Origin of the sequence: Chryseobacterium sp. JAH (genome assembly GCF_001507335.1) — a bacterium.
GTDB lineage: Bacteria > Bacteroidota > Bacteroidia > Flavobacteriales > Weeksellaceae > Chryseobacterium.
Window position 1 is genome coordinate 114,959 of record NZ_LMAH01000003.1, and the last position, 57,671, is coordinate 172,629.

A 57,671-nucleotide genomic window follows, 5' to 3' on the forward strand; every position below is an offset into this window, starting at 1 on the left:
TTTGGTGGTCAACCCAAAAGCAGTAATTGGTAAAAACTGCAATATTGCTCAAGGCGTTACCATCGGACAGCAAAACAGAGGTAAAAATGAAGGATTTCCCATCATCGGAAACGATGTCTGGATCGGACCGAACGCTGTCATCGTAGGAAGCATAACGATAGGAAACAATGTTTTGATTGCGCCCAATTCTTACGTTAACAGTGATGTACCAGACAATTCTATTGTTGCAGGCAATAAGGCAAAAATATATCCTAAAAGTGATGCTACTGAAGGATATATCAATAATAGGGTAGAATAATTCATTTTACTGTAATTTAATCTATATTAAATTGTGTTAAAAATGATTGTAAATTCGTTAAAAATTATATTTTTGTACAATTATTGATTCAGTCTATTGAATTTGAAAATAATTTAAACGAAATAAATAACCATCATTTAAATCTGATTTATGTCACAATCGTATAAAGTTATTTTTGAAAACAACAGAAAATGGGTAGAGTCTAAAATCTCAAAAAATCCAACCTTCTTTGAAGATTTAGCTAAAACTCAGAATCCTGACTATTTATATATCGGATGTTCAGACAGCAGGGTAACTGCAGAAGAATTGATGGGAACAGAACCGGGTGAAGTTTTTGTAACCAGAAATATCGCCAATGTGGTCAATACTTTAGATATGAGTTCCACAGCCGTTATTCAATATGCGGTCGAACATTTAAAGGTAAAACACATTATCGTATGCGGGCATTACAATTGCGGTGGCGTAAAAGCTGCAATGACGCCTCAGGATTTAGGATTATTAAATCCTTGGTTGAGAAATATCCGTGATGTGTACAGACTGCACCAAGCTGAACTAGATTCCATTGATGACGAGGCAAAACGTTATGACAGACTTGTAGAGCTGAATGTTCAGGAGCAATGCATTAATGTTATCAAAATGGCGTGTGTACAGGAAAGATATATCATCGATGAGTTTCCCGTAGTGCATGGCTGGGTATTTGACCTTAGAACGGGAAAAATTATTGATCTGGAGATTGACTTTGAGAAAATCTTAAAAGACATTCAAAAAATATACAATCTGACCAGTTCTGACTGGGTGATGAGCCGAAAGAAATAATCTTTCAAAAAAAATAAAAGAGTAAATGAAATTCTGGAGTATTATTACATTAATGATCGTCCTCAACTTCACAGCATTGCCAAGCATTGCTGCGGTTGCTGATTGGGACATCATGACAACCAATGTAATAGTGAACGAAGAAGAAACCCATTCTCATTACTCATCTCCATTTTCTGTTTACGAAAAAACACTTCCAAAAACTTTAGATGTTTACGATTATCTTAAGTTCTTTGAACCTGATATTGAGGGCAGATCTTTCACATTAATAGATGACGATTTTCATCTATCCCCTTTACTGAGTATATTTTCTCCTCCTCCGGAAGCTTAGTTATTCTCCATTTTACTATTCAAATCATTCTTGATCTTGAATATTTCTACATTAATCTCAATCGTTATTGATTGACTTTAATCGATTAATTATTTTACATCAACGTATTTTTCAATTGTCATGAAAAAATCAAAATCTTTCTTTGGAGAAATCAAAGAGAACTTCCCTTCGGGTCTAGTAGTATTCTTAGTAGCTCTTCCCCTGTGTTTAGGAATTGCTTTAGCATCCGGAGCACCACCCTTATCAGGAATCATTTCCGGTATTGTAGGCGGTCTGGTCATCGGAGCCATCAGTAATTCAAATATATCTGTTTCCGGTCCTGCCGCAGGGCTTACCGCAATTGTTTTGACTGCAATTACCGACCTTGGCGCATTTGAACTTTTCCTTTGTGCAGGTATTATTGCAGGGCTTATTCAGTTGGTTTTAGGATTTATAAGAGCCGGTAGTATTTCCAATTATTTCCCTAATAATGTTATTGAAGGAATGCTTGCCGGAATTGGTATTATTATTATTTTAAAACAAATTCCACACGCACTTGGATTCGATAAAGATTATGAGGGTCATGAATCAATCTTTGATAAAGGATTGAATTTCGGATATTTCACAGAATTATTGGGAGCCATACAACCGGGCGCACTGATAATAACCTTGGTTTCCATAGGCATTTTACTTGCATGGGATCACATTCCGTTTTTAAAAAGAATGAAGATGCTTCCTGGTGCTTTGGTTGCTGTTGTTGCAGGGATTTTAATGAATGAAGCATTTAAATTATCAGGAAGCTCTTTAGCAATTGGCTCTGAACATTTAGTGCCTCTACCAGTGCCAAAAACTTTGGAAGATTTTAAGAATTTGATTACAATGCCGGATTTTAACGGCTTTACCAACTACAAAGTCTGGCTTGCCGGAGCAACCATCGCAGTTGTAGCATCAGTTGAAACATTACTTTGTATAGAAGCATCAGATAGATTAGATGTCCAGAGAAGAACAACAGATACTAATCTCGAACTGAAAGCTCAGGGAATAGGAAACTTAGTAAGTTCATTAATTGGAGGACTTCCAATGACATCAGTAGTTGTAAGAAGTTCTGCAAATGCTAATGCGGGTGCAACTTCTAAAGCTTCAGCAATGATTCATGGCTTTCTACTATTAGTCTGCGTACTTACAATTCCGTTTCTATTAAATTTAATTCCGTTGGCGACACTGGCTGCGGTATTACTTTTAGTAGGATATAAATTGGCAAAACCTGCGACATTTAAGCATTTTTGGGATCTTGGAAAATTCCAGTTTATTCCTTTTGTGGCAACTGTCGTTGCGATTGTTGCGACTGATCTTTTAAAAGGTGTAGGAATTGGTTTGGCAATATCAGTTTTCTATATCCTTCAGGGAAATATGAAGCGTGCCTATTATCTGAGCAGAGAAAAACTAAATGACGCAGACGGAATCACGATCAAATTGGCTGAAGAAGTTTCTTTCTTAAATAAAGCTGCAATTAAAAAGACCTTGAAAAATATTAAGCCAAATTCTACCATCATCATTGATGCAACAACGACATCGTACATTGCAACCGATGTTTTGGAAATGATACAGGATTTTGCCAATATCAGAGCGAAAGAAGAAGATATTAATGTAGAACTTATGGGCTTCAAAACCTCATACCGAGATTATGAAACCGATGAAGACTCCCACATTGTCATTACTCACAAGAGAGCAATGTAAAGATAAACGATCAATTTTAAATTTAAATATAATTCAAAAAATATACAGTATGAAAGCACATACATCTGAAACACAATCTACTATTACCCCTGAAAAAGCATTAGAATTTTTAAAAGAAGGAAATCAGAGATTTGTGGGTAACCTTAAAGCAAACAGAGATCTTCTAGAACAAGTAAACGCTACACGTGAAGGCCAATGGCCGTTTGCCGTAGTCTTAAGCTGTATCGACAGCCGTACTTCAGCGGAATTGATATTTGACCAGGGATTAGGAGATGTTTTCAGCATCAGAATTGCTGGAAACTTTGTCAATCAGGATATTTTAGGGTCAATGGAATTTGGATGCAACGTAGCAGGCTCTAAGCTTGTTGTTGTATTAGGACACACAAAATGTGGCGCATTAAAAGGCGGATTAGATGCTGCTAAAATAGAAGGGATGGGCATGGATAACCTTAACCATCTAATTGATCATTTTGACCCAATTATTAAAACAATCATTGAAGACGGCGAAGAACGCTCTTCTGCAAATGCTTCACTTCTTGAGAGATTGAATCAGCATAACGTAAAAAATGCTATTGATGACATCCGTAAACAAAGCTCAACTCTGAAAAGACTTGAGGAAGAAGGCAAAATTAAAATAGTTGGAGCCAATTACGATGTAGAAACCGGTGTTGTCACTTGGTTATAAGATATTGATTATTTTTATTGATTCAGGCTGGAGCAAAGCTCCAGCCTGAATTTTTTATCTCAGATACCAATACGTTTCAGAAATTATTTCCCGTTGAAGGCCGACATTGTATTTCCGATTCCGGCGAAAACAAATGACAGACAGGCTTTGGAAAATTTTTCAATTCTTTCTCCAAGTTTCTCTGTTTCTTCTTCGTTCCATGTTCCTAAAACATAATCTACCTGTCTTCCTTCCGAGAACTCTGCTGAAATTCCGAATCTAAGTCTCGCGTAATTCTGGGTCTGCAAACTCTCATGAACGCTTTTCAGACCGTTATGACCTGCATCAGAGCCTTTCATCTTCATTCTTAATGTTCCAAATGGCAACGCCAGATCATCTGTTACAATCATCACATTCTCTAAAGGAATATTTTCTTTCTGCATCCAGAATTTTACGGCATTTCCTGATAAATTCATATACGTGTCCGGCTTCAATATAAAAACTTTTCTGCCTTTGTATTTACCCTCCGCCATCCATCCGAAATTGGTAGTGTTAAAGGACACATCAAGGCTTTCTGCTATTTTCTCAGCAACTTTAAAACCTATATTGTGACGGGTATTTTCATATTCCGGACCTTTGTTGCCCAGCCCGACAATTAAATATTTCATGAGAAATTTTTTGCAAAATTAAGAGTTATAAAATAAAAAACTCAATCCTGTGCAGAATTGAGTTTAAAATATTTTTAGATTGAAGAATTACATCGGTTTATAGATATAATTTACTCCGAAACCTTTAATCATATAAGTCTGTAAATCATATCTGTAATCGGTAGAGAAAATTACCGCAGTCGGAATTACTTGCATAAGATCTGTTATAGATACTCTCTTCGGACTGTTAGGAGATAAAATAAAAGATCTGTTATCCTCGTAGTCGGTTGCCAGAAGTGTAGAAACTTTATATGCAAACGGAAGAAGCGTATATGGATTGATTTGAGAATCGTAATTCAAAAATTCGTATCCAAATTTCTCAATAGGAGTGCCATTGACACCAGCATTAATTTTACCATAATGTCTTTCTACTTTTGAAACATTATCTCCCAGATAAGTATACCATGATTTAGAATAATCTTTATATTCGAAAGGTACTCCTACCGCATCAGGACCGTTTTTCATGTTGATGACATCCAGTTTGCCTGTTGTAGCGCTGTAAGTTAAATCATACAATGCTTTTATTTTTGAATCCAGCGTATATGGTCCTGCAGGTGTTGTAGGAGGAACAGCTGGTGTTCTTTTATATGTAGATCTGTTTTCTGAAATGATCGTTAATCTTCCTAAGTTTCCGTAGGTAAATAATTGAGTGTAAACAATACTGTCATCATCAAGTATTCCGTCACCATCATTATCTAAGTGACCTTTGAAATCAATCTGACTGATTTTATCACCACTCCACATCACATTAGCTGCAGAATATTTATCTGTGATAACTCTTGACAAAAGCAAGCCGTTATAACGATATTCTGCTATGGTATCAGAATCCGTGATTTCTCTGAACAAAGCTCTTGGACCATTAAAGCCACTAGATTGGTTTAAATCAATAAGGGGGTCACCTTCTTCATTAACCATGTCTTTACATGAGTGAACAGAAGAGATACCTGCTATAAGTAAAATAAAATAGAAAAGTCGTTTCATTTCCGGTAGGGATTATTTATTTTTCCACAAATATAATTTTTTTTTGAATAAAAATCATGTTTTACTTTACATTATCGCAAAATAATAGTGAAAAAATAAAAAAATTGCTATTCAAATATTGATTCTGCTACAATGCTGAAAAACTATTGCATTAAATTTCAGATTTAAAAGAAAAAGAGGTAATGTCAGCATTACCTCTTTTGGATATTTATTTAATATGCCGGATTTTGCGGAAACGCTTTGTTTTGATTCAAATCAATCACCGTCTGTGGGATAGGTCTTAAAATCTTCTGAACTCCATTATTTCCATTAAAATTGCTCGCATTTGGGATTTTATAATTATACTGAACGGCTCTTGAAACCAATGTTCCTGTACGTTTCAGATCAAACCATCGGTTGTATTCACCCAGCATTTCTCTACCTCTTTCATCAAGTATATAATTGATGTTAAATTCAGCAAGTGATGCATTAGCAACTCCGGCTCTTGCTCTTACTGCATTTAATCTCGCTAAACCGGTTGCTGAATTTCCTGCTTTCAGATAAGCTTCAGCAGCGATAAGATAGGTATCGGCAAGTCTCGAAATAATAATATCTCTAGTACTTACAGGACCTGTGCTTGCCGGGGTCGTTAATGCAGGATCATCAAACTTCTTCACTGGAATGGTCTGGTAATCTATATTTTTCACCAAAGTATAAGCCGCATCATACGTTCCTTTATCATGATAAACAAATCCGGTTGCCAATTTTGATGTATTGGCAGTCATCCAGGTCGTTTTATCTGCTGCAGTATACCATGAAGGCTCATAAAAATGTTTAATTTTTAGTGTCGACTTATCTGCTACTCTGAAGAAATCGTAATATCTTTCATATACAATGTTCATAAAAGTAGATTCCCATCTTAGATCTCCTTGTTTAAATAAATCGATTGCGTACTTGGTTGGGCAAAGGTTATAACTTCTTAAAGGTGCATTCCCCTGTGTTTCTGCTCCACCAAGGTAAGAGCTAAAGTAGTAAAACTGCTTATTTCCTAATGTTGTTGGAGATGTAGTTGTTGACTGTAAATCGTACTGCACCGAAAAAATTGTTTCCGGACCAAGTTCACTTGAAGGTCCCGGAGAGGAAAGCTGTGCCGGAGTCATCGTAAGAGCCTGGCCTGCAATTGCTGCTTCAGCGTATTCAGCTGCTTTTGTAAAATCTGTAGGCAAGCCGAAGGTTTCGTAACCTCTTGTAAGATAAACTTTAGCCAAAAGATCGTTAACTGCTTTTTTATTGACTCTTCCACTGGTTGCATAATTAGCAATTCCCACAGCAGCTAATGAAGCTTCTAATTCTTTTATAATATAGGTATATACCTCGGGAGCCGTATTTCTGTCAAACTTCAAAACCGGCGTGATAAAATTCTCTTCTACAATCGGCACACCACCATAGGTTTGCACAAGTAGAAAATATGCATTAGCTCTTAAAAATCTTGCTTCACCAACCATCATTGGAACTGATGGTGTTTGCTCCGTAAGAGTGGAATAATAAACCGTCTTATTAACAGATTGAATTAACTGATAACAAGATACATACAACTGATCCACCCCTTCAGAAGCCGGAATCAGCTGTGTATACTGGCTCAGACCTGCTGGTTCCGGAGTTCTACCTTCTGCATACATGTCTGTACCCGCCACGAAGAGCCATGGATCTCCACCATAAATACCTTTTAACCAGGCATAGTTGGAATTGACAAGTAACTGATAGCCCGCTGCTGTTTTGAAAGCTTCGTCAGCAGGAGCAAAAGCCAAACTTTCTTCTTCAATAAAATCATTGCAAGAATTGAAAAGTGAAGTGGCAAAAACTAGGGTTAATATTATTTTTTTCATGATTTTTTTTTAAAATTTAGCACTCAGTCCCAATTGAGTTGTAATTGCAGCAGGTCTGTTGATTCCCATATTAGCAGCAGCCCATTCAGGATCGTAACCATCAAATTTTGTAAACACAAATGGATCTAAAACATTAACATACAATCTCAAACTACTCATCTTAATCTTCTGAAGGAAATCAGAATCAAAAGTGTATCCTAAAGAAATATTTTTCACTTTAGTAAAAGAAACATCTCTGTAATATGCGAAACCTGTTCCCCAGAAAGCACCTGCACCGCTTCCTACCGGCCCCGGTCTTGGGTTAGAATTATTGGCATTCGATGCAAGGCCTGCGCTGTTGGTAGGTACAAAATAATCCATTGCCATTTTTTGGCGGCCTCGGTCTGAAACGTCAGCAAAATTTTGATGGAATGTACTCAACACCGTTTGTCCCTGACTTGTAATGATTGAGAAATTAAAGTCAAATTTCCCTACGGTAAGCCGTGAGTAAAAACTTCCCTGCCATTTCGGAACTGAGCTGCCGATAACCGTTCTGTCGTTGGCATTAAACTTCCCGTCACCGTTGAGGTCTTTTGGTCTTGCCTGCCCTGGCGCCATACCGTAAGACGCTGCTTGTGCAGCTTCACTCTCCTGCCAAACCCCATCAAAAACGTAGTTGAAATTAGGATTTAAACTTGACCCTAAAATCAAATTATTTCCGATATCACTTACGACGTCCTGATTGTAAATTGATTCCAATCTGTTTACGTTCTTCGTGAAAGTAAATGTTGTTTCCCAATTTACAAGGCTGCTTTTAATGTTTTTTGTCACCAATAAAACCTCGACTCCCTTGTTACTCACAGATCCCACATTCGCATAAGTCTGCTTGTATCCCATTTCTGCTGGTGGTTGCTGTCTGTAGATCAGGTTTTCTGAAAGCCTGTCGTAGACATCAACTGTACCTGTAATTCTATTTTTCAGAAATCCGAAATCGATCCCAAAATTCAATTCCCTTGTCTTTTCCCATGTCAAATTGGGATTAGAAAGACTTGAGGTTTGCAATCCCGGAACCAAGACATTGTTATTTGCATAAAATGTCTGCTGATCAAGAAGGGCTAATGACTGATAAGGGGCAACATTATCATTACCGGTATAACCAATACTTGCTCTCAGTTTTAAATCTGAGACAGCATTAACATTCTCTAGAAAGGATTCTTTGTTGATCTTCCAACCTAGAGCTACGGAAGGAAAAACCGTCCATTTATTATTGGTCGATAACACAGAAGAACCATCCCATCTTGAGGATGCCGTAAGTAGGTATTTATCTTTAAAACCATAATTAACCCTTACTGCATAAGAGTTCAGAGTTCTTTTCATGTAAGGTGACGTGAGTGCCGGATCTCTCAATTGAAAACTTGTTGGTGTTCCAAATATACCGCCATAGATACCCATGTCGAAAGGCATTCCATTTGAAGAAGAATAGAAAAATTCATCGGTATTGGAATACAAACTTTGCAGCAATAACACACTCACATCATGAGCGTCATTAAATGTGTGTTTTAAATCGACTTGATTATCCCAAGTATAATTAAAATTCTCGCTTTTTGCGACAGATGAAGAATTCTTGTTGTTAAGCGCAATTCCCGCATTGGTTTGTGCTGAGTTGGATATTCCGAAAGTACTGTTTGCAAAACCGCCGGAGAATGTTGTCTTAAATGACAACCATTTTTTTGGCTGATACTGGAAAAATACGTTCCCTAAGGCCTGCCAGATTCTTTCGGTTTGTCTGGAGTTGGCAATTTCCAGCAACGGATTTATTGTACTGGTTTTATTGATTGCCCAGCTTCCATCGGGATAAGTGAGTTTACCCGGAAGTAAAAACAACTGACTTTCGATATCATTACCTTGCGCATCGACAGCATAAGGAGATATGAGGGGGCTAAAACTGAACGCCGATCTCATCGCCAAATCACTTCCGTACTCGGTTATGGTTCTGGCAACAGTTAAGTTCGCTCCGGTAGAAAATTTACTGTTGATTTTATGGTTTAAGCCTAATTTAAAAGTGTATTTATCATTAGAATCATTATCAATAATTCCATCATTTCCCTGAACACCAAAGGATAAATTATAGCCTAATCCGCCTTCAGATCTACCCGATATGTTAATGTAATGATTTTGCATTGTACCTGGCTGCAGTACCGCATCATACCAATCAAAGTTATATCCATTATTCGCTCTTTGAACCAATAGAGGACTTTGGTTTCCTGCTAAAGCAGCCAATGCTGCGGGTGTCTGATTATTCGGGTTTGCACTCAGATACGCTGCCTGATGAAAATTCCACCACTCTGTTCCCGACATCATTTTGGGCAATCTTGCGGCAGTTCTCACACCATAAGACGTTTCAAGAGAGACATTGATTCCTGATTTTGCAGTTGCTCCGTTCTTAGTAGTGACAAGAACAACACCACTGGCGCCTCTCGAACCGTAAATGGCAGCTGAAGACGCATCTTTCAGCACGTCCATTCTCGCAATATCCTGAGGATTCAGAAAGTCGATATTATCTGTCGGAACGCCATCCACAACGTACAAAGGGTTTCCGGAAGAGATTAATGAGTTGCTTCCTCTGATGGTCATTTTAAAACCATCTCCCACTCTTCCGGAGTTTGAACTGATCTGTACTCCCGGCATACTTCCCTGTATTGCCTCAAGTGGGCTTGTCGTATTTCTTTCTACAATTTTTTCTGCGCTTAATGTATTTACAGAACCCGTAAGATCGGTTTTCTTTACGCTTCCGTATCCCACCAGAACAACCTGCTCAATACTTTTGATTTTCTCGTCTTTCAGAGGAATGTTGATAAAGGTACGGTTATCAATAGGGATTGTCAGAAATTCATACCCTTCGTTTTCAACGGCAAGCGAAGACTGATCTTTCTGTAGAGTAATGCTAAAGTTTCCGTCTGCATCGGTGGTAACAGAGTTTTCTGTTTCTGCTTCCTTGACCACGATGTTTGACAATGGAGCTTTCTTATCGTTTGTAATTTTTCCAGTCACTTCTTTACCCTGCTGTGCAAAAACAGCTACCGAAGAGAAAAGAAATAACACAGCAAGCTTTTTACGAATAAGAAAACCAGATGTTGCTACTTTTTCAAAAGACATATTATTCAGTTTTTTGGTTAAATTTTAAATAATTCAAACAACAATATGAGATTAGCTACTTCTCAAATTATCTTCTAAAAAACACAAAAATCATATTGTAATCGATTGCGCAAATCATGACGATTTTTGTGTTTTCTATATTAACCTTTTTTTAATATAATTTTAATTTTTTTTAACATCAGGAGCGGAAATACAATTTAAACAACTGTTAATCAGTAATATAAATTTTAACAGGTATTTAAATAAAACATGATATTTGTCAGTTTTTAAAGAGTTTCGCCCATAACATTTTACCTAAAAATAATCCCCAGATATAAATTTCATGAAGAAGTGATAAGAAAACATAAAAATCTAAAACCGTAAATACGACTAATTTATCATCAAAAAAAAACATCTTTTTGCAAAGATGATTGGGAGTAAGATTTAAAAGAAATAACATTCAACTAAACAACTGAACTCAGAAATTTTAATCGAAAATATCATGATGATGGTCTCCAATTTCTTCTGACTCAACCGGAGGATTAATCATATCGTTCATCTTCTGCGGAGAAATTTTCACACTGTTTACAGGCAGGTCAATCAATACTTTACTGTTGGACCGAATTTCATCTAAATGTATTTTATGATCAGTTTTTACAAGAACTTTATTCATTTTATCGACAGCTTTATCCAAAGTATTCTTTTCACCCGTAGATTTTGGAGAGAAGTATTCTACTTGGAGCGCTAATGTTTTAATAGAAACCGGCTGATTACGTTCAATAATCTCCATAATTTCCGGACGAATTTTGATAGCATCGCTGTACCAAACATTACATGATTTACTTTCAGGTACCAAAAAAGTCTGACACGTTACTGATGAATAATTTTTGAGAGGCGAAATTTTGACACTGGTAATAGCATCAGAAGTATTAAAATACTCAAAAATAACGCCAAATGGCGGTTGCGCAGACAGGGTCGTACTGCCTGGATTTTCAGAATCAACAGTTGGTTTTTCCAATTTCTGAACCCATTGCTGGAAGTCATTTTTCAAAATTGAGGTGTACCAGGATTTCTGATCTTTTGTGTAAAAATAGTATACAGAATCTTTTCCTCTTTTGTAAATCATTCCGTATGAAATGTTTTTGAACAGCTTCTCTGTCACTTCTCGTCTCACATCATCTCCGTTGAAGGTTAAAACAATGTCAGAATACGTTCCTAACATATCTTTCTCCTGCAGTTTAATCACACCCTTAAAATATCCTTCAGAATCAGTAGTGAATTCTGATACAATTCCGGCTGGTTTTTGCTCTGCTTTTTGACACGAAATTATCATTATTGATACGAGTACCAACAATGATAATTTAAAAAAACTAAATTCACTATTATTGTAAATCACAACCATATTTTATTTAATTATTATCAAGCACTATTTCAACTAATTTACAATGCGTTGTAGATATATTTTTGAATCTGAGTTTGATCCGACACCTGATAATTCATCGTATCATAGAGGCATTGTAATTACCCAATATTGTAGGATCTTCGGTTGAATTATTGCCAGAGAAAATAAGACTAAGAAGCAAGAGTGTTCTGCTTTTCACAAAATTGTTGATAGTCATAGATTTAGTTTTTTAAATGATAAATATAATTATTTTTCAACATGCCCTGATTTACTTTAAATATTTAACAAAAAAAATCTAAAAACTTCCGCTTTTAGATTTCAATTCACTACTACTTAAGAATATAAATTCCTACATTTCTTTAATTGGTCAAAATAGACTTTAATAAAACATTCACCTCATCCACATTCTGCACACCATCTTTTCTCATCATCAGCTGATTCCCTTCCTTCCCAATTTTCTCTTTAAGTTGTGCTTTAGCAGGATTTTGAGTTAGATAAGTAATGATATGCCTGAATTTATCGGTCTGATAAAATTTATCCTGCGGATTATTCGGGAAATAACCGAGGAAAATTCCGTTTTTCATGACGATCTTTTCGAAACCGATATCCGCAGCTAGCCATTTTAGAGCAACACTTTTTAATAAATTGATTGCTTCAGAAGGCAAAGCTCCAAAACGGTCTGTCAATTCAGATTCAAACTTCTGAAGATCAATTTCATTGTCAATTTCTGCTAATTTTTGATACAAAAGCAGCCTTTCTTCCGTACTTGAGATGTAAGAATCCGGTAACATCAGTTCAAGATCTGTATCGATATTGACTTCTTTTACAGATTTAAATAACTTTTGACGGTCTGCTTCATTTTCAAACAAGTTTTCAAAATCTTTATCGTCTTTTAATTCTTCTAAAGCTTCCTGCATCATTTTCTGATACGTTTCAAAACCCATTTCGTTGATGAATCCGCTTTGTTCGCCTCCTAATAAATCTCCTGCTCCCCGGATTTCCAGGTCTTTCATCGCAATCTGAAAACCACTTCCCAAATCTGAGAACTGCTCAATTGCTTCAAGCCTTTTTCTCGCATCTGAAGTCACCATATCCAACGGTGGTGTAATCAGGTAACAAAAAGCTTTTCTGTTACTTCTACCAACTCTTCCCCTCATCTGGTGAAGATCTGCCATCCCGAAACGCTGAGCATCATTGATAAACATGGTATTGGCATTAGGAACGTCTACCCCACTTTCAACAATGGTGGTCGCAACCAAAACGTCATATTTTCCTTCCATAAAGTCAAGGACGTTTCTTTCAAGCTGTTTGCCTTCCATTTGTCCATGACCGGTGATCACTCTTGCATCAGGAACCAGCCTCTGTATCAATCCCGCAATATCTTTCAGATTCTCAACTCTGTTGTTGATAAAATACACCTGTCCGTCACGCTGCAATTCATAAGAAACCGCATCACGAATAATTTCTTCACTGAAACCCACCATCTGTGTTTCCACAGGCTGTCGGTTTGGAGGTGGGGTTTTAATGACCGATAAATCTCGTGCAGCCATTAATGAAAACTGTAAAGTTCGCGGAATCGGCGTTGCTGTTAGCGTCAGTGTATCAATATTTGATTTTAAAGTTTTTAATTTATCTTTTACCGAAACTCCAAACTTATGTTCTTCATCAATAATTAATAAACCTAAATCTTTAAATTTCACTTTTTCGGAAGCCAATTGGTGGGTGCCGATGACGATGTCTACTTTTCCGTCTTTTAAACCTGCTATGGTTTCAGATTTTTGTTTTGCGGTTCTGAATCTGTTTAAATAAGAAATATTCACAGGAAAATCTTTCAGTCTCTCTTTAAAACTTCGGTAATGTTGAAATGCCAAAATCGTAGTCGGTACCAGAATCGCAACCTGTTTCCCATCGGTTGCAGCCTTAAATGCCGCACGAATCGCAACTTCTGTTTTACCAAATCCTACGTCACCGCAGACCAAACGATCCATTACCGTATCTGCTTCCATATCGTTTTTAACATCAATGGTTGCTTTTTCCTGGTCCGGAGTATCTTCGTAGATAAAACTTGCTTCCAACTCATTCTGAAGATAAGAATCCGGTGTGTAGGCGAAACCCTTAGCCGTTTTTCTTTCTGCGTATAGTTTTATTAAATCAAAAGCAATCTGCTTGACTTTAGCTTTTGTTTTCTGCTTTAATGATTTCCAGGCCGGCGAACCAAGTTTGCTTAAAACCACTTCTTTTCCGTCAGGACCATTGTATTTTGAAATTTTATGTAATGAATGAATACTTACATATAATAGGTCTCCGTTTTTGTACGTCAGTTTAAAACATTCCTGAATTTTCCCATCGTTGTTTACTTTTACCAATCCCATGAATTTCCCGATTCCGTGGTCGATGTGAGCGATGTAATCTCCCACTTTCAAAGACATCAAATCTTTTAGAGTCAGCTGTTCCGACTTGGCAAATGTGTTTTTAGCTTTATATCTTTGGTAACGGTCAAAAATCTGGTGGTCAGTATATACCAAAACTTTATGGTCTGCATCTACAAATCCTTCGTGAAGTTCAGATTTAAAACTTTTAAAAGGCAGTTGATTTTCTAATTCCTCAAAAATAGATTCTAGTCTTTCCTTTTGTTTATCGGTAGAAAAAGAAATCCAGGTTTCAAAACCCTGCTGCTGCTTTTCTTCCAAATCTTCTATCAGCAATTCGAAATTTTTATGAAAAGACGGCTGCTGCGTCTGTTTGATTTCGACCTGTATCCTATTTGATATTTCAATGGACTGCGGACTAAAATCTATGGTTTTAAATTTCTTATAATCAAACAGAAACTCTTCATCAGAAATAAACAATTCTTGTGGAGTTCTGTGCGAAATATCTTTGCTTACCGTATCATATTTCTCTAAAGATTTTTCATAAAAACCTCTGACTTTATTTAAACCTACAAAAGCATTTTTAGAAACAACAAAACTGTCTTTCGGCAAAAGCTCCAGCAAAGAAACACGATTGCCCGAAACAGAATAATTCATATTAGAAACCAACTGGAAATCTTTTACTTTATCTACCGAAAGCTGAGTTTCGATATCGAACGTTTTTATATTTTCCACTTCATTTCCAAAGAAAGTAATTCGGTAAGGTTTCTCGTTGGAATAAGAAAAAACATCTACAATCCCTCCACGTACAGAAAATTCTCCTGGTTCGGACACAAAATCAGTTTGCTGAAACTGGTAATGCGAAAGTAATTCGTCCACAAAATCAAAATCAAGCTGATCACCAACTTTTATATGATGAGAAATTGCTTTAAAATCTTCTTTCTTTAAAACCTTTTCAGAAAGAGCTCCCATGTAGGCAACGATGATCTTTGGCGATTTTTCTGAATTTATTTTATTTAAAACATCCGTACGCAAAACGAGATTGGCATTCTGAGTTTTCTCTACTTGATAAGGCTCGAGATGTGTTGCAGGGAAATACAGGACTTTCTCTTTTCCCAAAAGATCTTCCATTTCTGTATTTACATATAAAGCCTCTTCTTTATCATCTACAAGATACAGTATGGTTTTTTTCTGTGTAAGAAAAAGTTCGGCAGTGAATATAGAAACTGAAGAACCGGCGCTTCCTTTCACAGAAAGATGCTGATGGTTCTCGAGCTGAATAAAAATTTCTTTTCCAAACTCTTTTTTAAGTAAATCCGGAAGAAAGCTTTCTTTTATGGTTTTTAAGTGCATAAAAATAATATAGATATCAACGACAAAAGCGATTTCGGGAGAATTCCGAAACCGTTTTAGCATTACAAAGATAATGCTATTTTTTCTTTACGATATACTGAGATAATCAAATGAAGAAACATCAACCATAATTAAAATCACAATTTTTATTAAAAAACCAAAAAAAAGTTAAAAACAATTCACTTTTTAATACGCGGCACAGTGTTTGAAAAGTCTAATCTTAATAAACCGAAATATTAAATATTATGAAAAATGTAATCAAAATTTTAGGAGTTTTTATGCTGGTCATGTTCACGGCAATCTCATTCACATCATGCAGCGACGATGACGATCCGGCAAATAACGATTTCTTCGCAGGCACATATAAGGGAAGCATCTCTTATAATGACGGATCAAATACTGTATCAGCAAATGACGGAAGTGTATTTGTAACAAAAATTGCCAGTGGAACGAAGTATAACTTTGCATTCTCAAACAGCATCCCGGATTTGAACGGTGTAGAATTTGAAAAGCAAGGAGACAATGTATTGGTAAGTGTAGGTTCTACAGCAACTTCTTACATTAGAATCGACAATAATGAATTGAAGATTTTATATGGTAAGGATGGAAAAATCTGGACAGCCAACTGTACAAGATAATAACTATTCATACATATCTGAAACCTGTTTCTCTTTAAGGAAGCAGGTTTTTTTATGTTTAAAATCTGATTTAATCTTTTTTTAATCTGTGATAAACTTTAGTTAAGTCACGAAATATTAATTTTCGTAATAAGATTTTGCATAAATTTACTTACACAAAAAACAATAAATACCTACAAATGAAAAAATTTATCACCGCAATGTCAATCGTTTTAGGATTGGGACTTGTTAATGCTCAACAGGCTGTCCCTGCAACCAAAACAACAGCTCAGAAGACAACCAAAACCGTAAAAACTATAAAACCTGAAGCAGCTAAACCAACTGCTAAGCTAAAAAAAGACGGAACTCCTGATAGAAGATATAAAGAAAATCAAAAGTTGAAAAAAGACGGTACGCCAGACAGAAGATATAAAGAGAACAAATAATCAACATTAAAAAATGTTGTTTTTTCATAATCAAATTTCGAAGAACCGGTGAACTTTGTTCGCCGGTTTTTTTTTGAGTTTAATCTTAATATATTTCATAGAATTCTATACTTATTTATAAATTTGAACCATGTTAAACTTCTTGAAAAAAAATGTGGCACTGGTCTGGGCAAATAAACATGTTCAGAAAGCGAATGATTTTAAGCAAAATGCAGAAAAAAATCAGGATAAACTACTTTTATCATTGGTAAAAACTGCAGAAAAAACACTTTTTGGAAGAGAGCATCAGTTTGAAAATATCAATTCTGTAGAGGATTTTCAAAAAAATGTCTTGGTTGCAGACTATGAAAACCTTAAACCATACATCGAAAAAGTAAAAAAAGGACAGCGCAACATTCTCTGGACAGAAACTCCCGAATATTTTGCCAAAACTTCCGGCACCACTTCCGGTTCAAAATATATTCCTATTTCAAAAGAAGGAATGCCTTATCAGGTTGCTGGAGCGCAGAGTGCTCTATTTCATTATATTTCAAAAAAAGGGAACGCCGATTTTGTGAATGGAAAAATAATTTTCCTGCAGGGAAGTCCTGAGTTGGAAGAAGTTTTCGGTATAAAAACTGGTAGACTTTCAGGAATTGTGGCGCATCATATCCCAAATTATCTTCAGAAAAATCGTTTGCCAAGTTGGGAAACCAACCTAATCGAAGACTGGGAAGCAAAAGTTGACAAAATAGTCGAAGAAACGGAAAAAGAAAACATGACTTTGATTTCCGGAATTCCGCCGTGGCTGATTATGTACTTTGAAAAGCTCATTGAGAAAAATGGCAAGAAAATCACGCAGCTTTTTCCTAATCTTCAATTGATCGTGACCGGCGGCGTCAATTATGAACCTTACCGTGAAAAGATGGAGGAACTTTTAGGCGGAACGGTTGACATCGTTCAGACATTTCCTGCTTCAGAAGGTTTTTTCGCTTTCCAGGATGACTACACGAAAGAAGGACTCTTGCTTTTGACCAACCATGGAATTTTTTATGAATTTATTCCGCTTGAAGAGTATGGGAAGCCAGATGCGGCAAGATTGACATTAAAGGAGATTGAACTTAATAAGGATTACGCTTTAATTTTAACAACCAACTCAGGACTATGGGCATATTCTATCGGTGATGTCGTAAGATTTATCGATAAAAATCCACACCGTATTTTGGTAAGCGGAAGAACAAAACATTTCACTTCAGCTTTTGGTGAACATGTAATAGCCTTTGAAGTTGAAGAAGCCATGAAAGCTACTATAGAGAAATTCCCTGCGCAGATAACAGAATTCCACCTTGCACCACAGGTCAATCCACAAAATGAACTTCCTTACCACGAATGGTTTATTGAATTTGAAAAGGAACCTGATGATTTAGATTTATTTAAAAATGAACTTGATAATCAGCTTAGAAAAAGAAATACTTACTATGATGACTTGATTTCGGGCAACATTCTTCAGAAATTAAAGATTAGTAAACTTTCGAAAAACGCTTTTCAGGAATATGCAAAATCTGAAGGTAAGCTTGGTGGACAAAATAAAACTCCGCGTTTGGCTAATGACCGTAAAGTTGCAGATATTTTAACAAAGAACGTTATTTAACTTGCATTTACATACAAACAGGTATTTTTAAAAAAATTATTACATGAGAATTTTATTTTTAGTCTTAATTACGTCTTGTTTCGCTTCCTGCTTTTCAACCAGCTATATTGCTGAAAAAAATCAGGGTAACTTCGATAAAATCAATGCCGGAAATAAATACACTTTTTTTGATAATAAAAAAAAAGAAAGTAGCATTTACAGTCACATCCGTAGAGAAAGACAGTATTAAAGGAAGTAGAAAAAATCTCCCTTTTGCGATTGCAAAAAATGATATCAATAGCATCCGTAAAAACAATACTCCGGGAACCGTCCTAATTGCAGGCGGTGCTGCAACGGGAGTCACTTTAATTACTGTAGCTCTCATTAATGTACTCAGAGATACTTCTGAAGTTTTCACACCTGATCAATACTAATCTCAACCTTTACTTCAGTTATCTCTGACCATTATACTTCTCAATGATCTTCATCATGCGAAAGGGAATCTAAAAAAAAATGAATCAAAATATCCTTCAAAAAATAATCTGGCAGTAAAAACTATGTATTTATAAAAATTTAGTCACATTTTTTGGATTCTGAAAACATATATTCAAAAAAAATTATAAATTTGGAAAACTAAAATTTAATAATGAAAGCATCTGTACTTTTAAAATCATCTTTACTAACAGGTTTATTTGTCATCTCATCTTGTGCTACCACAAAGTACAGCGAAAACATTTCAACAAACAATTATTCCAATCTTGAAGCAGGAAAAATATATGTTGTAACGCCAAGAGACGGATCTAAGAAACAAACAATACTTTTTAGAAACATCAGTGGTGAAAACATCATCGGAACTGCCGGCAAAAAAGATAGTACAGAAGTTGTGATTCCTAAATCCAATATTGCATCTGTGAAAGACAGATCACAAGCAAGAGTTGTAGGTGGTGCTGCCGTAATCGGAGCTGCAGGAGTTGCTGCGCTTGTTATCAGTTCTCTGAGAGCTGACTAAAATAGACAATATCTTTCAGAAGAGATATGCATTTTCTCTTGAAAAACACAATATAACGATAGCCCTAAATGAATTTTTAGGGCTATTTTTGCGAAATGATTTCTCTCACCCCGCTTAAAACCTTAGAAAATATAGAATTCAGAAATCTTCTTACGGGTAGATTTTTTATTGTTTTAGCATTCAGGATGCTTGCCACTTTATTAGGGTGGTGGGTGTACCAATTAACTAAAGACCCTTTTTCGATAGGACTAATAGGACTTTCGGAGGTGATTCCCGCAGTGAGCTGCGCTTTGTACGCCGGACATGTGATCGACATGAATGAAAAAAAGAAATTGCTCTTGATCTGTACGTATCTTTATATTTTTCTGATCGGATTATTACTGATTCCCGCTTTCTTTAATGTTGAACTGCACTTTTCAGGACACGAAATCACCTATTATATCTACGGAGTAATATTTTTCACTGGAATTGTGAGAGCATTTATTGGACCTATTGTTCCTTCAATGATTCCTAAGATTGTTCAGAAGGTCAATTTACCAAACGCAATAACCTTAAACCAAGCAACATTCTTGATTTCTTCAGTTTGCGGACATGCTGCCGGAGGATTTTTAATTGAATGGTTTGGTATAAAATGGACGATAGTAGCCGTAATATGCAACATCATTATAGCCTCCTTTTTTTTCTGGAAACTTAACAGACAGTATTCTGAACACAAGAAAGATGAAATTAAAATTATAGAAAGTATGCGAGAAGGACTTTCTTATATTATAAAAACTAAAGAGATACTTGGCGCACTTTGTCTTGATATGTTTGCTGTACTTTTTGGTGGCGCTGTGGCAATGATTCCTGTTTTTGCAACAGACATTTTAGCAACAGGGGCAAATGGTTTAGGATTATTGAATGCTGCTTCAGATATTGGCTCAATGATTATTATCACTGCTCTTTCTATTATTCCTTTAAGAAAAAATCAAGGAAAGGTTTTGCTTTTTGTAGTGGCTGGATTTGGGCTTTGCATTATAGGTTTCGGACTTTCTCATTATTATTGGCTTTCTTTCATGTTCTTGGTTTTAAGTGGAATGCTCGACGGAATTTCTGTAGTTATCCGGGGAACTATTGTTCAATTAAAGACGCCAGATCATATTCGTGGCAGGGTTCTTAGTGTCAATTCAATTTTCATTATGTCTAGCAACGAAATGGGACAGTTTGAGAGCGGACTTGCAGCAAAACTAATGGGAGTTGTACGATCTGTTGTGTTTGGCGGTGGCATGACTTTACTCATCGCATTGATTGTCGCATCTACCAATCCTAAACTGAGAAAAATGCAATATTAAAATATATCGCATTGGTTTATTTAAATATAACCTAAAACATTAATCCTCAGGTGAATATTTTTCATATATTTGTTTAAAAAATTTCGAAAATGAAAAAAATTTTATTACTTTTTTTATTAATTCTATCTCAAGTATTCTCTGCACAGTCAGACTGCCCCACGGCAATTACGGTTTGCGGAAACTCGGGAATATCATATACCCCAACAGGACCAGGTAATATATTGGAAGATCTTGGAGGCTGTTTAAGTAGTGATGAAAACTTTTCTGTGTGGTATACATTTACTATCGCTACTGGGGGAACTTTGACTTTCACTATTAATCCGAATGTATTTACTGATGATTATGATTTTGGGGTCTACGGACCTAATAAAGCCTGTGGTAGTCTAGGGCCACCTATCAGATGTAACTATTCGGGAGCAGACGGACCAACTGGTTTAGCTACAGATGCAACTAACCCCAACGGAGGAGGAGGAGGAGCTCAGGCTCAATGGAGTAGCGCTATGAATGTGCTTCCAGGAGAGACTTATTATCTTGTCATTGATAACTTTTTAAGTTCTGCTAATGGTTTTACTTTAACTTGGGGAGGAACCGCTACATTAGCATCCCCATTTAATGATCCGGGATTGATTACCAACCCTTTTGTTGCCCCTGGACTTCCTAATGCAAATCCGAATGATCCAAATGAAGTTGTGGTATGCACCAATCCTGCAGTTTTTGATTTCAGCTCATTAACTCCTGCAATTATTAATGGCAATACAAATTTCACTGTTTCCTATCATTACAACACCAACGATTTATTAACAGGAGACAACCCTATCACCACTCCGGTTTCAGTAAATATTACTGATACATATTATTACAGTATCACTTACACAGATCCTACCAATCCGAACAATCCTATCAACAAGTGTAAACAGACAGGTGATTTTAAATTTAAAGACGGATCTATAGTTGCTACAGATGACACCCTCACAGAGTGTAACAACAATAATGAAGGAACTGCAGTTTTTAATCTGACAACGGCTAACGTTATTAATTCGCCTACTGCTACGAAAAAGTATTACGCTTCAATGTTTGATTTGAATGCCAATACGAATGAGATTACAAATCCTTACCAATATTTATCAGCAGGTGGGTCGGTTTTCGTTTTGGTGACTTCTGAATTTGGATGTACAGATATAGCAGAGATAAAATTAAATTTCTATCCTGTAGTAGTGGTAACAGAAGCTACACTAAGAGCTTGTTTTATTGAAACAAATCCTTCAACAGGTCTATTTAATCTAACAAATGCAAATGTTACGACTTTAATTGGAGCGACTAAAAAATATTATCCGTCTGCTACTGATGCAGTCAACCAAACCAATGAAATTCTAAACTTCAATAATTATATTGCACCAAACGGTGTTGTATACGTAAGAGTAATAAGTGGAGATGGATGTTATACCGTAGCTAAAGTTACCTTAGTTGTTATTCCTCCAGTGTATTCTACTGTATTGATTGATAAAGTTATCTGTATTGAAGACAAAACAACTTTAGATGCAGGGCCAGGATTTACAGGATACGAATGGAGCACAGGAGCAACAACGCAGACTATATCAAACGTTGGAGTAGGAACTTATTGGGTAAAACTTAAAACAGGAGATTGTACAGCACTTCAAAAAGTAAAAGTATATGCAACTGAACAGCCTGTAGTTTCAAGTGTTGACATTACCAACAACTCAATTTCGGTAAACGTTGTAGGCGGTACGCCGGCATACCAGTACTCATTAGACAATGTACATTGGCAAGACTCTAATGTGTTCACAGGGCTTTCAAGAGGAGATTACACTATTTATGTAAAAGATTCTTATGACTGCGTTCCGATGGAAGTGGCAATCGTAGTACCTAACATCGTCAATGTAATTACTCCGAATGGAGATGGTATTAATGATGTCATTAATTATTCTGCACTTTCAGGAAAAGGAAATTTAGTCTTGAACGTTTACGACAGATACGGCACTAAAATTCACCAGGCAGACAAGTCAAATAATTACACATGGGACGGAAAAATAGGAGGTAAGAACGTACCTACCGGAACATATTGGTATTCTGTAACCTGGAACGAAAACAATAAAAATAAAACACCTATCAAATTCTCAGGATGGCTGATGGTCAAAAACAGAGATTAATCCTAAGGTTCAAATAATAAAGAAATCGCTTTCAGGCGATTTCTTTATTTCAGATGGATTTGATATATTTTGCTTAAATTTGCTATAAACCCATTTCACATGAAAAAAATACTACTTTTTTTTGTTTTTATAACATCGCAACTCTTCTATTCTCAATCTGATTGTATTTCTGCCATACCTGTGTGTGGTAATTCTGGTTTTTCATACAATTCGCAAGATGATGGAAATATTGCTGAGGAGCTTGGAGGATGTTTGTCAACTGATGAAAGATATACGGTTTGGTACACATTTACCATTGCAACATCAGGAACTTTAACTTTCACTATAGATCCTGTAACCTTCGCGGATGATTACGATTTTGGTGTATATGGCCCAAATCTGACATGTACTACTTTGGGAAATCCTATTAGATGTAATTATTCAGGAGCTGACGGGCCTACTGGACTTTCATTAACATCTACTGATCCTAATGGCGGAATATTTGGTCAGTGGAGCAGCTATATGGATGTAGTTGCAGGTCAGACTTACTACCTCGTTATTGATAACTTCTCTCAATCATCAACTGGTTTCTCATTAAATTGGGGCGGTACTGCAACTCTGACTTCTGCATTTAACAATCCAGCACTCACTCCAAATCCTTTCATAACTCCTGGAACACCAAGTGTTACTCCAAATGCTCCAAATGAAATATTAAAGTGTGCATTACCCATGCAGTTTGATTTCACAACGCTCTCTGCAGGTATTATCAATGGAAATACTAACTTCACAGTTACTTACCATGATACTGAAAATAATGCTATCACAGGAAATTCACCACTTACTACTACACTTATAAACGGAACGACAACATATTATTACAGACTTAAATACACAGATCCTTCCGACCCGAATAATCCGATTAACGGATGTTTTGAGCTAGGTGTATTTAAATTTAAGCAAGGTAATATCGTTGCCAACAATGCTACTATACTATCGTGTAATAATAATGGAGAAGGTTCGGCAACATTCAACCTGACTACAGCACCGGTTTTTGCCGATGCTACCGCGACTAAAAAATATTATACTTCACTTGCAGATCTTAATGCTAATACCAACGCAATAACAAATCCAACAGCTTATGTATCTTCCGCACCAAAAATTATTTATGTAAAAGTAACTTCTGTTGAAGGTTGTACTGATGATTCTGAAATCACTTTAAACTATTATCCGGTTGTTAATTTAATACCCGCTACTTTAGAATCTTGCTACATTGAAGGTGCAATTACAACAGCGGCGTTTGATCTAACCTCTGCAAATGTTACAACGCAATCTGGTATTACAAAAAAATTCTATCTAACTCAAGCAAATGCTTTAGCTCAAACCAATGCAATAGCTAATCCCAACATTTACATCACCCAAACAAGTGAAGTTTATGTAAGGGTCACTAACAACGATGGTTGCTACGCAATTACCAAAATCACACTTAAAGTTTTACCACCTGTAAAATCTACAGTTTTAAAAGATAAAACAATCTGTATTGAAGACAGAACAACTCTTGATGCAGGTTCAGGGTTTGACGGTTACGAATGGAGTACAGGAGCTACAACACAAACGATACAGGGTGTACCTGTAGGAGCTTATTGGGTGAAATTGAAAACAGGTAAATGTTTTACTTTACAGCAAGTAAATGTTTACCCTTCTCAACAGCCCGTTATTGCAAGTTTGGATATCACAAACAATACGATCACCGTGAATGCCTCAGGAGGAACTGCTCCTTATCAATATTCTCTTGACGGAATCACTTGGCAAGATTCTAATGTATTTAATAATCTTCCAAGAGGCGAAAACAAGATTTACTTAAAAGATTCTTTCGACTGTAATCCTATTTTAGTGCAAGTAACAGTTCCCAACTTAGTCAATGCCATTACTCCAAACGGAGACAATATTAATGATGAAGTAGATTACTCAGCATTAGCCTACAAAAAAGATTTAATATTTACCGTTTACAATAGATACGGAAACAAGATATACGAATCTGGTAAGATGAGAAACTATAAATGGAACGGAACTTCAGGTGGCAAAAAAATCGTTACCGGAACATACTGGTACACCATCTCATGGACCGAAACTGATGCCAACAGTACCCAAACGAAATACAGCGGTTGGATATTGGTAAAAAACAGAGAATAAATTAATTTTTGATTATATTTAAAATCACCTCAGAAACGGGGTGATTTTTTTTATTAACAAAATTTACCTTGTATTAATAATATATAGAGAACCTTTCTACATAAAATGTTAGTTAGTATTTTCAGATTATTTTTTAAATAAACTATATTTGCAGCATGGCGCAGAAAGAAACATTATCATCTCTTACTCAGGGAAACTTTGCTAGAGAGCTATCGATTGCAGATGGAAAAATGCCTCCCAATGCAGTCGATTTTGAACGTTTGGTTGTCGGTACTTTTTTGATTGATAAAAAAGGACTCGACCACTCTATTGACCTTTTAACCCCTGAAGTTTTCTACGACCCAAGACATTCGGTGATTTTTGAAGTAATCTTAAAATTATATGAAGGCAATCAGCCCGTAGATTTAATGACTGTCATTCAGGAATTAAAGAAAACAGATAAGCTGAGTTCCGCAGGTGGCGACCATTACATCATTGAGCTAACGATGGGCGTAAGCTCTTCTGCCCATATAGAATATCACGTCCGTGTAATTCTTGAAAAATACATTTTACGAAGTTTAATTAATGTTTCTGCCAATGTGATTGATACTTCTTATAAAGAATCAACAGACGTATTCGAACTTCTAGATAAAGCCGAGCAGTCATTTTTTGAAATCACCAACGGAACCATTAAAAAAGGTTTCGACACGGCAAATACATTGGTTAAACAAGCAATTGATACCATCAAATCTTTAAAAGATAAAGAAGGAATATCAGGAGTACCTTCCGGATTTACCGGTGTTGACAAAGAAACTGGGGGATGGCAAAATTCAGATTTAATTATCATTGCCGCACGTCCTGCAATGGGAAAAACAGCCTTTCTTCTTTCTATGGCAAGAAATATTGCCGTGGGATCTAAAATTCCGATGGCACTATTCTCGCTCGAGATGGCATCAGTACAGTTAATCACAAGGATGATTGCATCTGAAACCAAAATTTCTTCAGAAAAACTGCGGAAAGGGCAAATGAGTGATGAAGAATGGCAAAGACTATTCTCCAATGTTTCAGAACTAGAAAACGCTCCTCTTTACATTGATGAAACTCCTTCTCTTTCTATTTTCGATTTCCGGGCAAAATGCCGTAGATTGGTGATGCAGCACGGGGTAAGAATCATCATGGTCGATTACCTTCAGCTGATGACCGCAAGCAGCGGCGGTAAAGGTGGTGGAAACCGTGAACAGGAAATCGCAATGATATCACGTTCATTAAAAGCAATTGCAAAAGAGCTCAATGTTCCTGTTATTGCACTTTCACAGTTATCGAGAACCGTAGAAACTCGTCCTGGAAAAAGACCTCAGTTATCTGACCTTAGAGAATCAGGAGCAATTGAGCAGGATGCAGATATTGTATCATTTATTTTCAGACCAGAATACTACAAAATTGCCGTTTGGGACAACGATGAAGAAGGACAGGAATCTTCAACCGAAAACCAAGCCGAATTGATTATCGCTAAACATAGAAACGGTGCCACTGCCGATGTAAGACTTTCTTTCATGAAGCATTTTGCAAAATTTGGCGATTTGGGAGAAACAGATTACGGTTACCCATCAGGAGGTTCTCAATCACCTGAACCAAGCGGTTTTGAGAAAATAAAAACAACGATTCAGCCAGGTGCTGCATTTGATTTGCCAGATAATTCTAAAGTTTCTGGATCTTCAATGAACGATCTAGATGATGAAGATGATTTTCCATTTTAATTTTAAAAAGTCAGGTAGCTTAGGTTTATTTAACCTTGAAATAATTTTTTAATATAGTCTTAGACTAAACCTCAACCTTAAAATTTTGAGAATCGAAATCTATACAGACGGTGCATGCAGTGGAAATCCCGGAAAAGGCGGATATGGAATCCTTATGAAAGTTCCTGAAAAAAATTATCAGAAAACATTCTCGAAAGGTTTTAGAAAAACAACCAACAACAGAATGGAATTACTGGCAGTAATTACCGCTTTAGAAAAACTGAAATCCACAGAAAATGACATTCACGTATTCACAGACAGCAAATACGTTTCCGATGCCATTAATCAAAACTGGCTTGCCGGATGGATTAAGCGAGGCTGGAAAAATGTAAAAAATCCTGATTTGTGGAAACGCTTTGTGATACTTTACAATCAGTATCAACCAAAGATGCATTGGATAAAAGGCCATGCAGGGCATTTTGAAAATGAACTTTGTGATAAATTGGCTGTAACAGCCGCTAATGCTACGGATCTTGAGATTGATTCATTTTTTGAAAATATAGACAGCAATTCTTTATTTTAATGAATAGATTTTGAATCATTCTAATTTCACATTATTTATTTTAATTATTCCTTTACGATTTTTAAAATATTTTACCATATAGATATAATTTTTTACAAAATTAACATTATATCAATATTTATTGATCAGGATTTAATATCTTTACACGTCTAATTATAAAATCCTAATAGATGAATAAAAATTTATTATTTTATTTTACCATACTATTATTTTGCTTTTCAGGGAAATACCACTCTCAAACTTATCAGCTTGCAGGAACCCCCTTCACAACGACAGGTTGGACAATGGTTGCTCCTACCATAGCAAGTACTGACTTTATCCAATTAACTCCAGACACTAACAATCAATCAGGATCAGTAAGGCTGAACGATCCTATTAATTTGAAATTTTGTGATAAGTGGCGAGTAGAATTCGATTTCAGAATGGATTCTAATCAGACCGCCAATGGAGATGGTCTTGCATTTTGGTACTTAGCAAATCCTCCTGTAGCAAGTGTATTGGGTTCAGGCTTAGGAGTTTCACAAAATGCTGTTGGTCTCATCGTAGGTTTCGACACTTACAACAATACGACTACAGCAGTAATGAGTAAAGTACACGTTGCTTACGGACAAGTCGCTAACACAACAGATAACAATAATGTAGAATTTTTCAATGTAGCTGGAAGCTCTTTTCATTCTCCTGATCTTAATACTACTTTACCTTTTCAGGGAGCAACTTACAAGCATGTCGAAGTGTCAGCACAGGTTAACACGCTTTTTCCCACACAATGGATAATAGAAATAAAAATTGATGGCACTGTAATCTGCAATCAATCTTTTGCCCCTTCAGGAGCTTCTGGTACAATGACGAATGGATATTTTGGCTTTTCAGCTTCCACAGGAGGAAATAGATCAAGACATTCAATTAAAAACGTAAAGATATACACAGATAAAGTAAGCATTTTACAACCTTCTGTAACACAAACATACTGTCCAAATCCTACAACGGGAGCTGCAAGTGCCAATTTAACTTTATTCAATTCACAATTTGTAGCCACACCTTCTAATTATACGTTTACATATGCTGTAGGGGGAACTACCATAACCAACCCTACCAATTATCAGTTCAGCGCAAACACAACAGTGAATGTATTTATTAAAGACAATACCGGCATATTGTGTGATAACCCTGACGGGCAAATTCAGCTCTCGCTGTCACCTTTTACAGCGAACAACTCAACGATTTCTGAATGTAACAACAATAATTCAACAACAGCAACCTTTAATCTTACTACCGCAAACGTAAGTGCTGTACCCGGTATTATAAAAAAATATTACCGAACTATGGCTGATCTTAATGCTGGAACCAATGAGATCACAAACCCAACAGCTTTTGTATCAGGACCAACCATCGTTTATGTAAAAGTTACCACCCCTCAAGGATGTAGCGGCACTGCGCAGATTACCCTAAATTTTCTCCCCCTTCCTGTCGTTACTGATGGAAATCTACAAGCTTGTGCCATTCCAACAAATCCAACAATAGGTGTCTTTGATTTGACGTCTGCTAGTGTGACTACAGAAGCAAGTATAACTAAAAAATTCTACACCTCTTTAGCAAATGCGCTAGCAGGAACAAATGAAATTCCAACTCCGATTCTGTATACTTCTGTTAGTACAGACGTATATGTGAAAGTAACTGCGATTAGCGGATGTTTTATTATTAAAAAGATTACTTTGAAAGTAATTCCTCCAGTAAGATCGACCGTTTTAAAAGATAAAATCATCTGTATTGATGACAGAACAAGCCTAGATGCCGGCACCGGTTTTGACGGATACGAATGGAGCACAGGAGCAACTACACAGTCAATACAAGGCGTACCAGTAGGATCGTATTGGGTAATTTTAAAAACAGGAAACTGCTACTTTATGCAAACTGTAACAGTAAAAGCAGCCTCTAATCCTGTAATTGCAAGTCTGGATATTACAAACAACACAATTACAGTAAATGTGCAAGGCGGAACAGCTCCTTACCGATACTCTTTAGATGGCATTACTTGGCAGGATTCTAATGTTTTCACAGGATTACCAAGAGGCGAAAACAAGATATTTGTGAAAGACTTTTACAACTGTGACCCAATAGAAGTTCAAGTTACAGTTCCTAATCTTTTGAATGCGATAACACCTAACGGAGACAATATAAATGATTTTATCGACTACACTGCTTTGGCATATAAGAAAAATTTAATTTTCATTGTTTATGACAGATATGGAAACAAAAAATTTGAAGCCGACAAAATGAGAAACTTTAAATGGGACGGTACTTCCGGTGGGAAGAAAATCCCTACAGGTACCTACTGGTATAGTATCTCATGGAACGAAAACGATAAAAACAACACCCAAACCAAATACAATGGCTGGGTACTTGTCAAAAACAGAGAATAATTCTAAACAAAATCACTCCAATTTTTGGAGTGATTTTGTTTTAGGTTAATTTCAATGAAAAATTTAATGCATTTTGTTATTTACAACGAATTTTATACAAAATAATCATTAAAAATACAAGGTTTATAAAGAATTCAGTTCATTTGCAGATAGTGTTAAATACAAGTAACATTTAATGAATTGTATTGTAACAACAATATTAAAATAATACCATAACCAACTTAAATAAAATGAAGAAAACACTACTTTTTTATTTTTCAGCAGTCCTTTTATTTTTCTATCAAAACAATTCCGCCCAAACGTATCAACTGACAGGAAACCCCGTCAACACCACCGGCTGGGATATCGTTCCTTCAGCAACAGCACCTAATGATTTTGTACAGCTTACCGCAGACCAGACTGGGCAATTTGGTGCAATCAAACTTTCAAATCCGATCAACTTAAAATATTGCGACAAATGGAAAGTGGAATTTGACTTTAGAATCGATGGAAACGGAACTACTGCCTACGGACGAGGCGACGGATTGACCTTCTGGTATCTTTCAAATCCTCCAACAACATTTACAACAGGAGGAGGCTTGGGAATTCCGGCAAATGCCAACGGATTGATGGTGGCATTTGATATCTTCAACAATTCTACGGAAGGGCAGATGAGCAAAGTACACCTCCTTTATGGAACTAATAGTACTCCTGCAGGAAACCCTAACATCGAATACAATATGGCAGCAGGAAGTACATTTCACTCACCTGATCTGCAGGCTACACAACCCTTTGTAGGAAGCACATACAAACACGTTGAGGTAAACGGACAAGTTGACCCCGCGAATATTAACAACTGGATTATTCAAATTAAAATAGATGGAATAATAATTACCAATCAATCGTTTGCGCCTTCAGGAGGAGCCATTGGTATGACAACCGGATATTTTGGATTTTCCGCAGGAACGGGAGCAGCGAGCGCAAGACATTCAATTAAGAATGCTAAAATTTTCATTGACAAGGTTCCAATTTTACAAAATACCATTACCCCATTTGTGTGTACCAATCCTTCTACAGGAAACGGTTTTGTTGACTTGACTTCTTATGCGAACCAGTTTGTTAACATCCCCAGCAACTACATCATTACGTATTATGTATTAGGAAGCTCTACACCAATTGCTACTCCTACTAATTTCCAGTACTCAGGAAACACAACGATAACCGTAGTGATTAAAGATCCATCTTCAACTCTATGCGATAACGGCGATGCAAGGATTATTTTAAACCCAACTCCGTTTGAAGCAGTGGACGCTTCGATGACAAGCTGTAATAATAACAATGCAGGTGTTGGGATATTTAATTTAAATGACGCCGCCGTCACCACGTTACCAGGAGTTACAAAGCAGTACTATCCTACTTTAGCAGATTTAAATGCAGGAACTAATCAGATCACAAACTTTGCAGCCTTTCCTGCAGCACAAGGAACAACTATTCATGTGAAGGTAACTACTGCGCAAGGCTGTGTAGACAATGCAATCATTACCCTAAACATATTTCCGGTTGTCGTTGTGAATGATGCAACATTGAGGGCTTGTGCGGAACCATCCAATCCTTCCGTAGGAATTTTTAATCTAATCAATGCCAACGTAACCACACAAACAGGAACAACAAAGAAGTACTACCCTTCACTAACCGACGCCGTAAACGGAACAAATGAGATTAATAATCCCACAACATACACAGCTCCAAACGGTGTAGTGTACATAAGCGTATTCGATAGCAATGGATGCTTCACAGTTGCTAAAGTGACTTTAATTGTAATCCCACAAGTCTTTTCTACAGTTTTAATTGATAAAGTAATTTGTATTGAAGACAAAACAACTTTAGACGCAGGACCTGGATTTACCGGATATCAATGGAGTACAGGCGCAACAACACAAACTATCACCAACATAGGAGTGGGAACATATTGGGTAAAATTGAAAACGGGCGACTGTACCGCTACGCAGACCGTAAAAGTATATGCCTCAGAGCAACCTGTTGTCTCATCAATAGATATTTCTAACACAACAATTACCGTCAATGTAAACGGTGGAACTCCTGCATACCAATATTCTTTAGACAATGTCCATTGGCAGGATTCTAATGTTTTTACCGGAATTTCAAGAGGAATGCACAAAATTTACGTAAGAGATGTTTATGACTGCGAACCTATTGTAGTGAATGTCACAGTTCCGAATTTAATTAATGTAATAACGCCTAACGCAGATGGGCAGAATGATTTTATCGATTATTCTGCATTATCAGATAAATTAGATTTAACCTTTAGTGTTTTCGACCGATATGGCTCTAAGCTTCATCAGGGAGACAAAACCAACAGATATACCTGGGATGGAACTGCCAACGGCAGAAAAGTTCCTACAGGAAGCTATTGGTATTCCGTAACATGGAACGAGAATAATAAAAACAAAACTCCTGTTAAATTCTCGGGCTGGATTATGGTGAAAAACAGAGACTAATTTTTTTCATATTTAATTATATTGATACCACTCCCATTAAAAGGAGTGGTTTTTTTATTAGAAAATTTAAAAATAGAATTTCGGCACAAAACTCTCTTTATTCATATTCAATTCTTAAATTTGTCTTTATGAATTATTTGGAAGCTTTAAGCAGAAGATATTCTGTGAAAAAATTTAACCCCGAAATGATCATTCCTCAGGAGAAACTTCTCAATATTTTGGAGTCGGGTAAACTGGCGGCAAGCTCTCAGGGACTACAGCCCTATAAAGTATTCGTCGTTGAAAGTACAGAAATGAAGGAGAAACTGATACCTGCTTTTTATAATCCCTCTCAAATTTCTACATGTTCGCACCTTGTTGTTTTAGTATCCAAAAAAGATATGGAAGAAACGTACCTCGACGGATATTTCAATCACATATCTGAAGTACGTGAACATCCTGTGGAGGACTTAAGTTTATTTAAAAAAAGCATAACCAATCATTTCAGCAGACAAGAACATGATGACATTCTGAATTGGGCAGAAAAACAAGCTTACATAGTTTTAGCTAATTTAATGTACGCTGCAGCGATAGAAAATATAGATACATGCCCGATGGAAGGTTTCAGACAAGAACTCATTGAAGAAATTTTAGATATCAATCCTGAAAAAGAGAAAGTAACTGTTACATTGGCACTTGGCTACCGATCGGAAGAAGATCAGTTCCAGCACATGAAAAAAGTAAGGAAACCAAACGAAAAATTGTTTAAATTTATTTAATTATTTAGACGATTGTCTTAAAGCAAGAATATGATAAAAGCGGATGTATTAGTGATTGGCTCGGGGATTTCCGGACTTTCTTATGCCATAAAAGTTTCAGAACAGTTTCCCGATGCCAAAATAATCATTGTAACAAAATCTGACGAAGACGAAAGCAACACAAAATACGCCCAAGGCGGTTTGGCCGTGGTCACAGATTCTAAAAATGATAACTTCGAAAAACATATCGAAGATACCATGCGAGCCGGTGACGGCGAGAACAAACGCGATGTTGTAGAAATGGTCGTAAGAGAAGCGCCCGCAAGATTTAACGAAATAGTTGAATGGGGCGCCAATTTTGACAAGAAAAATGGAGAATTTGCTTTAGGAAGAGAAGGTGGACACACAGAAAACCGAATCGTACACCATAAAGACATCACCGGTTTTGAAATTGAAAGAGCTTTGCTGGAAACTGCAAAAAGCAGTCTCAATATTGAAATCCTTGACCATCACTATGTCATCGACATTATCACCCAGCACCACGTTCCGGGAAAAGAATTGAATGAAGGTGAAATTAATTGCTACGGTGCCTACATTTTAGATGAAAAATCTAAATCGATTAAAAAAATTACATCAAAAATCACTTTAGTTGCCACAGGCGGAGCGGGTCATGTTTACAAAAACACCACAAACCCTGTCATTGCAACCGGAGACGGAATCGCTTTCGTTGCCCGTGCTAAAGGCAAGGTAACCAATATGCAGTATTATCAGTTTCATCCAACCGCATTGTACAGCAAGCTTGACGGAATGTTATTTTTAATTTCGGAAGCAGTACGTGGTGATGGTGCAAAACTTAGAACCAAAAAAGGTGAAAAATTCATGCATAAATATGATGAGCGTGAAGAGCTAGCTTCCCGCGATATCGTCGCAAGAGCCATCGATGCTGAAATGAAAGTTACAGGTGATGAATTCGTAGGTCTCGACTGCAAAGAGATGAACCATGAAAAATTTTTGGAACATTTTCCAAATATCTATAAAAAATGTAAAGACGAAGGAATAGATCCTTTTACTCAACTAATTCCTGTAGTTCCGGCTTGCCACTATTTAATGGGCGGGATTGAAGTAGACAAAGACGGACAGTCATCTCTCAACAATTTGTTTGCTGTAGGAGAATGCACCAATTCTGGACTGCATGGTGCCAACAGACTGGCTTCAAATTCTTTATTAGAAGGTTTGGTTTTTGGCCATAATGCCGCAATGAAAACAGTGGAACTGCTCAAAGAAAATAACTTTAACTTCGATGACTTAAAAGCCGTTCCTGAATGGAATGAAGAAGGAATGAAAATTATTGACGAAATGGTAATCGTTTCTTACCTCAGAAAACAGCTTCAGGAAATGATGAGCGACCTAGTAGGAATTGTAAGGAGCAACAGACGTCTCAAAATGGCTTTGCAAAAACATCAAGAAATCGCAGCTGCCGTTGACGAAATTTACCACTACTCTATTTTATCACCTCAACTTTCAGAATTACGAAATCTGACAACCGTTGCTCATCTAATTATTACCCAGTCCATGGAAATGACACAAAATAAAGGTGCATTTTACAATAAGGATTTAGCGCAAGTATAATTGATTACTAAGAACATAATGAAAAGACCAAACTACGCTACAGATAAAGTTTTAAAACAATTCATCAAAAATGCTTTAGAAGAAGACATTCAGGATGGAGACCACTCTACCCTGTCTACAATTCCTAATGATTTGGAGCAAAGTGCCAAACTTTTAGTGAAAGAAAACTGTATTCTTGCCGGAGTTGAGTTAGCAGAAATTATTTTCAAGCAATTTGATAAAAATTTAAAAATAGAAAGATTCATCAAAGACGGTGAAACGGCAAAGGTCGGAGATGTAGCATTTATTGTCACCGGCAGCGCTAGATCTATATTATCTACAGAAAGACTTGTTTTAAACTGCATGCAGAGGATGAGCGGTATCGCAACACTTACCCAGGATTGGGATTCTAGATTAATCGGTACTAAAACCAAGCTGCTGGATACACGAAAAACCACTCCCAACTTCAGAGTCTGTGAAAAATGGGCTGTTGCCATTGGTGGCGGAACCAATCACAGGTACGGCTTGTATGATATGATTATGCTAAAGGACAACCATATTGATTACAACGGAAGCATCACCAATGCTGTAAAGATGGCGAAGGATTACGTAAAAAAATCTAAGAAAAAACTTAAAATAGAAGTTGAAACGCGCAATCTTGATGAAGTACAGGAAGCGATTAACGCTAAAGTCGACAGGATCATGCTAGACAATATGGATGTTGCCACGATGAAAAAGGCAGTTAAATTAATCAACGGATCATGTGAGAGTGAAGCTTCAGGAGGAATTACACGAGATCAACTGAAAGAAATCGCAACTACAGGAGTTACGTACATTTCTGCGGGAGCATTGACACATTCCGCCAAAAACATAGATTTAAGTTTAAAAGCTGCTATGTAAAACATTGTATTTTTAACAAAAACTACGGCCTTTTTTTAAACATTAAATAATATGATTTTTTTCACGTTAAGACTTATAAATTTACACAAAGCTGATATACAGTCACTTAAACGCTATTAAGACTGATTAAAAATTAACATTGAGTTAATAATAGTTAAAGTTTTTTTACCGAATTTTGCATAAAATTTAATTCTAACTATTACTTACGATTATGAAATTAATCAACAAATCGATGCTAACTGTGATGATCTCACTTTCTACAGCTAGCGTTTATTATGCACAACAGACTCAGGACACGACCACAAAGTCGAAAGAGATTGAGGAAGTTATTTTGCAAGGTGTTACTGACATTGCAAAAGACAGAAAAACACCAGTTGCTGCTTCAACTATTAAGGCTGCACAAATCATCGAGAGATTAGGTAACCAAGAACTTACTGAAATTTTAAACACTACTCCATCAGTTTATGCTACAAAATCAGGTGGTGGATTTGGAGATGGTGGTATTACCATGAGAGGTTTCGAATCAAGAAATATTGCTGTTATGGTAAACGGTATGCCTGTCAATGATATGGAGGGTGGAGCAGTATACTTTTCTAACTGGACTGGTCTTGCTGACGTTACAAGTTTCATGCAGACACAGAGAGGCTTAGGATCATCTAAATTAGGAATTGCTTCTGTAGGTGGAACTATGAACTTTATCACTCGTACTGCTGACATGAAAAAAGGCGGTGTAGTAAGATTAGGTGTAGGTAATGATGATTATTTAAAAACTTCATTTGCATACAATACCGGTAAAAGCGATAACGGATGGGCTTCATCATTCTTAATGAGCAGAACTGCTGGAGGTACCTATATTGAAAATACAGACTTTGAAGCATATGCATACTATTTTGCATTAGGATGGGAAGCAAACAAAAAGCATAATTTCCAGTTTACTTTGACTTCTTCTCCACAGTGGCATGATCAAAGAACATTTGCTCCTACAATTGCAAATTACATAAAATTCAATCCAGATAACGACGGCTCTCCATACAGACAATACAATTCTGACTTTGGGTATAAAACAGGTGCAAATGGTGATAGATATGCTATTGCAAACAGATCAAACTATTACGCTAAACCGGTAATGATGGTAAACTGGGATTGGACGATGAACGAAAAATCAAAGTTAAGTACTGTACTTTACATGTCTAATGGTAGAGGCGGTGGAACTGGCGAATTGGGAAGAGTTGCTAACAAAGGAATTACTGGTTTCTATGATACTACAGGGCATTTTGATTATGATGCGATTTTTACAGCCAACCAAGCTGTTAACCTAAACAACCCTGCGACCCCAGCTAATAGCACATTGATTCGTAGAGCAAGTATTAATTCTCATAACTGGTATGGAATATTAGCTAACTTCCAACATAAAGTAAACGATAATTGGAGTTTCTCAGTGGGAACTGATGACAGATACTACTATGGATATCATTACCAAGTAGTCTCTGATCTTTACGGTGCTTCAGGATACAAAGAAAACAAAAACGCCAATGTAGCTCCTTATGTAGCAAGTAATATTTATGATTATAAAAAATTATCTTGGAATCCATTCGGAGGAAGTACAGCTCCGATAACAGATCAAGTAGGTTACAGTAATGACGGTGAAGTACTTTGGTATAGTGGTTTTGCTCAGGTAGAATATACTAAAGATAATTTATCTGCATTTGTACAAGGATCAGTATCAAATCAATCCTACCAAAGAATCGACAACTTCGTAAAAGACGGTGTTACCAGACAACCTAACGCAACGACAGGGCAAATAGTTAACACTAAAACAGGATTTAAAGATTTATTTGGTTACAACATAAAGGGTGGAGCTAACTATAACATTAGCGACTATCATAATGTATTTGCAAACATCGGATACTACAGCAAGCAGCCGTTTATGAACTCTGTATATCCTAGCAACTATCAAGTATTAAATCCTACTTTGACTAATGAGAAAATTTTCTCAGCAGAAATTGGATACGGTTTCAGATCACCAAAATTAACTGCAAATGTTAACTTGTACAGAACTGAATGGAAAGATAGATGGTTAAGAAGAAGTAATCAAGTATTCAACGTAGCAGATCCATCAGCACCTGGAGGAATTGCTCTGGTAAATGGCTACTCAGAAATCAGTGGTATCACTCAGCTTCACATGGGGGTTGAATTCGACGCAGTTTACAAACCTTTCCAATTCTTAGAATTCCAAGGGATGTTATCATATGGTGATTATCAATACAAAGGTAATGCTGTAGGAGCTAATTTTGATGACAATAACAACCCAGTTATTGTAGCAGGAAACAGCACTAGTAACACTTTATACCTTGATGGAGTAAAAGTAGGAGGAAGCAGCAGCAACAGTATTCCTCAAGTAACCGCATCATTGGGAACTACAGTAAGACCTGTAAAAGACTTAAGTATTTATGGTACTTGGAGATATGTTGGTAAATTGTATTCTTCTATAGATGCAGCAACCTTTACTACTGTTGCAAATCAAGAAAGAGGATCTCTTCAATTACCAGACTTCAACTTGTTTGACATCGGAGCATCATTTAAGATTAGATTAAAAAACACAGCTCAATACTTCACAGTGGGCGCTAACGTTTACAACTTATTTGATACAACTTACATTGCAGACGGAGCAACAAACAATTTCGTTAAAAATGTTGGAGACTTCAAAACTCCTACTAATACGGATGCACAAGCACAAGCATTGTATAACACTTACATCAACAATCCAGCAAATTTCTACAAAGGAATTGATACTTCAAACAGAGTATTCTTTGGATTTGGAAGAACTTGGGCAGCCAATCTTTCTTTCAACTTCTAATAATTTAGAACTTATTAAATACCAAATCCCAGCTTTATCGCTGGGATTTTTTTTATATTTGTACACTTAATAAACAGAAAAAATAGAAATATGGATCTTTACAAAATTTTACTGAGCGCGCACAAAGGTTTCGGCTATCTGGAGCTCGCTTTAACGTCTTTATTTATCATCGCACTCTTGACTGTAATGTTCGGATACAGCGGTAAAGTAAATAAATTCCTGAAAAAAATTACACTCTTTACGATGATCTTCTTTCACGTACAGTTCCTAATAGGTATTGTTATGCTGATCATGAATTTCACAAAAGGTCTAGACATGGGATCGGTAATGAAAAATGCTGACTTAAGATTTCAGTATGTAGAGCACCCTTTTTCTATGTTAATCGCTGCTGTTTTGATGACCATCATCAATAAAAAAGTAAAATCTAATGACACTATTTCTTTAGGAATCGTGATTATGGGATTAATCGCAGTAGGTTTATTTGCATTTGCATTTCCATGGACAAGAGTCTTTGGAGCTTAATTATATATTAACTTAATTTTTTTAAACAACAATGAAAGTAGCTGTAGTAGGTTCAACAGGAATGGTTGGACAAGTGATGCTTAAAGTTCTCGAAGAGAGAAATTTCCCTGTAACTGAATTAATTCCGGTAGCTTCGGAAAGATCTATAGGTAAACAGGTGAAGTATAAACAGGTAGATTATACTATCGTAAGCATCGACGACGCTATAGCTGCCAAACCTGATATCGCAATCTTCTCTGCAGGAGGTTCAACTTCTTTAGAATACGCACCGAAATTTGCCGAAGCTGGAATTACCGTTATCGATAATTCTTCTGCCTGGAGAATGGATCCCACTAAGAAATTAGTTGTTCCTGAAATCAACGCAGACGTTTTGACGAAAGAAGATAAGATTATTGCCAATCCAAACTGTTCTACGATTCAGTTGGTAATGGTTTTAGGTCCTTTGAATAAAAAATATGATTTAAAAAGAGTTATCGTCTCTACATATCAGTCTGTTACTGGAACAGGAAAAGCAGCAGTTGATCAGCTGAATGCTGAAATTGCAGGTGATGATTCTGTTGCTAAAGTATATCCTTATCAAATCTTCAAAAATGCATTGCCTCACTGTGATGTATTTGCTGATGATGATTACACGAAAGAAGAGATTAAATTAATGAAGGAGCCTAAAAAGATTTTGGGCGATGACACATTTAATTTAACCGCAACTGCAGTAAGAGTTCCAGTACAGGGAGGTCATTCTGAAAGCGTCAACATCGAATTTGAAAACGAATTTGAGCTTGACGAAGTGAGAAGAATCTTATCTGAAACTCCGGGAGTAATTGTAATGGATAATGTGAAAAACAACGAATATCCAATGCCATTGTACTCAGAAGGAAAAGACGAAGTTTTCGTGGGAAGAATCCGAAGAGACCTCTCACAGCCAAAAACGCTCAACCTCTGGATTGTAGCAGACAACTTGCGAAAAGGCGCTGCAACCAACGCAGTACAGATTGCAGAATACTTAGTGGCAAACAACTTAGTATAAACTAACAAAAAAGAAAAGAGTCTCCAAAAGAGATTCTTTTTTTTATCGAATAAAAAAAGCTCTTATCCATTAGCTTATTGCTTACGATTGTAGTTTAGTGAAATTTTGTCTACCAATCCTGAAGTGAGCAAAATTTCTTTGAAAACTCCTCAGAATTACACCCTTTAAAATTTTGAAGAGTTTTTAATAATATCCATAAGATCAAAAAAATGTCAACAAAAAATGCCAATCAAGATAAAATAGGTTTCCAAAGGTTAATAGCTGCATTTGGAATTATTTTATTTGTCGGAAAAATCATCGCATGGAAACTTACAAATTCCGATGCCGTATTTTCTGATGCTATGGAAAGTATCGTAAATGTTATCAGTGCTTTTATGGGATTGTACTCTTTACATTTAGCCTCAAAACCGAAAGACGAAGACCATCCTTATGGTCACGGAAAGGTAGAATTTGTAACAGCAGGAATAGAAGGTGCGCTCATCGCCATCGCAGGAATTATGATCATCTATGAAGGCATCAACAGTTTGGTGACGGGAAGAGTCTTAAAAGGTCTCGATTGGGGGATTAGCATTATTGTAGTTACGGCAGTTATCAATTATTTATTAGGATATATATCGATAAAAAAAGGAAAAAGAGAAAACTCATTGGTACTTATTGCCTCTGGAAAACATTTACAGTCAGACACTTTTACGACATTAGGAGTGGTGGTGAGTTTAATCGTCGTATATTTCACAAGAATCGACTGGATCGATTCCGTTGTTGCTCTGCTTTTCGGATTCTACATCATATTTGTCGGGTACAAAATCGTCCGAAAATCATTAAGCGGAATTATGGATGAGCAGAATCCCGAACTTCTCAACAGCATTATTGACCTATTAGAAAAAAACAGACATACAGAATGGATCGACGTGCACAACATGAAAATTCAGCAGTTCGGAGCTTCCCTACACATTGATGCGCACATTACCCTGCCTTGGTATTACAGCCTCCGCGATGCCCATAACGAAATGGAAAAAGTCATCCTCCTTCTAGCCCGAAACACAAAAAGAACAGTCGAATTTAATTTTCACATGGATGACTGCAGACCTATCTCCTGTCCGGTTTGTCAGATTATGGATTGCCCGGTTCGCGAACAACCTTTTACAAAAAAAATAAAATGGACTGCCGAAAATGTGACCAGAGTTGAAAAACATACCATTAATTAGTTATTTTCCATTACACATTATAGCATTTTATAGGAATTAAAACTCAGATATTCAGTTTACAAACCTTGGTTGCTCCTCAGTAAAATCTGCTTTCTGTAATAAAACAGCGGTACAATCAAAAGCAGGATCAAAGGCTGAATTACAAACCTCCGCATGTAAAAAGAAAAAAGATATCCAATTTCAAACCGATCGTGAATACAGTAGAGGTAAATAGGAAAAGTGATTGCAAAAATAATTATGATCAAAATTGCTCCCTGTACCGTCCACTCTTTATTTTTAAACAAAAAATGAATGATTACACATGAGAATAAAAGATTTAGAGTAAATCTGAAAACATGACTGAGAACCAATTGTACCCACTCAAATTCAGGAAAAGCAATATTTTTATTTGCCTCATGAAAATAATTCAAAAATGGATCGTAAAAGATATGATCTTCTAGCATTCTCACGCCAACAAGGCCGCACAGCCCTGTGAATATTAAAAACCAACTAAGAATTTTCATTTTTTAAAGCAAAAAATTTAATCCAGATCAGCCAGAGAATTACCACGCTGCCATAAATAACAGCTGGAAAAAGGTAATCATGAGCAATTTTATTATACTGTGGATAATCGCGGGTTACAATATTGAGTCCTACAATTCTCAAAACATTCATCGCGTAGAGAGCCACAAGTCCGGCCACTGCAAAAACGAAAGTTTTAGTTCCTTTAAAAAAAGCAAAAACAAAAGACAAAAAAAGAATCATGACTGATATTGCATTACATCCTTCTACCATTCTCGTTACGTATTTGTTCTTCACATAATAATACACCTGTTCATTAGCAACATCATCGTACAACAGCGTAGGAAAATTTAATTTATTCTGAAGAAACATCACGTGCTCCACAATCATACGCGAAAAAGGATCAAGCCCTAGTGCGCTAAAACTGTTCAGATAAAACTGATAAGCCAATAGCAACACCACATAAATGATGATGAAGCGCAACAAAATTCCCAAAACAGGCTTAAAGTCCTTTAGCATTTCACAAAGATAAAAATTCGGGCGTAAATTACTATATTTGTTACCATATTATGACTTTTGAATACGCAAAAAGATTTTTTGAAAACCATTTTGGCGAAAAATCAACGGAATTTGTCACTTTAGCTCAAAGCGGTTCTGCGAGAGTTAATTTTCGGGCGAAAAATCAAAACGGAACATACATCATTACTTACAACGAAAATGTTCGTGAAAACGAGAGCTTTTTCTATTTTTCTGAACTTTTCTCATCTTTTCACCTCAATACCCCGAAGATTTATACCGTTTCTGATGACAGAAAATTGTACATTCAGGAATATCTGGGAAATCATACCCTCTCCGAGATTATTTTCAAAGAAGAACAATCAGAAAATGTGAAATCTTTGGTGGAAAAAGCTTTAGAAAAACTTTTTCAGACTCAGACTCAGACTCAGGATCATATTGATTTTACACAGACATTTGAATACGAAAGTTATGATGAACTTCCTATTATACATGATCTGTATTACTTTAAAAATTTCGTTGCTGATGTTTTAGAGCTGGAATATCATAAATCTTCACTTTTAAAAGAATTTAAAGAGCTCGTCAACCTCATCGAAAATCTTGAGCCAAAAGGACTGATGATTCGTGATTTTCAGGCCAGAAATATTATGGTGAACGATGAGAATGAAGTTTCATTCATTGATTATCAATCAGCAATGAAAGGGCCTTTGATGTACGATGTGGTTTCTTTTCTATTTCAGGCCAAAGCCAATTTTTCTGAAAATTTTAAAAACGAAATGCTTGAATTTTATATTCAACAGTTTGAAAATAAAGAAATTCAATATCAACTAAAAAACTCGGTTAAGCCAATTCAACTGATGAGGTTCTTACAGGTTCTAGGTGCGTATGGTTTCCGAGGACTGATCCAAAGAAAGCCACATTTCATCGGCAGCATTCAAAAAGGAATTGAGAATATTACATTATTTTCAAACAATTGGGAAGAAATGAAAAATTATCCTGAGTTGAAAAAAGTAATTGATCAATTGAGTCTTGACATTACAAAATCTAAAATTGATCAGATATTGAACCATAACGATTAGACGCAAAGTTTGTCATTCCTTGGAATGTCAAGAGTCGAATGTTCGTAATAAAGCTTAGATCAATATAGAGATCAAAGATTGAATGAAGTCAATGAAAGAGATGATTTAAATTTTTAATAAAAATCATTGATAACGAAATCATAATTAACCATTATTTATCAACCAACAATTATAAAAAATAAATATGCTACACATAGACATCCACAGTTTTTCATATAAAAAAGGAGGAATACCCAAAGACGAGTCCGGTAACGGAGGTGGTTTTACCTTCGACTGTCGCGGGATTCTAAACCCAGGAAGAGTGGAAGAATATAAAATCCAGACCGGAAATGACATCGGTGTACAGGAATATCTTGAGGCAAAAACAGACATGCCTAAATTTTTAGAATTGGTGAAAAGCATGGTTTCCATCAATATTGACAACTACTTGGGAAGAGGTTTTGAAAATCTTCAGATTAATTTCGGATGCACTGGCGGACAACACAGATCGGTATATTCAGCAATAAAAATCGCCCATTTTATCGAAGAAAAATACGGAAATCAGGTAGAAGTAAGTCTTCATCACGACGAACAGCACCAACTGAATAATAGGTAATCTGTAATGTACAATAAATAATATCAGTAGCTTCGCTGGTATTATTTATAACATTTAAATTACTCATTACCAATTACACATTACCCATATTTATGAAGGCATTAATTTTTGCAGCAGGAAAAGGAACACGTCTGAAACCCTTTACAGATCATCATCCGAAGGCATTGGCTAAGGTAAACGGAATTCCACTTTTGGAAAGAAACATCACCTATCTTAAAAGTTTTGGGATCACAGATTTCGTGATCAACGTACATCACTTTGGTAATCAGATTGTAGATTTTTTGAAAAAAAATGATAATTTCAACTGCAAAATTGAAGTTTCAGATGAATCCGACGAACTCTTGGAAACTGGTGGAGGTTTGATTTTTGCTAAAAAATTCCTAGATCACGGCGAAGATTTTGTGATTATGAATGCCGATATCCTAACTGACATTAATATCAATAATTTGGTAGAATACCACAAGAAGATCAAAGATTTTGCTACATTAGCAGTGTCAGACAGAGAAAGCTCAAGAAAATTATTATTCAATGATGATTTGGTTTTGAGAGGATGGCTGAATGTACAGACCGGAGAACAGCGATTAGCAGAATTTAATAAAGGATTCAAGCCTTATGCTTTCAGTGGTGTTCATTGTATAAATCCGATCATTTTTGACAAAATTAAGCGAACAGGCAAATTTTCTGTAATGGAAGAATATCTGGATCTGATGCAGACCGAAAAAATTCACGGTTTTCTGCATAACAGCATCCTGATTGATGTGGGAAGGCCGGCATCTGTAATAGAAGCCGAAAAATATTTTAAATAGAAAACAATGGGAAGTGAAGGAAACAGGGATGAAAGTTTACAAAATCCTGAATTAGATATTAACGAATCAATTTTACACAATAGTTTCAGACAGAAAACATGGGATGAAATTGTCACCAAAGACAGCTGGATGGTTTTCAAAATCATGGCAGAATTTGTGGATGGCTACGAAAGAATGGCAAAAATTGGTCCCTGCGTTTCTATTTTCGGATCGGCAAGACTAAAGCCTGAAAGTAAATATTACCAAATGGCAGCAGAAATTGCTGAAAAAATCACCAAAATAGGTTTCGGAATCATCACCGGAGGTGGTCCTGGAATTATGGAAGCCGGTAATAAAGGAGCTTTCAATGCTCAGGGAAAATCTATTGGATTAAATATTGATTTGCCTTTTGAGCAGCATTTTAATCCTTATATCAACAAAATGTACTCACTGAATTTCGATTATTTCTTCGTAAGAAAAGTGATGTTTGTAAAATACTCTCAAGGATTTATCGTGATGCCCGGAGGTTTCGGAACGTTGGATGAATTGACAGAGGCGATTACCTTAATTCAAACCAACAAAATCGGAAAGTTCCCAATCGTGTTAGTAGGATCTGAGTTTTGGGAAGGTTTACTGGGCTGGTTTAAAGATACTTTATTAAAAGAAGGAATGATTGCTACTGATGATCTTGAGCTTTATCGTGTGGTAGATACGGCAGACGAAGCTGTGGAACATATTAAAGCTTTTTATGAGAAATATGCAGTAAATGTCAACTTTTAATTGGCATTATATTTGAGCAATCTACATTTACTAAGATGATTAACAATCAATAAACTAAGATGAAAAAATTTTTATACATATCAGGTCTTCTATCACTATTTGCACTCATGAGTTTCATGGCGGTAGATTTCTTCTCATCAATGACGAAAGTTGATTATATTGAGGGAAGCAAAACACTGAAGTTCACAACAAAAATGAATACCAGCCATATTTCGGATGCCATCAAAATCAACCGCAACACGGCAGGTTTCGAAGCCGAAGTAAAGAAATATGTAAACAATAATTTTGATGTTTATGTAAACAATTCTCCCAAAAATTTAACTTTCACAGGAAGTCAGGTAAGTGGAGAAACAGTATGGGTATATTTTGAAACAAGCGGTGTTTCGGACATAAACAGCTTAAAAATTAAAAATACTATTCTTTTAAGCGCCTTTCCGAAACAGATCAATTTAGTCAACATTGCGTATAAAGGAAATCAGAAAACAATGAATTTTCAACGTGGAAAGGAAGTGAATGAGGTTTCGTTTTAATTAGAATTTTTAGTTTAAATAATATAGCCACTGCTTATTGCGGTGGTTTTTTGTTTTCGCAGAATAAAAGTGATTATTTTGAATTCACATAATGACCTCAAAACAAAAAAGGGGAACCTAATAGTTCACCCTTTTAATTTTAGCTGCTTACTGAGCCTTTATTTTAAAGTCATCAATTTCCCAGGTTGCAGATGCAAATGGTGTGGATGTATATTTAAAAGCAATTCTAATATTTTTTCCGAGGAAGGCATTGAGGCTTACATTTCCAGAGCTAGTCCAATCACCAAATGCTAAATTATTACTGTCTAAAACTGCGGGTAACAAAACCCAGTTTGTAGTGCTCGGATCTCCAGTATAATTCTCTGTAATATAGACTTGCAGAGAATTGCCCGCATATCTCACATCACTGGTAAAGCTGAGTGCTGCTTTAGTTTTCCCTGCTAAACTTACTGATTTTGAAATCAACCAGTCTTCATTGGCTGCATTTGTGGTATTAAAACCATTCATTATTGCATAGTAGCTTGTTCCGTTTCCGGTATTTGAAGTCGACCAAACCTGAGCGCCGGCAACATTCACAGTTAACCAATCTGAACTGAAGCCTCCTGAAGAAAATTCATCACTATTAATCGTAGGTAAGGTAACATACACAGAGCCGTCACATCTTACGTTATCCAGATCAGCTCCCAAAAGATCTTTAAGAATCAACTGATAAGTTCCATTGAAAAACCCCACAATTGCATAGACATCGCCCTTACCAGAATCTAAGGTGGCGTCTGCGAAATCTGCAAAGTTGCTTGTTCTTACAATAATTTGATTTCCTAAACAATCTTCGAGTATTCTGTTTGTAGGGATCGCCCCCGCATAAGTTCTTTCCAAATCTTGAAAACTAAACTGAACATCTTTAATTTTAACCCACCGCCCAACATCACTATAGTTAATATGACTAATCATTTTCTCTGTAGGAATTATGGATGCCAAAGGTTTATTTGAATCAAAAAAATGTTTGTAGATATCGGCTTCGGGAATTCTTCCTACCGCTCCGCTAAATGGTGCTCCAATCTGCATCTCTCCAGAAACAGTACCTATATATAAATTTTTAAGCTTTACATAAACTTCTTTTCCAACAGCAAATCTGGAGTCATTAAACAAATCATTTTTGTCGATATTAATTTTAATTCCTCCACTTGTATCTTCTGCATAAATATATTTAAAAAGATTTCCCGATTTATCATTTGCTATAACTTTAGCTTTTAGTACAAAATCTCCGGTAATCTGAGTTAGCGGAGCTGTAGCTAACTGCTTAATCTCAGCTACCGTTTTCTGTACCAATCCAACATCACTGTATTCACAAGGATTTGTCGAAATACCATCTATTCTTGGAAACTTATTCATCTCAAGATCTGAAACTTTATTGATGTAGAGTTGATAGGTAGAGATGTATTTGCTGTAAATACCCACAAATTTTCCGTTTCCTGAAGGTAAAATCTGATTGGCGAATGACGCATAGCCGCTGTTCCTCACAATTCTTGCAGTGGTCGTTGACGCATCTTTTATCATTCGATCAACAGTTACTCCATTTGGTGCAAAATTGGTGCACAAAACTCTGCTGTCAAATTCTGCGTTATCAACCTGAATCAAACAACCAATAAAACGGTCATTGGCCGAAATCATTTCGGAACAGGTCATTATTTTAGGAACAATTTTTTCTCTTACCAAACAAGATCTGAAAATCTTTGACGAAATTAATTTTTCAGGAATTCTTAAAACTGATGTCGATGTTCCTACAGGATCTTTGATTCCTAACTGCACTACTCCACCATAAGTTCCCAAAGCTAAACCAGCCAGTTTGATGTAAATTTTAGACCCTTGGGGAAATTTTGTGTAGGTACTAACCATGTCGACACTGATTACAAAACCCTGGGTCGGATTTTCAGGTTTATCCTGAATGTAGATCGTTTTATAGATATTACCCGTCTCATCAGTTGAAGAAACATATCCTTCTACAACATCCTGAGAATCATCTGAAAAAGCGAATACTGTATTAACAACCTTTGCCCTCAACTGTGTTAACGACATTGTTGCAGTGAGATCAGCACATTCATAACTATCCAGATTCGGCTCGTCATATTTATCGTCATGCACACAACCTATTATCCCCAAAAAAGAAATGATAATGAGAATATATTTTATTAATAAATTATTTTTTTTCATGGTGTATTTTTAAAATCTTAAATAAACATTTGTGAAAAAAGTAGTCCCCCTATCGTACCAAAGTTTTGGACCAAAATGCGGAATCGATCTTTCCGATTCTTCGACTGCATTAAGCAAATTAACCAATCTTCCTTGTTCAAAACCTCCGGTAACATAGTTTCTGTTATTAAGAATATTGTTCACAGAAAGACTGATTCCCATTCTGTATTTTCCTAAAAGAAATGATTTCCCTGCGTTTGCATTAAGCATAAACTGATCGTCAAACTTTTTCTGAGCCGTTAATTGTCGGATCAATTCTGGAGTAACACCTTCGTAAGGATCATTAGTAGCAGGGTTCGTATACAAGTACGGTGTTTTATTCAATGCTGAAAAATCGAGGTACTGATCCATCAGATAATTAGCAGAGGCTCCTACCCACCAAAACTTTGGCGAATTATATTTTAAACCGAAAGAAAATGCTTTTTGAGGAGTACCTGCCACTTTATACCCCTTAATATTGGCTTTTCCTTTCCAAAATTCTTCTCCCCTAAAACCATTAAGATCATCAAAAGTAGAAACATTGGCATTGCTTGTATAAGTGTATTCTCCAACACTTGCCGCCCCAACAGCATTGAAGGTCGGTGTAATTTTAAAATCAAAACCCAATTCTAGCCCTGCATATCTTTTACTCACATTGGTGATTGCTTCATTAACTAGTGTATTGAAAGATGTTCCGATTTCATCGGTCGTATCTGCATAATATCTTGAAATTTCCGTTGAGTTGCTGATTGTAGTGTAATATCCCGTCAAGCGCATTTTCAAAATTTGACCTCTGAGAATATAGCTCAAGTCATTTGAATTAATAATTTGATTTTTAACATTGGGTGTTACATAGTCTACAGCTCGTGGATTTATATAAATTTCGTTGAGCGTTGGAGCAAGGCTAAATAGAGCGCCATTATAAACGATAAAATTTTTACCATTGATTTTGTAAGTAATCTTTCCTTTAATACCTGCGTCTAAAGCCTCATATTTATGACTCTTTCCTTTCGAATTATCTCTAAATCTTGTAATTCCGCTTCTGTAATGACCTTCTCTCTGTGCCTCAGAATAAGAACTGAAAATAGATGCTGCAATATTCCATTTACTGAAATCGATCTCCGAAGAAATATTTAAAGAATATTGGCTTCTCAGCAATTCATAAGAATATTGTGTACGGTCACCTGCCTTTACTTGAACGTTTGTGTCATCTACATTAAATTGTACGTCGTTATTAAAAGAATTTAGATTGTATGCAAAATTTCCTCCCAACAGATCTTTGATCCTTCTAAAATTATCAGACTTAAGGTTTTGATAATTAAAATTAATGTTGAGTTTCCAGTTATCCTGCAGTCTTGTATCAAAATGTGATGCAAAATTGAACGTTTTATCTTTGTTAACGTCTTCTACCACTGTATAAACGGCACCTCTATCTGTACCGTCCATATTTTTCAGGTTTAAATAGTTTGTTTTATACAGATAATTCCAATCTATTTGAGATTGCTCACGAAATTCATCAGCAGATAACAGACCGTAACTTGGAAGTTTTCGATAGTAGGTCGGATTAGGATCTGCAGCATGAAACCAATCTAATCTGCTTCTGGCATCACTTCCAATCTGATAAGAAACCGTGTTGATCCAATTTGAGTTTTTTCCTATTTTTAAATAATCCGTTAGCATAAAGACCGGCTCGAATACCTTTCTGATTCTTGCATTTCTCTTTTCACCATCCTGCCAACCCCAATAAGAATTGTAGTTTTTTCCCATAATATCATAGACCTCTTGCGTATTGGGTGAATTTGAAGCTCTGTAAGTAGGTGAACCAAATCCGGTAAAGTTTATAGAATGTCTATCATTGAATTTCTTTTCTACAGAAGCGAAATAAGCATACGAATCCTGATAAACTCCATCGATGACAGCATTATCACCCCATCTTCTGCTTCCGGAAAATGTAAATGCCCAACCTTTTTTATTCATTCCGGATGAATACGTTGCCATGGCTCTATGCAGATAACTTCTGTTCGTAAATGAATAGGCTAATGAAGTCTGTTTTCTGTAAGTGGATGCTTTTGTATTGTAGTAAGCTACACCTCCCAAGTTACCAAATGCGTATTCTGAGGGAGTGATATTATCTACGTTTTCATGTGGATACCTTGTGACATCATTTAAACCGCCCCAGTTATTAAAATCTATTCTCCCGTCATCATTCTTTGACATCGAAACTCCGTTGAAGATAACATCTTCGTATCTGTTGTCGACTCCTCTTGGCCTGAACCAATACGCTCCCAATTCAAATGCAGAAATATTCTGAAATATGTCTCTTCCGGAGCTTAATAAACCTACCGTGGGTTGCATGGCTGAACCACCGTCATCAGTATCTGAAGCAGAATCATCGATGAGAACAACTCCTGCATCTGCTCCCCAATGATGATTGAGTACAATAACGCCTAAGTCTTTTCTTTTTTCGTCTGATGTGACATCAAATTCTAAAATTTTTGACTCGAAATCTTGCTTTGAAATGGTAATGAGATAGTGACCCGGTGGTAAGTCAACAAATTGAAAATAACCTATTTTATCAGCAGTGACATCATCCTCAGATTGCTGAATATCGATTTCTGCACTTTCTAATGGCTTTCCGTCTTCTGCCTTTACATAAGCGAAAACAGTAGTCTGTGCAAAGTACCACGAAGCTGGCAAAAAAGTCAACAAAGTGATGAGAGATAATTTTTTCATCATATTAATGGGATTGGTGTTTTGTGTTTGAATTGAATAATAAAATTAATATTATTTTCATTACAACAAAAAAAAATTTATAGAATTCTAAAATAATTCACTGTCAGGATAAATTATTTTTATTAAAATACAGAACGAAAGTGAAAAAATCGTAATTTTAATTCTGCAGAAATAAGTCTGATTACATTCTAATTTATCTCGAAAAACACACAAAATGAAAAAATATTTAATCATTATTTTCCTAATGCATTCTTATTTTATTTGTGCTCAGCAAAGACAGGTAAAGCGCGCTGCTGTTGCATTTCTTAACGTAGAAAATCTATGGGACACTGTTGCATCCGCAGATTATATTGATGGAACCCTTCCTTTTTCAAATCCTAAATTTCATAGAAGTGTAAGCTTAGATTCTTTGAAATTCCTAGAAACTACCGAAGACTACAAAGGTGAATGGAGCAATGAACTTTTAGTAGGAAAAAAGGTTATCAGAAGACAAGTATTGGCAGACGATTTTACACCCAACAGCCCTAAAAGATGGGGCACAAAATACTACAATCAGAAATTGGCAAACGAAGCCAAAGTAATTTCCGAATTGGGAAGGCAGTATACAAATGATAATCCCGCAATTTGCGGTCTTATAGAAGTTGAGAACAGGCAAGTCATTGAAGACTTAATAAAACAGCCAATCTTAGCAAAAAGCAACTATGGAATTGTGCATTACAATTCATATGATGCAAGAGGAATCGACATTGCCGTCATTTATCAGAAAAACAGATTTATCGTGCAGGATTCTTACACTAAGGAAATTAAGATTTACAATGAGGAAGGAAGAAGGCAATACACAAGAGATGTCTTGGTAGTCATTGGATTATTAGACGGTGAAAAAATGGCCTTATTTATGAATCACTGGCCATCAAGAAGTGGTGGCGAAGCTATTTCTCAGCAAAAAAGAAATGCTGCTGCAGTTGTTTTGAAAAATGAAATGAATAAACTGTCTTCTGAAAATCCTGAAATTAAGTTAATATCAATGGGAGATTATAATGATGACCCTATAAGCCCGAGTTTAAAAAAACATTTGGGAGCTGTTGGTGACCCAAGCGAATTATCAGACAAATCTCCTTATTATAATCTGATGTACAAATTATATAAGGCCGGTATAGCCTCTTTAGCTTATAGAGATGCACCAAATTTATTTGATCAGATCATCATTTCAAGAAATTTATATTCAACAGAAAAAATAACTCCTACCTACAGTTTATTTAAAGCTGAAATATTCGCTCCATCTTACTTGGTTAACAAAGAAGGGCAGTGGAAAGGATATCCTTTCCGTTCTTGGGATGGCGATAGATTCACAGGCGGCTATAGCGATCATTTTCCGGCAGTATCAGTAATTCAAAAAGAATACATTAAAAAATAAATTTTAAATCACTCTTCAACGGGCGCTTTTTTTATGTAACTTTATCATTATGAGAAATGTAACTCTACTATTATTTTTGATCATAATTCCTTTCGGTTGTTTAGCTCAGACTACACCAAAGAATGACAAAGAAGAATCTGCAATGAAACCGGAGAAAAATGATGATGGTGAATGGGAACTTACCGTAATTGATACTCAGTTTGATTATTTCCTGAATGCTATTGCCAAACCGATCAGCCAATATTCTGAAAGTTTTTTAAAAAGCAGAAACACGATGCTCGTTTCAGAATGGAATTCCTACTACACATCAGGACGATACAGAAATGTGATAGAATCTTCTATTGATTATGATCCGAAAGAAAAATACGGAATCAAGTTCGAATATAAATTGTATCAGGTTTTCGCCTACGTCAATTGGAAGTACAAACTCAAGATGAATGGACTCAGTGGAGCTGACGTCACAAGATTTTAGTAAAAAAAAGGTTCAGAAAATTCTGAACCTTTTTTATATCTATGAAAACAATTATTTATTAAATAACTCTTCAACTTTATCCCAGTTTACAACATCAAAAAATGCAGTTACGTAATCAGGTCTTCTGTTTTGGTAGTTCAAATAATAAGCGTGCTCCCAAACATCTAAGCCTAAAACCGGTGTTCCTTTCACATCTGCAACAGGCATTAAAGGGTTATCCTGGTTTGGAGTAGAAGTTACAGATACAGATCCATCTTCGTTTTTTACTAGCCAAGCCCATCCAGAACCGAATCTTGTTTTGGCAGCATCAGAGAAATCAGTTTTGAATTTCTCAAGACCACCGTAATTTTCAATAGCAGCTTTTACGCTTCCTACAGGTTCTTTACTTCCGCCAGGAGTTAAAATTTCCCAGAACAATGAGTGATTGAAATGACCGCCACCGTTATTTCTGATTGCAGGCTTTTCAACACCATTTCTGCAAACATCTTCAATAGACAATTCTGCAAGATCAGTACCTTCAATCGCTTTATTTAAATTATCGATGTAAGCCTGGTGGTGCTTTGTATGGTGGATTTCCATTGTTTTTGCATCAATTGTAGGCTCTAAAGCATCGTACGAATATCCTAATTTTGGTAATTCAAATGACATAAGTTTAATTTTTAATGTTAATATGTAAATTTAGCCAATATTTAAGCCAATATCAAAAATTGCAGATTATTTTAATAAATCTTTAACATTGATAGTTTGATTAGAAATTTTAAATCTAATGAAAACAAAAAGCACAGACCGAAATCTGTGCTCTTATAAACAATATTAACGCATGTCTATCTATTCATAGACATTAAAAATTCTTCGTTATTCAGAGTTCCTCTGATATTTTTGTTGACAAATTCCATCGCTTCGATAGGATTCATTTCTGAAAGATATTTTCTGAAAATCCACATTCTCTGTGAAGTCACTTCATCAAGCAATAAATCATCTCTTCTTGTGCTGGAAGAAACTAAATCGATGGCAGGATAAATTCTTCTGTTGGCAATTTTTCTATCTAACTGAAGTTCCATGTTTCCGGTACCTTTAAATTCTTCAAAGATCACTTCATCCATTTTAGAACCTGTATCAATCAATGCTGTTGCGATAATCGTCAACGAACCTCCGTTTTCAATTTTTCTTGCCGCACCAAAGAATCTTTTTGGTTTATGTAAAGCATTTGCATCTACACCACCAGAAAGCACTTTTCCAGAAGCCGGAGTTACTGTATTGTAAGCTCTTGCTAATCTTGTGATTGAATCTAATAAAATAACCACGTCATGACCACATTCTACCATTCTCTGAGCTTTTGCTAAAACAAGGTTGGCAACCTTTACATGCTTATCAGCAGCTTCATCAAATGTAGAAGCGATAACTTCTGCATTTACACTTCTTTCCATATCGGTAACTTCTTCAGGACGTTCGTCGATCAAAAGTACCATCATATACACTTCCGGGTGATTGGCTGCGATAGAATTCGCAATATCTTTCAGCAACATGGTTTTACCGGTTTTAGGCTGAGCAACAATCATTGCTCTCTGACCTTTTCCGATGGGTGCAAAAAGATCTACAATTCTCGTAGACATTGTAGAATTGTCTCCTGAAAGATTAAATTTTTCTTCCGGGAAAAGTGGCGTAAGATATTCAAAAGCAACGCGGTCTTTGATAAATGCCAAATCACGTCCGTTAACTTCTGTAGGTTTTAATAATGAAAAATATTTTTCACCTTCTTTTGGCAAACGTACAATACCTCTCACAGTATCTCCCGTTTTTAAACCAAAATTTCTGATTTGTGCTGTAGAAACATACACATCATCCGGTGAAGAGATATAACTGAAATCTGATGAACGTAAAAACCCGTAGTTATCCGGTAAAATCTCTAAAACACCTTCAATACTAACCATTCCGTCAAAATTGAATTCTTTTTTAGATTCAACTTCCTCCTGTCTTTCAGAATTTCTGTTCTGGTTTTGATTAGGATTCTGGTTCTGATTAGGGTTGTTTTGGTTAGAATTCTGATTTTGGTTATTGTTCTGATTTCTGTTTTGAGGATTTCCGCCGTTTTGCTGTGGATGGTTTTGACCTTTTTGATTTGGATTTTGAGCTTGCTGTTCTGGTCTTTTAGGTCTATCTTCTCTTGCTTGTGTTGGTGCTGTTGCAGCTGCTTGAGAATCTGTATTTGTTAGAGTTTCCTCTTTCTCCTGAGGTTGTTGTTCAGAGGTTGTGGCAGGATTTACTCTTTTTCGCTTTTGTCTTGAAGCATTGTTTGAAGTTCTCTCTTCTACAGCTCCTTTAGCAGGCTCTTTTACGATTGCTTCTGCAATAACTTCTTTTTCTTCTGTTGCTTTCTCTGTTTTTGCAGGTTCTGCTTCTGTGGGAATTTCTGTGGCAGCTTTTGGTCTTGCCGGTTTTTTGGGTGCTGGTTTTTTTGGAGCAGCTTTCACCACTTTTTCTGCTGCGGCAGGTTTTTCTTCAGGCTCAGCGTTGCTTTCTGTAGTATTGAAGTAATCTTTTGCAACTTTAGGGTTAGAAGCCTGAAAATCAAGAACGGCGAAGATTTTATCATTATCTGTGCTGTTTCTTGCAACCTTAACGCCCAAATCTTTGAGGATTTTAGCCAATTCCGTTACGGATTTTGACCTTAACGTTTCTATGTTAAACATATTTAAAGTGAAAATGTAATTAGTTGTGAGTAAGAAAAGTAAGTCCGGTGACTTTTGTTTTCAAGTACATTGTATATTGCAAATCTACACTTATTTTTGAATTGTGCAAAATTTATGTTATTTTTGCTGTTGAATTTAAAATTCTATGTTACAAAGGATACAAACTATTTGGATTTTGCTGTCAGTTTTAGCGGCAGCATTCCTATATATTACGGGACAGGATGTAGAAGTTTTCGGGAAAACCCCGTTGATCAGCATCTCATCAATTGTTTTGGTTTTGGTAGGCGCATTTAGTTTGTTTAGCTTTAAAAACAGAAAAAGACAAATCATGCTGAATAACATCAGCATCATTATAAACGCTTTGTTGATTGGTATATTGGTGTACTGGATGCAAAACTTATCCGGAGGAATTGATTTTCCTGAGAAGGGTATTGAGCCGGTTTTTCCATTGATCGCGGTAATTTGTTTGTTTTTGGCAAATATTTTTATCAAGAAAGATGAGAGGCTCGTAAAATCTGTAGACAGGCTTCGATAACCTTACAATGATTTTTTTTGAGTAAGAACAGCTTCTTTTGGAGCTGTTTTTTTTATTTTTAACTAAAATTTTTTAATGTTTAAAAAGGATTTAAACAAAGCAATCGCTATAGGTTCTTTTTTTATTTTAGGTTTCCTAATTTTACCTCAATTAAATAGAGCTACCGATATAGAAAACGAAAAGACGCCCAGTTTCTTTGACGCTGAAATTAATGCCAACATAGATGAAAATCTAGAAATCGGATATTTATTCAATATTCGTAACAAAACGTACAAACCGGGTACTTATCATTATGCAATAAAGGCAAAAGAAAATGATGAAAGAATATCTTTTTTAACAGAAGAGTATTCTCACTATGACGATGAAATTGTATTCAATTGGAGACAAACACTGCCTCCATATAAAGTAATTAAAAACGCAAAAGCAGATACCCTTTACCTGATTAAAAAAGGAAGAAAAATTGCTTTTCCGAAATATTCAGACAAAAAATAAACATTTCTATATGAAAAAACTAACTTATCTTATCTTAACTCTTTTCTCCGCAACAGCTTTTGCGCAGGACGTTTCTGTGGACAGAGTAAAAAACGTGATCTCAGTTCTTGCTTCTGATGAAATGAAAGGGCGGGAAATAGGGACTCCAGAAAATGATAATGCCGCCCATTTCATTGCTAAACTTTTCAAAGAAAACAATTTAGAATACTGTACAGGCAACTCTTATCTCGTTCCATTTGATTACAAAGGAAAAACGGCATATAACGTCTGCGGAATCAAAAAAGGAAAATCTGAAAAAACTTTAGGCTTTTCGGGACATTTCGATCATATTGGGGTGAGCAAAAAGGAAGGTGACGACACGATCTATAACGGTGCAGATGATGATGCCAGCGGAATTACCACCTTAGTAGGTATTGCAGATTATTTTAAAGATAAAAAACCTGAGTTCTCAATGGTTTTCATGGCATTCAATGGTGAAGAAAAAGGTATGTTGGGCTCTACCGCAATTTCTAAGGATAAAAATTTAGACAAACTATACGGTAATCTTTCTGCACTTTTCAATTTTGAAATGGTAGCTACTGAGTCTGAATTTGGTAAAAATGCAGTTTTCATTACTGGTGACGAATTTTCTGATTTGGACGAACTGTTTAACCAAAATGCGGTCAACGGTTTGAAAATTCATCCAGACCCGTACGCATCAGAACAACTATTTTACAGGTCAGACAACGTAAGTTTTGTGAAGAAAAAAATAATTGCCCATTCTATCTCCACAGCCGACATGAGTAAAATAAAGCATTACCACCAATTGAACGATGACATTACTGTTGTTGACTTCGATAATCTTACCCTGTTAATCAATAATTTTGGGAAGACTTTGGAAAAATTAAACACAAAAAACTTCAATCCCAAGTACAACGACAAAGTAAAATTCAATTAAAAACGTCTTATCATTATATTTTAATTAATTTTGCTATCCAATTTTATTGAATGAACGAATATAAAAAAATACTGCAATTCGCAAGACCCCATCAGAAATATATCTACGGAAGTTTATTCTTCAACTTGCTGTATTCCGTATTTCAGATTGCATCATTAGGAACCATTTTACCGGTTTTAGGAATGCTTTTTGGCACTATAAAACCAGAAAAGTACAAGTCTCCTCCAGTGTATTCAGGAGAAATTTTAGATTTCTTCACTTATTTAAAAGAATATGCAAATTACTATGTACAGAGTCTGGTAATGCAGCACGGTGCCTTGCAAGTACTCGCTTGGTTGTGTATTGTTACAGC

At 36.1% G+C, this 57,671-nt stretch carries 47 protein-coding genes (2 of these 47 running past the window's edge); 35 read left to right on the plus strand and 12 right to left on the minus strand.

Features of this window, described 5'->3' with window-relative positions:
• From AR685_RS07680 to AR685_RS07700, 5 genes are all read left to right on the plus strand, one after another.
• Positions 1 to 298: the 3' portion of a serine O-acetyltransferase gene (locus AR685_RS07680; protein WP_047443111.1), read on the plus strand. It extends 263 nt beyond the left edge of the window; 298 of the gene's 561 nt are visible here — the last part of the coding sequence; the start codon falls outside the window, past its left edge; the stop codon is at positions 296 to 298.
• 150 nt (positions 299 to 448) lie between these two features.
• The gene (locus tag AR685_RS07685) at positions 449 to 1,114 is read left to right on the plus strand and encodes a carbonic anhydrase (RefSeq protein WP_047443112.1); all 666 of its coding nucleotides are present in this window, start codon (positions 449 to 451) and stop codon (positions 1,112 to 1,114) included.
• A 25-nt stretch (positions 1,115 to 1,139) separates the two neighbouring features.
• On the plus strand, positions 1,140 to 1,442 hold the full coding sequence (locus AR685_RS07690) for a hypothetical protein (RefSeq protein WP_047443113.1): 303 nt from the start codon (positions 1,140 to 1,142) through the stop codon (positions 1,440 to 1,442).
• Between the two features lie 120 nt (positions 1,443 to 1,562).
• Positions 1,563 to 3,158, plus strand: a complete 1,596-nt coding sequence (locus tag AR685_RS07695) for a SulP family inorganic anion transporter (RefSeq protein ID WP_047443114.1) — start codon at positions 1,563 to 1,565, stop codon at positions 3,156 to 3,158.
• A gap of 49 nt (positions 3,159 to 3,207) precedes the next feature.
• The gene (locus AR685_RS07700) at positions 3,208 to 3,843 is read left to right on the plus strand and encodes a carbonic anhydrase family protein (protein WP_047443115.1); all 636 of its coding nucleotides are present in this window, start codon (positions 3,208 to 3,210) and stop codon (positions 3,841 to 3,843) included.
• A gap of 83 nt (positions 3,844 to 3,926) precedes the next feature.
• On the opposite strand, the gene pth is transcribed toward AR685_RS07700, so the two are convergent.
• The 6 genes from pth to mfd all read right to left on the minus strand — a co-directional run bounded on the left by pth (position 3,927) and on the right by mfd (position 15,613).
• Positions 3,927 to 4,490: an aminoacyl-tRNA hydrolase gene (gene pth, locus AR685_RS07705; protein ID WP_047443116.1), complete on the minus strand. Its 564-nt coding sequence runs from the start codon at positions 4,488 to 4,490 to the stop codon at positions 3,927 to 3,929.
• 87 nt (positions 4,491 to 4,577) lie between these two features.
• A complete protein-coding gene (locus AR685_RS07710) occupies positions 4,578 to 5,510 on the minus strand; it encodes a hypothetical protein (protein ID WP_059124219.1) in 933 nt (310 codons plus the stop codon).
• A 212-nt stretch (positions 5,511 to 5,722) separates the two neighbouring features.
• On the minus strand, positions 5,723 to 7,375 hold the full coding sequence (locus tag AR685_RS07715; protein ID WP_047443118.1) for a RagB/SusD family nutrient uptake outer membrane protein: 1,653 nt from the start codon (positions 7,373 to 7,375) through the stop codon (positions 5,723 to 5,725).
• Between the two features lie 9 nt (positions 7,376 to 7,384).
• A complete protein-coding gene (locus tag AR685_RS07720; protein ID WP_059124220.1) occupies positions 7,385 to 10,510 on the minus strand; it encodes a SusC/RagA family TonB-linked outer membrane protein in 3,126 nt (1,041 codons plus the stop codon).
• Positions 10,511 to 10,976: 466 nt separating this feature from the next.
• Entirely contained in the window at positions 10,977 to 11,822 is an 846-nt protein-coding gene (locus AR685_RS07725; protein WP_059124221.1) for a hypothetical protein, read from the minus strand.
• A gap of 428 nt (positions 11,823 to 12,250) precedes the next feature.
• Positions 12,251 to 15,613: a transcription-repair coupling factor gene (gene mfd, locus AR685_RS07730; RefSeq protein ID WP_059124222.1), complete on the minus strand. Its 3,363-nt coding sequence runs from the start codon at positions 15,611 to 15,613 to the stop codon at positions 12,251 to 12,253.
• 245 nt (positions 15,614 to 15,858) lie between these two features.
• Between mfd and AR685_RS07735 the strand changes: the two genes are divergently transcribed.
• The 19 genes from AR685_RS07735 (at position 15,859) to AR685_RS07825 (ending at position 41,031) form a co-directional block, all read left to right on the plus strand.
• Positions 15,859 to 16,251 (plus strand): hypothetical protein, encoded by a 393-nt coding sequence (locus AR685_RS07735; protein ID WP_047443122.1) that lies wholly within the window; start codon positions 15,859 to 15,861, stop codon positions 16,249 to 16,251.
• A gap of 179 nt (positions 16,252 to 16,430) precedes the next feature.
• Complete coding sequence (locus tag AR685_RS07740) at positions 16,431 to 16,676, plus strand: hypothetical protein (RefSeq protein ID WP_047443123.1); 246 nt, start codon at positions 16,431 to 16,433, stop codon at positions 16,674 to 16,676.
• Positions 16,677 to 16,806: 130 nt separating this feature from the next.
• Entirely contained in the window at positions 16,807 to 18,306 is a 1,500-nt protein-coding gene (locus AR685_RS07745) for a GH3 auxin-responsive promoter family protein (protein WP_047443124.1), read from the plus strand.
• A 167-nt stretch (positions 18,307 to 18,473) separates the two neighbouring features.
• Entirely contained in the window at positions 18,474 to 18,719 is a 246-nt protein-coding gene (locus AR685_RS07750) for a hypothetical protein (protein ID WP_131777604.1), read from the plus strand.
• Between the two features lie 212 nt (positions 18,720 to 18,931).
• Positions 18,932 to 19,294 carry a hypothetical protein gene (locus AR685_RS07755; RefSeq protein WP_047443126.1) on the plus strand — a complete coding sequence of 121 codons (363 nt, stop codon included), beginning with the start codon at positions 18,932 to 18,934 and terminating at the stop codon, positions 19,292 to 19,294.
• A gap of 95 nt (positions 19,295 to 19,389) precedes the next feature.
• The gene (locus AR685_RS07760) at positions 19,390 to 20,625 is read left to right on the plus strand and encodes an MFS transporter (protein WP_059124224.1); all 1,236 of its coding nucleotides are present in this window, start codon (positions 19,390 to 19,392) and stop codon (positions 20,623 to 20,625) included.
• Between the two features lie 89 nt (positions 20,626 to 20,714).
• Positions 20,715 to 22,793: a T9SS type B sorting domain-containing protein gene (locus AR685_RS07765; RefSeq protein ID WP_059124225.1), complete on the plus strand. Its 2,079-nt coding sequence runs from the start codon at positions 20,715 to 20,717 to the stop codon at positions 22,791 to 22,793.
• A 99-nt stretch (positions 22,794 to 22,892) separates the two neighbouring features.
• Positions 22,893 to 24,962, plus strand: a complete 2,070-nt coding sequence (locus AR685_RS07770; RefSeq protein ID WP_059124226.1) for a gliding motility-associated C-terminal domain-containing protein — start codon at positions 22,893 to 22,895, stop codon at positions 24,960 to 24,962.
• 155 nt (positions 24,963 to 25,117) lie between these two features.
• Entirely contained in the window at positions 25,118 to 26,698 is a 1,581-nt protein-coding gene (dnaB, locus tag AR685_RS07775) for a replicative DNA helicase (RefSeq protein ID WP_047443130.1), read from the plus strand.
• A gap of 85 nt (positions 26,699 to 26,783) precedes the next feature.
• Positions 26,784 to 27,260, plus strand: coding sequence for a ribonuclease HI (rnhA, locus tag AR685_RS07780; protein ID WP_059124227.1), 477 nt, complete (start codon positions 26,784 to 26,786; stop codon positions 27,258 to 27,260).
• A 170-nt stretch (positions 27,261 to 27,430) separates the two neighbouring features.
• Positions 27,431 to 29,680 (plus strand): lectin-like domain-containing protein, encoded by a 2,250-nt coding sequence (locus AR685_RS07785; protein ID WP_059124228.1) that lies wholly within the window; start codon positions 27,431 to 27,433, stop codon positions 29,678 to 29,680.
• 230 nt (positions 29,681 to 29,910) lie between these two features.
• A complete protein-coding gene (locus AR685_RS07790) occupies positions 29,911 to 32,178 on the plus strand; it encodes a T9SS type B sorting domain-containing protein (RefSeq protein WP_059124229.1) in 2,268 nt (755 codons plus the stop codon).
• 128 nt (positions 32,179 to 32,306) lie between these two features.
• Positions 32,307 to 32,936, plus strand: a complete 630-nt coding sequence (locus AR685_RS07795; protein ID WP_047443132.1) for an NAD(P)H-dependent oxidoreductase — start codon at positions 32,307 to 32,309, stop codon at positions 32,934 to 32,936.
• Between the two features lie 30 nt (positions 32,937 to 32,966).
• Entirely contained in the window at positions 32,967 to 34,544 is a 1,578-nt protein-coding gene (gene nadB, locus AR685_RS07800) for an L-aspartate oxidase (RefSeq protein ID WP_047443133.1), read from the plus strand.
• 18 nt (positions 34,545 to 34,562) lie between these two features.
• Positions 34,563 to 35,423: a carboxylating nicotinate-nucleotide diphosphorylase gene (gene nadC / locus AR685_RS07805; RefSeq protein WP_047443134.1), complete on the plus strand. Its 861-nt coding sequence runs from the start codon at positions 34,563 to 34,565 to the stop codon at positions 35,421 to 35,423.
• A gap of 211 nt (positions 35,424 to 35,634) precedes the next feature.
• Positions 35,635 to 38,280: a TonB-dependent receptor gene (locus tag AR685_RS07810; RefSeq protein ID WP_047443135.1), complete on the plus strand. Its 2,646-nt coding sequence runs from the start codon at positions 35,635 to 35,637 to the stop codon at positions 38,278 to 38,280.
• A gap of 90 nt (positions 38,281 to 38,370) precedes the next feature.
• Complete coding sequence (locus tag AR685_RS07815) at positions 38,371 to 38,802, plus strand: hypothetical protein (RefSeq protein ID WP_047443136.1); 432 nt, start codon at positions 38,371 to 38,373, stop codon at positions 38,800 to 38,802.
• Positions 38,803 to 38,833: 31 nt separating this feature from the next.
• Entirely contained in the window at positions 38,834 to 39,826 is a 993-nt protein-coding gene (locus tag AR685_RS07820; protein WP_059124230.1) for an aspartate-semialdehyde dehydrogenase, read from the plus strand.
• Between the two features lie 209 nt (positions 39,827 to 40,035).
• Entirely contained in the window at positions 40,036 to 41,031 is a 996-nt protein-coding gene (locus AR685_RS07825; RefSeq protein ID WP_047443138.1) for a cation diffusion facilitator family transporter, read from the plus strand.
• Between the two features lie 56 nt (positions 41,032 to 41,087).
• On the opposite strand, the gene AR685_RS07830 is transcribed toward AR685_RS07825, so the two are convergent.
• Together AR685_RS07830 and xrtF are read right to left on the minus strand one after the other, a co-directional pair.
• Positions 41,088 to 41,534, minus strand: a complete 447-nt coding sequence (locus AR685_RS07830) for an exosortase F system-associated membrane protein (protein ID WP_047443139.1) — start codon at positions 41,532 to 41,534, stop codon at positions 41,088 to 41,090.
• Positions 41,521 to 42,051 (minus strand): exosortase family protein XrtF, encoded by a 531-nt coding sequence (gene xrtF / locus AR685_RS07835; RefSeq protein ID WP_059124231.1) that lies wholly within the window; start codon positions 42,049 to 42,051, stop codon positions 41,521 to 41,523. The genes AR685_RS07830 and xrtF overlap by 14 nt, the downstream gene beginning before the upstream one ends.
• 50 nt (positions 42,052 to 42,101) lie before the next feature.
• On the opposite strand from xrtF, the gene AR685_RS07840 reads away from it, so the two are divergent.
• From AR685_RS07840 to AR685_RS07860, 5 genes are all read left to right on the plus strand, one after another.
• Positions 42,102 to 43,127, plus strand: coding sequence for an aminoglycoside phosphotransferase family protein (locus AR685_RS07840; RefSeq protein ID WP_047443141.1), 1,026 nt, complete (start codon positions 42,102 to 42,104; stop codon positions 43,125 to 43,127).
• 184 nt (positions 43,128 to 43,311) lie between these two features.
• Positions 43,312 to 43,722, plus strand: coding sequence for an RNase adapter RapZ (locus AR685_RS07845; RefSeq protein ID WP_047443142.1), 411 nt, complete (start codon positions 43,312 to 43,314; stop codon positions 43,720 to 43,722).
• Positions 43,723 to 43,814: 92 nt separating this feature from the next.
• Positions 43,815 to 44,528 (plus strand): NDP-sugar synthase, encoded by a 714-nt coding sequence (locus AR685_RS07850; protein WP_047443143.1) that lies wholly within the window; start codon positions 43,815 to 43,817, stop codon positions 44,526 to 44,528.
• A gap of 6 nt (positions 44,529 to 44,534) precedes the next feature.
• Positions 44,535 to 45,287: a TIGR00730 family Rossman fold protein gene (locus AR685_RS07855; RefSeq protein WP_082002089.1), complete on the plus strand. Its 753-nt coding sequence runs from the start codon at positions 44,535 to 44,537 to the stop codon at positions 45,285 to 45,287.
• A 59-nt stretch (positions 45,288 to 45,346) separates the two neighbouring features.
• On the plus strand, positions 45,347 to 45,817 hold the full coding sequence (locus tag AR685_RS07860) for a DUF6702 family protein (RefSeq protein ID WP_047443144.1): 471 nt from the start codon (positions 45,347 to 45,349) through the stop codon (positions 45,815 to 45,817).
• A 147-nt stretch (positions 45,818 to 45,964) separates the two neighbouring features.
• On the opposite strand, the gene AR685_RS07865 is transcribed toward AR685_RS07860, so the two are convergent.
• Both AR685_RS07865 and AR685_RS07870 read right to left on the minus strand, forming a co-directional pair.
• Positions 45,965 to 48,028, minus strand: a complete 2,064-nt coding sequence (locus AR685_RS07865) for a DUF5689 domain-containing protein (RefSeq protein ID WP_059124232.1) — start codon at positions 48,026 to 48,028, stop codon at positions 45,965 to 45,967.
• A gap of 9 nt (positions 48,029 to 48,037) precedes the next feature.
• A complete protein-coding gene (locus tag AR685_RS07870) occupies positions 48,038 to 50,782 on the minus strand; it encodes a TonB-dependent receptor (RefSeq protein WP_059124233.1) in 2,745 nt (914 codons plus the stop codon).
• Positions 50,783 to 50,993: 211 nt separating this feature from the next.
• Between AR685_RS07870 and AR685_RS07875 the strand changes: the two genes are divergently transcribed.
• Complete coding sequence (locus AR685_RS07875) at positions 50,994 to 52,193, plus strand: hypothetical protein (RefSeq protein ID WP_059124234.1); 1,200 nt, start codon at positions 50,994 to 50,996, stop codon at positions 52,191 to 52,193.
• 49 nt (positions 52,194 to 52,242) lie between these two features.
• Positions 52,243 to 52,665 carry a DUF6146 family protein gene (locus tag AR685_RS07880; protein ID WP_059124235.1) on the plus strand — a complete coding sequence of 141 codons (423 nt, stop codon included), beginning with the start codon at positions 52,243 to 52,245 and terminating at the stop codon, positions 52,663 to 52,665.
• Between the two features lie 51 nt (positions 52,666 to 52,716).
• On the opposite strand, the gene AR685_RS07885 is transcribed toward AR685_RS07880, so the two are convergent.
• On the minus strand, positions 52,717 to 53,313 hold the full coding sequence (locus AR685_RS07885; protein WP_059124236.1) for a superoxide dismutase: 597 nt from the start codon (positions 53,311 to 53,313) through the stop codon (positions 52,717 to 52,719).
• 176 nt (positions 53,314 to 53,489) lie between these two features.
• Positions 53,490 to 55,355, minus strand: a complete 1,866-nt coding sequence (gene rho / locus AR685_RS07890; RefSeq protein ID WP_059124237.1) for a transcription termination factor Rho — start codon at positions 55,353 to 55,355, stop codon at positions 53,490 to 53,492.
• A 145-nt stretch (positions 55,356 to 55,500) separates the two neighbouring features.
• Between rho and AR685_RS07895 the strand changes: the two genes are divergently transcribed.
• The 4 genes from AR685_RS07895 to AR685_RS07910 form a co-directional block, all read left to right on the plus strand.
• Entirely contained in the window at positions 55,501 to 55,890 is a 390-nt protein-coding gene (locus AR685_RS07895; protein WP_059124238.1) for a DUF4293 domain-containing protein, read from the plus strand.
• Positions 55,891 to 55,965: 75 nt separating this feature from the next.
• On the plus strand, positions 55,966 to 56,382 hold the full coding sequence (locus AR685_RS07900) for a hypothetical protein (protein ID WP_059124239.1): 417 nt from the start codon (positions 55,966 to 55,968) through the stop codon (positions 56,380 to 56,382).
• A 10-nt stretch (positions 56,383 to 56,392) separates the two neighbouring features.
• Entirely contained in the window at positions 56,393 to 57,319 is a 927-nt protein-coding gene (locus tag AR685_RS07905; protein WP_059124542.1) for a M28 family peptidase, read from the plus strand.
• 50 nt (positions 57,320 to 57,369) lie between these two features.
• Positions 57,370 to 57,671, plus strand: the 5' portion of a protein-coding gene (locus tag AR685_RS07910; RefSeq protein WP_047443153.1) for an ABC transporter ATP-binding protein. 1,537 nt of this gene lie beyond the right edge of the window; 302 of the gene's 1,839 nt are visible here — the first part of the coding sequence; its start codon is at positions 57,370 to 57,372; its stop codon lies off the right edge, out of view.

Excerpts from the sequence above, each read along its gene's own strand:
- AR685_RS07685 (WP_047443112.1), top strand. The coding sequence starts at position 449 with ATGTCACAATCGTATAAAGTTATTTTTGAAAACAACAGAAAATGGGTA.
- AR685_RS07690 (WP_047443113.1), top strand. The coding sequence starts at position 1,140 with ATGAAATTCTGGAGTATTATTACATTAATGATCGTCCTCAACTTCACA.
- AR685_RS07695 (WP_047443114.1), top strand. The coding sequence starts at position 1,563 with ATGAAAAAATCAAAATCTTTCTTTGGAGAAATCAAAGAGAACTTCCCT.
- AR685_RS07700 (WP_047443115.1), top strand. The coding sequence starts at position 3,208 with ATGAAAGCACATACATCTGAAACACAATCTACTATTACCCCTGAAAAA.
- pth (WP_047443116.1), bottom strand. The coding sequence starts at position 4,490 with ATGAAATATTTAATTGTCGGGCTGGGCAACAAAGGTCCGGAATATGAA.
- AR685_RS07710 (WP_059124219.1), bottom strand. The coding sequence starts at position 5,510 with ATGAAACGACTTTTCTATTTTATTTTACTTATAGCAGGTATCTCTTCT.
- AR685_RS07715 (WP_047443118.1), bottom strand. The coding sequence starts at position 7,375 with ATGAAAAAAATAATATTAACCCTAGTTTTTGCCACTTCACTTTTCAAT.
- AR685_RS07720 (WP_059124220.1), bottom strand. The coding sequence starts at position 10,510 with ATGTCTTTTGAAAAAGTAGCAACATCTGGTTTTCTTATTCGTAAAAAG.
- AR685_RS07725 (WP_059124221.1), bottom strand. The coding sequence starts at position 11,822 with ATGATAATTTCGTGTCAAAAAGCAGAGCAAAAACCAGCCGGAATTGTA.
- mfd (WP_059124222.1), bottom strand. The coding sequence starts at position 15,613 with ATGCACTTAAAAACCATAAAAGAAAGCTTTCTTCCGGATTTACTTAAA.
- AR685_RS07735 (WP_047443122.1), top strand. The coding sequence starts at position 15,859 with ATGAAAAATGTAATCAAAATTTTAGGAGTTTTTATGCTGGTCATGTTC.
- AR685_RS07740 (WP_047443123.1), top strand. The coding sequence starts at position 16,431 with ATGAAAAAATTTATCACCGCAATGTCAATCGTTTTAGGATTGGGACTT.
- AR685_RS07745 (WP_047443124.1), top strand. The coding sequence starts at position 16,807 with ATGTTAAACTTCTTGAAAAAAAATGTGGCACTGGTCTGGGCAAATAAA.
- AR685_RS07755 (WP_047443126.1), top strand. The coding sequence starts at position 18,932 with ATGAAAGCATCTGTACTTTTAAAATCATCTTTACTAACAGGTTTATTT.
- AR685_RS07760 (WP_059124224.1), top strand. The coding sequence starts at position 19,390 with ATGATTTCTCTCACCCCGCTTAAAACCTTAGAAAATATAGAATTCAGA.
- AR685_RS07765 (WP_059124225.1), top strand. The coding sequence starts at position 20,715 with ATGAAAAAAATTTTATTACTTTTTTTATTAATTCTATCTCAAGTATTC.
- AR685_RS07770 (WP_059124226.1), top strand. The coding sequence starts at position 22,893 with ATGAAAAAAATACTACTTTTTTTTGTTTTTATAACATCGCAACTCTTC.
- dnaB (WP_047443130.1), top strand. The coding sequence starts at position 25,118 with ATGGCGCAGAAAGAAACATTATCATCTCTTACTCAGGGAAACTTTGCT.
- AR685_RS07785 (WP_059124228.1), top strand. The coding sequence starts at position 27,431 with ATGAATAAAAATTTATTATTTTATTTTACCATACTATTATTTTGCTTT.
- AR685_RS07790 (WP_059124229.1), top strand. The coding sequence starts at position 29,911 with ATGAAGAAAACACTACTTTTTTATTTTTCAGCAGTCCTTTTATTTTTC.
- AR685_RS07795 (WP_047443132.1), top strand. The coding sequence starts at position 32,307 with ATGAATTATTTGGAAGCTTTAAGCAGAAGATATTCTGTGAAAAAATTT.
- nadB (WP_047443133.1), top strand. The coding sequence starts at position 32,967 with ATGATAAAAGCGGATGTATTAGTGATTGGCTCGGGGATTTCCGGACTT.
- nadC (WP_047443134.1), top strand. The coding sequence starts at position 34,563 with ATGAAAAGACCAAACTACGCTACAGATAAAGTTTTAAAACAATTCATC.
- AR685_RS07810 (WP_047443135.1), top strand. The coding sequence starts at position 35,635 with ATGAAATTAATCAACAAATCGATGCTAACTGTGATGATCTCACTTTCT.
- AR685_RS07815 (WP_047443136.1), top strand. The coding sequence starts at position 38,371 with ATGGATCTTTACAAAATTTTACTGAGCGCGCACAAAGGTTTCGGCTAT.
- AR685_RS07820 (WP_059124230.1), top strand. The coding sequence starts at position 38,834 with ATGAAAGTAGCTGTAGTAGGTTCAACAGGAATGGTTGGACAAGTGATG.
- AR685_RS07825 (WP_047443138.1), top strand. The coding sequence starts at position 40,036 with ATGTCAACAAAAAATGCCAATCAAGATAAAATAGGTTTCCAAAGGTTA.
- AR685_RS07830 (WP_047443139.1), bottom strand. The coding sequence starts at position 41,534 with ATGAAAATTCTTAGTTGGTTTTTAATATTCACAGGGCTGTGCGGCCTT.
- xrtF (WP_059124231.1), bottom strand. The coding sequence starts at position 42,051 with ATGCTAAAGGACTTTAAGCCTGTTTTGGGAATTTTGTTGCGCTTCATC.
- AR685_RS07840 (WP_047443141.1), top strand. The coding sequence starts at position 42,102 with ATGACTTTTGAATACGCAAAAAGATTTTTTGAAAACCATTTTGGCGAA.
- AR685_RS07845 (WP_047443142.1), top strand. The coding sequence starts at position 43,312 with ATGCTACACATAGACATCCACAGTTTTTCATATAAAAAAGGAGGAATA.
- AR685_RS07850 (WP_047443143.1), top strand. The coding sequence starts at position 43,815 with ATGAAGGCATTAATTTTTGCAGCAGGAAAAGGAACACGTCTGAAACCC.
- AR685_RS07855 (WP_082002089.1), top strand. The coding sequence starts at position 44,535 with ATGGGAAGTGAAGGAAACAGGGATGAAAGTTTACAAAATCCTGAATTA.
- AR685_RS07860 (WP_047443144.1), top strand. The coding sequence starts at position 45,347 with ATGAAAAAATTTTTATACATATCAGGTCTTCTATCACTATTTGCACTC.
- AR685_RS07865 (WP_059124232.1), bottom strand. The coding sequence starts at position 48,028 with ATGAAAAAAAATAATTTATTAATAAAATATATTCTCATTATCATTTCT.
- AR685_RS07870 (WP_059124233.1), bottom strand. The coding sequence starts at position 50,782 with ATGATGAAAAAATTATCTCTCATCACTTTGTTGACTTTTTTGCCAGCT.
- AR685_RS07875 (WP_059124234.1), top strand. The coding sequence starts at position 50,994 with ATGAAAAAATATTTAATCATTATTTTCCTAATGCATTCTTATTTTATT.
- AR685_RS07880 (WP_059124235.1), top strand. The coding sequence starts at position 52,243 with ATGAGAAATGTAACTCTACTATTATTTTTGATCATAATTCCTTTCGGT.
- AR685_RS07885 (WP_059124236.1), bottom strand. The coding sequence starts at position 53,313 with ATGTCATTTGAATTACCAAAATTAGGATATTCGTACGATGCTTTAGAG.
- rho (WP_059124237.1), bottom strand. The coding sequence starts at position 55,355 with ATGTTTAACATAGAAACGTTAAGGTCAAAATCCGTAACGGAATTGGCT.
- AR685_RS07895 (WP_059124238.1), top strand. The coding sequence starts at position 55,501 with ATGTTACAAAGGATACAAACTATTTGGATTTTGCTGTCAGTTTTAGCG.
- AR685_RS07900 (WP_059124239.1), top strand. The coding sequence starts at position 55,966 with ATGTTTAAAAAGGATTTAAACAAAGCAATCGCTATAGGTTCTTTTTTT.
- AR685_RS07905 (WP_059124542.1), top strand. The coding sequence starts at position 56,393 with ATGAAAAAACTAACTTATCTTATCTTAACTCTTTTCTCCGCAACAGCT.